Raw genomic sequence first — 57,671 nt, 5'->3', positions numbered from 1 at the left:
CGATGCGCCGCTGAGCGCGCGCATCCAGGAAAAGATGTTCGTGTTCGACGACCTGATCGACCTGGAAGACCGCGAACTGCAGCTGGTGCTGCGCGAAGTCAGTGGCGAGCGCCTGGGCCTGGCCCTGCGCGGCGCCGACATCAAGGTGCGCGACAAGATCACCCGCAACATGTCCCAGCGTGCCGCCGAGATCCTGCTTGAAGACATGGAAGCACGCGGTCCGGTGCGCCTGTCGGACGTGGAAACCGCGCAGCGCGAGATCCTGGCCATCGTCAAGCGCATGGCCGATGAAGGCACCGTCACCCTCGGCGGCAACGCGGAGGCGATGCTGTGAACCACGCCGTGCGCTGGCTTGCCCCGGACCTGCTGGCGGCCCCTGCCGCCCCGCAGGACGACCATTACGACCTCGACGAACCGGTTGCCGAACACGAGCCCGAACCGCTGCTGCAGCTGCCGACCCTGGAAGAGATCCAGGCGATCCAGGACGCTGCGGAGAAAGACGGTTTCGAACAGGGCCACGCCGACGGCCAGGCCCAGGGCCAGGCCGAAGTGCGCCGCCTGGTCGCGCAGATCGAAGGCATCCTGGACAACTTCGGCCGTCCACTGGCGCGTCTCGAAAACGAAGTGGTGGCCGCGCTTGGCGAGCTGGCCGTGCGCATCGCCGGCACCCTGGTCGGCCGCGCCTACGAGGCCGACCCAGCCCTGCTCGCGCAGCTGGTTGGCGAAGCAGTCGACGCGGTGGGCGGTGCAAATCGCGACGTCGAAGTGCGCCTGCACCCCGACGACATCGCCGCACTCGCCCCGCTGCTGCAGCTCTCGCCCACCCAGCGCCTCACCGCCGACCTCACCCTGAGCCGTGGCGACCTGCGCGTACACGCCGAAGCCGTGCGCATCGACGGCACCCTCGAGGCGCGTCTGCGCGGCGCGCTGGATGCAGTGCTGCGCAAATCCGGAGCCAGCGCATGACCCCCGAGTCCCTGCCCCCGCCCGCTGCGGACTGGTCCGCCGCGCGCAACCTGCGCCTGGCCGCGCGCCTGGACGGCATCAAGCCCGACGGCGCACATGGTCGCGGCCTGATCCGCGAAGGCGTGCTGCGCCGCGCGGTCGGCCTGACCCTGGAAGCGGTCGGCTGCGAATCGCCGATGGGCGCCAGCTGCAAGGTCGAAGTGGCCGATGGCGGCTGGGTCGATGCCGAAGTGGTCGGCTTCGCCGGCGAACGCACCTACCTCATGCCCAGCGCCGAGCTGCACGGGCTGCTGCCCAACGCCCGCGTGGTGCCCTCGCTGGGCCGTGGCGGCGTGGAAGTCGGCGAAGGCCTGCTCGGCCGCGTCATCGACAGCGACGGCGTGCCGCTGGACGGCAAGGGTCCGATCCGCGCTGAAGGCACCGTCGGCATGGCCGGCGTCTCGATCAACCCGCTCGCCCGCGAACCGATCACCCAGCCGCTCGATGTCGGCGTGCGCGCCATCAACGCCCTGCTGCCGATCGGCCGTGGCCAGCGCGTGGGCCTGTTCGCCGGTTCCGGCGTCGGCAAGTCCACCCTGCTGGGCATGATGACCCGCTACACCGCCGCCGATGTGATCGTGGTCGGCCTGATCGGCGAACGTGGCCGCGAAGTGCGCGACTTCGTCGAAAGCACCCTCGGCGAAGAAGGCCTGCGCCGCGCCGTGGTGGTGGCCAGCCCCGCCGACCGCCCACCGTTGGCCCGCCTGCACGGCGCCTACCGCGCCACCGCCATTGCCGAATGGTTCCGCGACCAGGGCCTGAACGTGCTGCTGCTGATGGACTCGCTGACCCGCTTCGCCCAGGCCCAGCGCGAAATCGGCCTGTCCGTCGGCGAACCGCCGACCACCCGCGGCTACCCGCCCTCGGTGTTCGCCAAACTGCCCGCGTTGGTCGAACGCGCCGGCAACGGCGCCAAGGGCCGCGGCTCCATCACCGCGTTCTACACCGTGCTGACCGAAGGCGACGACCCGCAGGACCCCATCGCCGACGCCGCCCGCGCCATCCTCGACGGCCACATCCTGCTCTCCCGCCGCGTGGCCGACAGCGGCCTGTACCCGGCCATCGACGTTGAATCGTCGGTCAGCCGCGTCGTCACTGAAATCGCCGACGAACCCTGGCGCCTGCGCATCCGCAAGCTCAAGCGCCTGGTCTCGGCCTACTCCAGCAACCGCGACCTGATCGCCATCGGCGCCTACCAGCGCGGCAACGATCCGGCCACCGACGAAGCACTGGAACGCTGGTCGGACATCGTCGATTTCCTCGGCCAGGACGTCGGCAAAGCCGCCGACCTGCCGCACAGCCAGGCCGCGCTCAAGCGCCTGGTGGAACCTGAGGGCTAACCCATGCAATCCAAGCGCATCGATCCCCTGCTCAAGCGGGCCCAGGACCACGAAGACGAAGTCGCCCGCGACCTCGCCGAACGCCAGCGCGTGCTCGACACCCACCTCTCACGCCTGGAAGAGCTGCGGCGCTATGCCGAGGAGTACGCAAACGCACAGATGGCCGCCACCAGCCCGGCCCAGCTGCTCAACCGCCGCGCCTTCCTCGACCGCCTCGACACCGCCGTCGCCCAGCAGCGCCAGACCGTCGACAGCAACCGCGAAAAGGTCGAAGCCGAACGCGCCCGCCTGATCCTGGCCAGCCGCGACAAAGCCGTGCTCGAACAGCTCGCCGCCAGCTACCGCGCCCAGGAAAAAGTCCTGGTCGACCGCCGCGACCAGCGCGAAATGGACGACCTCGGCGCCCGCCGCAGCCGCCTGGCCCGCGCCGAAGACACCGACAGCGGAGACACCCCGTGATGCCCCCCAGCCTGCTCGGCAGCAGCGCCGGCCCCACCGCCAGCAGCAGCGCCACCCCCACCCGCCCCAGCGCGCGCAACACCGCCAGCGGCGGCAGCGACCGTCGGGACTTTGACGCCCTGCTGAAAGCCGACGGCGGCCCTAAAGACGCGCCCGCCAAGGCCAGCAAAGACAAACCCACGACCGCCGACGCCGGCGGCAGCAGCACGGGCGACGCCCCCGGCCGCCCCGGCGCGGACGCGCCAGCCGAGGCCACCGACCCGGCCATCGCCCCCACGACTGCCGCCAGCGACACGCCGACCGCCAGCGACGCCACCGACGACGCCGACACCGCTCCATGGCCGCCGCTCGGCCTCGCCGGCCTGGCCTTGGCCGGCGTCGAAGCCGTCACCGTCATGGCCGCCCCGGCCGCCAATGCCGACACCGCCCTGGCCAAGGCCGACCCGGCACTCCCCACCGCGCCCACCACCCCCACCAGCGCACTGCCCGCACCCACGCTGCCCGGCGTCGCCCCCGCCGTCACTGCCAACAGCGCCGCGCCCATCGCCCTGCCGGCCGACGCCCAGGTCACGGAAGACGTCGCCCTGCCCGATTCGCTGAAAGACGCCATCGCCAACGCCGGCAGCGACACCGACGCCCCCACCACCCCGCTCCTGCACGCCCTGCACGCCGCCGCCGAACTCAAGGCCGCCGCCACCGCCAGCACCCCGTTCCAGGGCGACCCCACCGCCACCCCGCACATCGGCGGCGACGACTTCGACGACGCCATGAGCGCCCGCATCGGCTGGCTGGCCGACCAGAAAATCGGCCACGCCACCATCAAAGTCACCCCGCACGACCTCGGCCAGATCGAAGTCCGCCTCCAGATGGACGGCGACAAGGTCCACGCCAGCTTCAGCAGCGCCCACGCCGACGTCCGCCACGCCCTTGAATCCAGCATCCCGCGCCTGCGTGAAATGCTGAACGACCAGGGATTCCAGCTGGGCAATGCCGACGTTGGCCACCAGCATACCGCGCAGGATGGCAAGGCAAACGGCGGCCAGGCAGGTCACGGAACCGGAGACGGAGACGCGGCATTGGTCGAAACAACGATTTCCCCATCGCAATTGATGCGCCAGCGAGGGTTGGTCGACGCGTACGCGTGAAAGCCGGCCCGGCCAACGGTCGGGCCATGCCGAAACACAGGCCAATGTAAGACGCCCGGCCAGCACAACGGCTTTGCGTTGGCTTTTCCCCCCGTCAATGGGACACCGTCATAGGTGGGTCGGGGCCGGTTTGCGGGGGTGTGAGCGGCATGGATGCCGCGACCAAGCCCCCAGGGATGGGTTCACGGCGTCCCCCGCAAACCGGCACCGACCCGCCAAGCCTCAGACAGCGCACAGCCGACGCCGTTGCCGTTGCCGTTGCCGTTGCCGTTGAAACGTCAAATTCCCGACAACGAAAGACCGGCGCATTACGGCACGCCCTTTGCATGTAGCCAGGAAGCAATCCTATGGAGCTTCCCCTCGTGGCCGCAGCCGCTGACAAAACCAAGAAATCCACCGACAAGGACAAGGCCGCCAAGCCGCGCAGCCCCCTCCTCGTCACCGCCCTGATCGCCGTCGTCGCCGCTGGCGCCGCCGGTGGCGGCGTGTGGTACTTCACCCAGTCCCACGACGAGAAGACCCCCGCCAAAGCCGCCACCGCCAAATCGGCCGTGCCCGCCCCCGCCCAGTACTTCGGCCTCGAACCCCCGTTCGTCGTCAACCTCAGCAGCAGCTTCGACGGCCCCCGCTACCTCCAGGTCGAAGTCCAGCTCATGACCCGCGACCCGGCCGCCCTTGAAGCCATCAAGCTTCACGCCCCCGCCATCCGCGCCAAACTGCTCATGCTGTTCTCCCAGGTCGAACCGGCCCAGATCGCCGACCGCGCCGGCAAAGAACGCCTGCAGGCCGACTCCCTGGCCGAAGTGCAGAAACTGCTCAAAGCCGAAACCGGCAGCAAGGGCGTCGACGAACTGCTGTTCACCAGCTTCGTCACCCAGTAAGGGCATCCCATGAATGACCTGCTTTCCCAGGACGAAATCGATGCCCTGCTGCATGGCGTCGATTCCGGCGCCGTCGAAACCGAAGTCGACGCCATCGCCCCCGGCGAAGCGCGCAACTACGATTTTGCCAGCCAGGACCGCATCATCCGGGGGCGCATGCCGACCCTGGAAATGGTCAACGAGCGCTTTGCCCGCCTCTGGCGCATCGGCCTGTTCAACCTGATCCGCCGCTCCGCCGAACTGTCCGTGCGCGGCATCGAACTGATCAAGTTCAACGACTACATGCACTCCCTGTATGTACCGACCAACCTCAACCTGATCCGCTTCAAGCCCCTGCGCGGCACCGGCCTGATCGTCTTCGAACCCACCCTCGTGTTCGCCATCGTCGACAACTTCTTCGGCGGCGACGGGCGCTACCCCACCCGCATCGAAGGCCGCGAATTCACCGCCACCGAAATGCGCGTCATCCACCTCCTGCTCAAGCAGACCTTCGCCGACCTGCGCGAAGCCTGGGCCCCGGTGATGGATGTCGAACTCGAATACATCAACTCCGAAATCAACCCCCACTTCGCCAACATCGTCACCCCCCGCGAATACGTCGTGGTCTGCCGCCTGCATGTCGAACTCGACGGCGGTGGCGGCGACATCCACGTCACGTTGCCGTACTCGATGCTCGAACCGATCCGCGAACTGCTCGACGCCGGCATCCAGAGCGACCGCAACGACCGCGACGAAAGCTGGGGCACCATGCTGCGCGAACAGCTCAACATCGCCGAAGTCACCCTCTCCAGCGTGCTCGCCACCAAACGCATGAGCCTGCGTGACCTCACCCAGCTCAAGATCGGCGACATCCTGCCCATCGACCTGCCTCCCCACGTGCCGCTGTGCGTGGAGAACATTCCCGTGTTCACCGGCCAGTTCGGCGTCGCCAACGGCATGAACGCCGTGAAGATCACCGCTACCCATCCCCCGGGCACCCGCCCGCGCGCTCCCGTTATCCAGGAAGACCCGCAATGAACGACGACATCGAAACCAACGAACCGGCACCGGCGCAGTTCACCACCCTGCAGTCCGACGAGACCAGCGGTGGCCCGGATCTGAACCTCGACGTGATCCTCGACGTACCGGTCACCCTGTCGCTGGAAGTCGGCCGCGCCCGCCTGCCCATCCGCAACCTGCTGCAGCTCAACCAGGGCTCGGTGGTCGAACTGGAACGCGGCGCCGGCGAATCGCTCGACGTGTTCGTCAACGGCACCCTCATCGCCCACGGCGAAGTCGTGGTCATCAACGACCGCTTCGGTGTGCGCCTCACCGACGTGGTCAGCCCCAGCGAACGGATCCGGAGACTGCGTTGATTTCCCTGGCACTCATTGCCGCCGGTGCACCGGCGGCCAAGGTCGGCCAGCACGCCGCCGCGGCACCCAGCATGTTCGGCGCCGTACTCGCACTGCTGGCCGTGCTGGCGCTGATCGTCGGCCTGGGCTGGGTGCTCAAGCGCATGCCCGGCAGCGGCTTCAAGCCCGCCGACGGCCTGCGCGTGGTGGCCAGCCTCAACGTGGGTGCCAAGGAACGCGTCGTCGTTGTCGATATCAATGGCGAACAGCTGCTGCTCGGCGTCACCGCCGGCGGCATCAACACCCTGCACCGCCTGCCCGAACCGCTGCCCACCCCGGAACCGGCGCGCCTGCCGGATTTCAAGAACTTGCCGAATTTCGCCCAGCTGCTGCAACAGCGGCTGCGCAAGGAAAAATGATCATGCGTGGCCCCCGTGCATCCTGGACCCGTTACCTGCCGTTGCTGCTGACCCTGCTGCTGTGCGCGTTACCCGCGCTGGCCATGGCCGCGCCCGGCGCGCCCGCCGTGCCCAACCTGCCCGACGTGAATGTCGGCAAGATCGGGGGCGCCCCGGTCAGCCTGCCGTTGCAGACCCTGCTGCTGATGACCGCGATCACCCTGATCCCGTCGATGCTGCTGGTGCTTACCGCCTTCACCCGCATCATCATCGTGCTGGGCCTGCTGCGCCAGGCACTGGGCACCGGCCAGACCCCGTCCAACCAGGTGCTGCTCGGCCTGGCCCTGTTCCTGACCGCCATGGTCATGCTGCCGGTGTGGCAGAAAGCCTGGGGCAGCGGCATGGCGCCCTACCTCAACGGCGAGATCGACTTCCAGACCGCCTGGACCCTCACCACCCAGCCGCTGCGCGCCTTCATGCTGGCCCAGATCCGCGAAACCGACCTGATGACCTTCGCCGGCATGGCCGGGCATGGCACCTACGCCAGCCCCGATGCCATTCCGTTCCCGGTGCTGGTTGCCTCGTTCGTCACCAGCGAACTGAAAACCGCCTTTGAAATCGGCTTCCTGATCTTCATCCCGTTCGTGATCATCGACCTGGTCGTGGCCAGCGTGCTGATGTCGATGGGCATGATGATGCTCTCGCCGATGCTGGTCTCGGCGCCCTTCAAGATCCTGCTGTTCGTGCTGGTCGACGGCTGGGTACTGGTGGTCGGCACCCTCGCCGCCAGCTTCAACGCCGTCTGAGGTCGCCATGACACCCGAACTTGCCCTGACCGAACTGCGCGGCGGCCTGATCACCGTGCTGTGGGTGGCCGGCCCGCTGCTGTTGACCGTCCTGATCGTCGGCGTGGTGGTCGGCGTGGTGCAGGCCGCCACCCAGCTCAACGAACCCACCATCGCCTTCGTGGCCAAGGCCGCCGCGCTCACCGCGGTGCTGTTCGCGCTCGGCAGCCTGCTGATCGGCCACCTGGTCGAATACACCACGCTGCTGTTCCAGCGCATACCGCATCTGATCGGATAGCCCCGCGATGGATTCGGCAACCCAGATGGCCGCCGACGGGCTCAACGCCTTCGGCATGATCGGCACCGTGCTGTGGACCATGCTGCGCATCGGCGCCATGATCATGGCCATGCCGCTGGTCGGCAGCCGCGCGGTGCCGGCACGGGTGCGCGTGATGCTGTCCGGCGCACTGGCCATCGCGCTGTCGCCGATGCTGCCGCCCGTCCCGGCCTGGACCGGTTTTGACGCGGCCACCGTACTCAGCATCGCGCGCGAACTGGCCATCGGCATCTCCATCGGCTTCCTGCTGCGGCTGGTGTTCGAAGCCGGTGCCATGGCCGGCGAACTGGTCTCGCAGGGCACCGGCCTGGCCTTCGCGCAGATGAGCGATCCGATGCGCGGCGGCACCTCGGGCGTGATCGGTCAGTGGTTCTATCTTCTGTTCGGCCTGCTGTTCTTCGCCGCCAACGGGCATCTCGCGTTGATCTCACTGCTGATGGACAGCTACAAGGCCGTGCCGATCGGCGCATCGCTGCCCGACCTCGATGCGTTCATCAGCACCGCGCCCACGTTCCTGCTGCAGGTGCTGCGCGGCGCGTTGACGCTGTCGCTGCCGATCACGGTCGCCATGTTGGCGGTGAACCTGGCCTTCGGCGTGCTGGCGCGTGCCGCCCCCGCGCTCAACCCGATCCAGCTCGGCCTGCCGGTCGCCCTGTTGCTGGGCCTGTTCCTGCTGACCGTGCTTGCCGGTGAAATGGGCCCCCCGGTGCAACGCCTGTTCGACGCCGCGTTCCAGACCGCCGACGGCCTCACCCGCTAGCGCCGGCCCCGTAGCGTACGCGCCCGTATGTAAAACAGGTGACGGTCGCGTGATGACCGCATGAAATTTGGCCGGATTTGCGCTTGCTTTCGCCCCCTCCTGTGTCGTTAACATGCGCTCACGGCAGGGGGAACGTGCCTGAGCAGTCCGCGCAGAAGCGTGGTCCAGTCTTTTTTTAGATTGCAGCTGTGTACGCCAGGGAGAGTCATGATGCTCGTCGGCAGTTACACCCCATGGTTGGTCGTGGTTTCGCTGCTGGTCGCCATCATGGCGTCCTTCACCGCGCTGGACATGGCAAATCGGGTCACCACCGCGCCATCGCCAAGGATCAGCGTGCTGTGGCTGCTGGGCGGTGGCTGCGCCATGGGCCTGGGAATCTGGTCCATGCACTTCATCGGCATGCTGGCCTTCAAGCTGCCCATTCCATTGGGGTACGACCTTGAACTGACCGCGGTATCGTTGCTGGCGGCGATCGCCTCCTCGATCTTCGCGCTCTGGCTGGTCTCACGCGCCACGTTGCCGCATTCGCGCCTGGCGCTGGGTGCATTGCTGATGGGCAGCGGCATCGCCAGCATGCACTACCTGGGCATGGCGGCCATGCTCATGCGCCCGGGCATCGAATACCACCCGGGCTGGTTCACCCTCTCTCTCATCATTGCAGTGGCGGCGTCGTGGGTCGCGCTGTACGTCGCCTTCCGCCTGCGCCACAACGACACCCGGCTGCAGCATCGCCTGGCGCCGGCGGTGGTGCTGGGCGCGGCGATCGTCGGCATGCACTACACCGGCATGGCCGCGGCACGGTTCCCGGCCGACAGTGTGTGTGGCGCCGCCGCCGGCACCGGCCTGCAGACCCAGTGGCTGGGGGCGCTGGTGATGGTGCTCACCATCGGCATCCTGGCCGTGGTGCTGCTGGTGTCCTGGCTGGACCAGCGGCAGCAGGCGCAGCTGCTGCGGTTACGCAACCTGCACCTGCGCACGTCGCTGGACGATGCGCATGCCGAGCTTAGCCAGGCCGCCCTGCACGATCCGCTGACCCACCTGCCCAATCGCCTGCTGCTGCAGCAGCGCATTGAACAGGCCCTGGTGGATGCCGAACAACGTGGAGGGCGTTTCGCGGTGATGTTCATGGACCTGGATGGCTTCAAACAGGTCAACGACGCCTACGGTCACCAGACCGGCGACGCCCTGCTGGTCGCGGTGGCCACGCGCACCCGCCAGCTGCTGCGTGCCGCCGACGTGATGGCCCGCCTGGGCGGCGACGAGTTCGTGCTGGTGGTCGGCATCGACAACGACGAGGACGTGTCCAACCTGGCCGGCCGCATCATCCAGGCCGTGGGCACCGGCAACCTGGTGCCAGGGCATGAGCTGCAGGTCACCGCCAGCATCGGCATTGCCATCTGCCCCGACCACGCCACCACCGAACGCCAGTTGATGGGGTATGCCGACGCGGCGATGTACCAGGCCAAGGAAGCCGGACGCAACGCGTTCGTGGTGTTCGCCGAGTGGATGAGCGACAGCGCCGAACAGCAGTTCCGGCTGCTGGCCGACCTGCGCCGCGCGATCCAGTCCAACCAGCTGTTTCTGCACTACCAGCCCAAGGTGCGGGTCAGCACCCACCAGGTCTGTGGCGCCGAGGCCCTGGTCCGCTGGAACCACCCCGAGCATGGGCTGATTCCACCGGATCGTTTCATCCGCCTGGCCGAACGCAGCGGGGTCATCCACGAGATCGGGCGCTGGGTGCTCAACGAAGCCTGCCGCCAGCTGCGCCGCTGGCATGACGCCGGCCACGACAGCTGGTCGGTATCGGTGAACCTGTCGCCGATCCAGTTCGGCTCCCCGAACCTGCTCGGCGAGATCAGCGACGCGCTGAAACTGCACCGGGTGGAACCGCGCCGGCTGGTCCTGGAGATCACCGAAAGCGCGGTGATGCGCGACACCGAGACCAGCCTGCGCCTGCTGCAGGCCTTGGCGCGGCTGGGCGTGGGCATTTCCATCGACGATTTCGGCACCGGCTATTCCAGCCTGCTGTATCTCAAGCGCCTGCCGGCCACCGAGATCAAGATCGACCACGCCTTCGTGCGCGACCTGGAGAACAGCTCCGAAGACGTGGTGATCGTCTCGGCCATCGTGGCGCTGGGGCATGCGCTGGACATGGACATCGTGGCCGAAGGCGTGGAAACCGCCGGCCAGCGTTCCTACCTGGAGCGGCTGGGCTGCGACTTCCTGCAGGGCTACCTGCTCGGCCGCCCGGTCGACGCCGAGCGCTTCCTGCAGCTCCACGACCTGCCACGCCCACGGATGGTGGTGTCACAGGACCACAAAGCCTCGCAGGGCGGGCATTTCCTGGATTAGCCGCACACGCGCAACACCACCGCTCCTGCAACGATCAATCCGGCGGCGACCCATCGTTGTCGGGTGACCCGTTCGCGTAACACCAACGCAGAGATCAGCACGCCAAACAGGATCGAGGTCTCGCGCAGTGCCGAGACCATCGCCACAGGCGCCTGCGTCATCACCCAGAGCACCACGCCGTAGGATGTCAGCGTACCTACGCCGCCGACGAGGCCATAGCCCCAGTTCGATCGTGCATAGGCGAAAAGCTGCGGCGCGCGGGTAGCGAAGGCCCAGACCGGCAATGGCAGCCCCGACAGCAGGAACAGCCACAAGGTGTAGCCCAGCGCCGAACCGGACTGGCGCGCCCCCAAGGCGTCTACCAGCGTGTAAGTGGCAATCACTCCGGCGTTGAGCAGAGGCAGCCACATCTGCCGACGCACGATCCCGTGCGACATGCACAGAATACCGAAGCAGATCAGCCCGATGCCGGCCCATGCCAATCCCGGCAGGCGCTCGCCGAGAACGACCCCGCCCACCAGCGCCACCAGGATCGGCGCGCAACCCCGCATCAACGGATAGGCCGCGCTCATGTCGGTCACCCGGTAGGTGCGCGCCACCAGCAGGTAATACCCCGCCTGCAGCACGGTCGACGCAGCCAGCCACGGCCAGCTGCGCGGATCCGGTGCGGTCACGAAAGGCAGGCAGAGCGCCGCGATCAACGCCGCCGAGCCGGTCACCAGGATCGTGGTGAACAGCGTATCGCTGCCGCGTTTGACGATGGCGTTCCAGCTGGCATGCAGCAGCCCGGCCAACAGGACAACGCAGAACAGGAAAGGCGACATCGATTACCGCAGCAGTCAGTTGAACCTGGATGATGCCATTGATGATGCCGGTGGCGCCGGGCTGTTGGGCTCTTGCTGGTAGGGTCGCATCCCGATCGACTGCACGTGGATTGCCCGCGTTCGATGGCGGCATGACCTCCGTCGGGGAACGCTTCTGCGCTTCCCGTCATGCGTTACCGGACGTTGACCCCGTATCGGCGGTCGTTTGGGAACCGACCCTACTCTCCCGTCGCCGTCGCCGTCGCCATCACGATCCCGATCCCGATCCCGAGCCAGAGCTCGATCACTGTCCCTGTCACGTGCTCTGCTCCCGGCACGTCGTCCGCAATGGAACACTTCTTGCACCACCCCGGGGAATCCCCGCGGTGCCCTGCTCCCGATGTCCGACGAAGAACAAGCCGGCGAAAAAACCGAACAACCTACCGAAAAACGCCTGCGCGATGCCCGTGAACAGGGCAATATCCCGCGTTCGCGCGAGCTGGCCACCGCCGCCGTGTTCGGCGCCTCGGTGCTGGCGCTGATGGCGTTTTCCGGGGGCATGGCCAGCAGCGCCAAGGACTGGATGAAGCTGGCCCTGACCCCGGAACCGGGCCTGCGCTTCGAGCCGCTGGGGTTGTTCAGCCATTTCGGGCACCTGTTCCTGCAGCTGATGCTGGCCCTGTGGCCGCTGCTGCTGGTCTGCCTGCTGGCCAGCTTCCTGGCCCCGGTAGCCATGGGCGGGCTGCGCTGGTCGAACAAATCGCTGATGCCGCAGTTCAACCGGCTCAGCCCGATGGCCGGCATGAAGCGCCTGTATGGCGCCGAAGCCATCGGCGAATTCACCAAATCCCTGCTGCGCATCGTGTTCGTCGGCACCGCCGCCGGGCTGGTGGTCTGGCATGGCATCCGCGGGCTGCGCGACCTGGTCCACCAGCCGCTGGAGGCGGCCATGGTCCACGGGCTGGGCTTCACCCTGAAACTGATGCTGGCCACCGGCGGCGCCATGATGCTGCTGGCCGCCATCGATGCCCCGTACCAGCGCTGGAACTGGATGCGCAAGCTGAAGATGACCCGCGAAGAGCTGCGCCGGGAAATGAAGGAAAGCGAGGGCAGCCCGGAAGTGAAGGGCCGCATCCGCCAGCTGCAGCAACAGATGTCCAACCGCCGGATGATGGAAGCGGTGCCCACCGCCGACGTGGTGGTGGTCAACCCCACCCACTACGCGGTGGCCCTCAAATACGACGGCGGCAGGATGGGCGCACCCACCGTGGTGGCCCTGGGCGTGGACGAAACCGCCCTGCGCATCCGCCAGGTGGCCGACGGCAACAAGGTCGCCATCGTCTCGGCCCCGCCTTTGGCACGCGCCTTGTATCGGGAAGGTCAACTTGGAAAGGAAATTCCCGTGAGACTGTATTCGGCCGTTGCCCAGGTGCTGTCCTACGTCTACCAGCTGCGTACCTGGCGGGGTGGACCGATGCCGGCCGCGCCCAGCATCGACGTGGATGAGTTCGGCAAGGGAGGCCGCCCATGAGCGCCCAGCCCGCCGGCATGAACACCCGTCGCGCCCTGGACATGATCCGCCAGGGCCTGGGCGCCCCGCTGATCGTGCTGGCCCTGCTGGCCATGGTGGTGGTGCCGCTGGCCGCCCCCGTGCTGGATGCGCTGTTCACCTTCAACATCGCCATCTCGCTGATGGTGCTGCTGGCGGTGGTGTACGTGAAGCGCCCGCTGGATTTCACCATCTTCCCGATCGTGCTGCTGATCACCACCATGCTGCGGCTGGCGCTGAACGTGGCCTCCACCCGCGTGATCCTGCTCAACGGCCAGAATGGCCATGAAGCGGCCGGCAAGGTGATCGCCGCGTTCGGTGAATTCGTCATCGGCGGCAACTACGCCGTGGGCATCGTGGTCTTCGCGATCCTGACCATCATCAACTTCGTGGTGATCACCAAGGGTGCCGGCCGCGTGTCCGAAGTGACCGCGCGCTTCATCCTGGACGCCATGCCCGGCAAGCAGATGGCGATCGACGCCGACCTCAACGCCGGTTTGCTGACGCGTGAAGAAGCCAAGCTGCGCCGTGAAGAAGTCCGCGAGGAAGCCGACTTCTACGGCGCCATGGACGGTGCCAGCAAGTTCATCCGCGGCGATGCCATCGCCGGCATCCTCATTCTTTTCATCAACATGATCGGCGGCCTGGCGGTCGGCGTGCTCCAGCACGGCATGCCGTTTGGCGAAGCCGCAGCCACCTACACCCTGCTGTCGATCGGTGACGGCCTGGTGGCGCAGCTGCCGGCACTGCTGGTGTCCTCGGCCGTGGCCATGCTGGTCACCCGCGCCTCGCGCTCGCAGGACATGGCCCAGGCCATGATGGGCCAGGTGTTCGGACAGCACCGCGCTCTGACCATCGCCGCGGCGATCCTGGGCCTGGTCGGCCTGGTCCCGGGCATGCCCAACGTCGCCTTCTTGACGCTGGCTGCCATCCTCGGCTTCATCGCCTGGAAGCTCTGGAAGAAGAGCCAGGCGGCCGAGCGCGCCGCCGCCGCGCCTGCGGCCGGCCCTACCAATGCGCTGGGCCTGCCGGGCGCCAGCAGCCCCTCGCCCACCGCCGAACTGACCTGGGACGAACTGCGCCCGGTCGATCCGCTGGGCCTGGAAGTGGGCTACCGGCTGATCCCGCTGGTGGACAAGAACCAGGGCGGCGAACTGATGGCGCGCATCAAGGGCGTGCGCCGCAAGCTCACCCACGACATCGGCTTCCTGATTCCGTCGGTGCACATCCGTGACAATCTGGAACTGGGCGCCAGCGCCTACCGGCTGCTGATCCACGGCGTGCCGGTGGCCACCGCCGAAATTCACCCCGACCGCGAACTGGCCCTGGACCCGGGCAGCGCGCTCGGCGCGCTGGAAGGCATTGCCGGCAAGGACCCCGCGTTCGGCCTGGATGCCACCTGGATCCAGCCGCACCAGCGCGCCCACGCCGAATCGATGGGCTACACCGTGGTCGACCCGGCCACCGTGGTCGCTACCCACCTCTCGCACCTGATCCGCGAACACGCCCCGGAGCTGCTCGGCCACGAAGAGGTGCAGCAGCTGCTGGCCAACCTGGCCAAGAGCGCGCCCAAGCTGGTCGAGGACCTCACCCCGAAGGCATTGCCGCTGTCGGTGGTGGTGCGGGTGCTGCAGAACCTGCTGATCGAACGCATCCCGGTGCGCCAGCTGCGCAAGATCGCCGAATCGCTGGTGGAGAACGCGCCGATGAGCCAGGACCCCGGCGTACTGACGGCCGCCGTGCGCAACGCGCTGGGCCGTTTCATCGTCCAGGAGATCGCCGGCATGTCCGCCGAGCTGCCGGTGTTCACCCTCAACCCGCAACTGGAACGCGTCTTGCAGGAGTCCACTCAGGGCAACGGCGCCGCGCTGGAACCCGGACTCGCTGAGCGACTGCACCAGAGCCTGGCCGAATGTGTCAGCAAGCAGGAAGCGAAGAACGAGCCCGCGGTGGTGTTGGTGCCCGGTCCGGTACGTGCCGCGCTGGCACGGCTGGTACGCCACAGCGTTCCGTCGCTGTCCGTGCTGGCCTACAGCGAGGTCCCCGAGGACAAGCGGCTGAAGCTGGTCGGCACGATCAGCTGAGCCGGAACTCCGACAGCAACGCGTCAGAAAACAGACACCCCCATTTCGCAATCACCGCAGCAGGACAAGAAGGGAAACCCGGACCGTGCAGACCACCGACAACCAGCGCTTCCCTTCCACCCCCCAGCCGCCCCAGTCCCGGTACCACAGCATGAAAATCAAACGCTTCGTCGCTCCCGATATGCGCTCTGCCATGAACCTGGTGCGCAAGGAACACGGTCCGGATGCCGTGATCCTGTCCAATCGCCGGATCGAGGAAGGCGTGGAAATCGTGGCCGCGGCGAACTATGACGAAGGCGCGGTACAGCGTGCACTGGAAGCGGCGCGCAAGGACGTGGCGCCGCCGCCGCCGGCCCCGCGGCCGCGCAACGCCGCCGATGCGGTGATCGCCGCGGTGACCCGCCGCAAGGCACCGGCCGCCGCGCCGGAGCCGGTGGCGGCCACCACCTCGGCCGTGGCCGCCCTCGCCCGCGCCGCCGTGGGCGCCACCGGCCGCACCCTGGACAGCGCCAACGAAATCGTGCCGCCGCCGGGCAGCAGCGGCTTTGCCGCCACCCTGGCCCGCGCCAACGTGCAGCCGGCTGCCCAGCTGCCGGAACAGATCTTCGCCCCGTTCAATGTTGAACAGGCTGCCGCCGCCGAACGCACCGTGGTTGCGCCGGTCGCCGACGCCGCACCGGTGGCCGTGGAAGCACCGGTCCGCGCCGCTGCGCCGGCCCCGGCCAACCGCGCCCGCTTCATCATCGACCCGCCGCTGGACGAAGCACCGCTGTTCGAGATGCACGCGCCGGCAGGCCGCACCAGCGTCCCGCCGCAGCTGCCGCAGATGCCGGCGCAGCAGATGCAGCGGGCTCCGCTTGAAGCCCCGGCGGCTCCGCTGTGGGAAACCGTGCCGGTGGTCCCGGCCGCGGCCAGCCCGGCCATCCAGATCGACGATTCGGCGGTGTTTGCCGTGCCCGCTCCGCTGGTTGTGGACGACATCGCCGCGCCGGTCGCCGCCATGACCGTTGCTGCACCGGTCGAGCCGTCGCTGCAGGCCGCCAACGAACCGACGGTGCCGGCCGAGGTCATCACCGCCCCGGTGCCTGCCGTTGCCGCCCCGGTGACCCTGGTCCGCGACGATGAGGAACTGCGCCAGCTGCGCAATGAAGTGGCCGGCATGCGCACCGTCATCGAGCGCGAAATGAACCGCTTCACCGACGAGCGCCTGCGCGGTTCGGCGGTGCGTGCCGCCGCGCTGGACCTGATGGACGAATACGGCTTCGACGCCGGCATCTGCCGCGACGTGGCCCTGCAGATCCCGCTGGACACCGAAGCCCACCGTGGCCGTGGCCTGATGCTGGGGCTGCTGTCCAAGAAGCTGCCGATCGCCCCGGTCGACCCGCTGGAGGCCGGCGGCGTGATCGCCCTGGTCGGCCCCACCGGTGCCGGCAAGACCACCACCATCGCCAAGCTGGCCTCGCGCTTCGCCGAAGCCCACGCCGCCCGCGACGTGGCCCTGGTCACCACCGATACCGCCCGCATCGGCGCCCGCGAGCAGCTGTACGGCTTCGGCCGCCAGCTCGGCATCGCCGTGCATGAAGCCAACAGTGGCAGCGACCTGGCCCAGCTGCTGGAGCGCCTGAAGGACTACAAGCTGGTGCTGATCGACACCGCCGGCCTGGGCCCGCGTGACCGCGCCCTGGCCGCCCAGCTGCAGTGGCTGCGCGCCGCCCCGCAGATCCGCACGCTGCTGGTGCTGCCGGCCAACACCAGCTTCGGCGACATGGACGAGGTGGTCCGCCGCTTCAGCGGCGCCAACCCGCAGGGCGTGGTGCTCAGCAAGCTGGACGAGACCGGCCGCTTCGGTACCGCCCTGTCGGTGGCCGTCGACCACCGCCTGCCGATCACCTGGGTCACCGATGGCCAGGACGTTCCAGAAGACCTGCACCGGGCCAGTGCAGCCAATCTTGTACTTCGCCTTGAAGATTTGCGCCGCGCGGCCGATATGCCCTGCAACCCGGAGTTGAACCATGCCGTCGCGTGAGTATGAAAACCTGACCAGGACCTTCCCGTTGTCGGCCACCCGCAGCCAGCCGCTGGGCCCGGTCCGCACCATCGCCGTCACCGGCGGCAAGGGCGGCGTGGGCAAGACCAACGTGTCGGCCAACCTGGCCGTGGCGCTGGCCGACATGGGCAAGCGCACGCTGCTGCTGGATGCCGACCTGGGCCTGGCCAACATCGATGTGATCCTGGGCCTGCAGCCCAAGCTGACCCTGGCCGACCTGGTCGCCGGGCGCTGCACGCTGGATGAAGTGATCCTGGAAGGCCCGGGTGGCGTGCTGGTGGTGCCGGCCGCGTCCGGCCGCCGCCACATGGCCGAACTGCAGCCGGCCGAACACGTGGGCCTGGTCAACGTGTTCTCCGAACTGGAACGCGATCTGGACTTCATGGTGGTCGACACCGCCGCCGGCATCAGCGACGGCGTGCTCACCTTCTGCCAGGCCGCCCAGGACACCGTGGTGGTGGTCTGCGACGAACCGGCCTCGATCACCGATGCCTATGCGCTGATCAAGGTGCTCTCGCGCGAACGTGGCGTGGACCGCATCCAGGTGGTCGCCAACATGGTGCGTGACCCCAACGAAGGCCGCGTGCTCTACGAAAAGCTGAGCCGGGTCTGCGACAAGTTCCTGGCCGATGTCTCGCTGAACTACCTGGGCTGCGTGCCGCAGGACGACTGGTTGCGCCTGTCGGTGCAGCGCCAGCAGCCGGTGGTGAAGGCCTACCCGTCCAGCCCGTCGGCGCAGGCGATCGCCGAGATCGCCCGGCGCACCGCCCGCTGGCAGGCCCCGACCGAGCCGCGCGGCGGCGTTGAATTCTTCCTGGAACGCATCCTCAAGCAACGCGGGGTGACCGCATGAAAGGCGCCGCACAATATAAAGAGGTGCAGCGCGCCGCTGCCAACGAGTGCATTGCCCAGCACTCGGACCTGGTCCGGCGCATCGCCCACCACCTGGCCGCACGCCTGCCGGCCAGCGTTGAAGTCGACGACCTGATCCAGGCCGGCATGATGGGCCTGATCGAGGCCTCGCGCAGCTACGACGCCGACCAGGGCGCCTCGTTCGAAACCTACGCCTCGATCCGCATCCGCGGCTCGATGATCGACGAGATCCGCCGCGGCGACTGGGTGCCGCGTTCGGTGCACCGCCGTGCCCGCGACGCCGCGTCCACCATCCGCCGGCTGGAGCAGACCACCGGCCGCGCCGCCAGCGCCACCGAAGTGGCCGCCGCGATGGACATGCCGCTGCCCGACTACCTGCGCCTGATGGAAGACGCCGCGCGTGGCCAGGTGCTGAGCCTGGAATCGCGGATCGAAGACCAGGGCGAGCTGGATACCGTCGCCCAGGGCGGCCCGACCCCGCAGCAGGTGCTGGAGCGCGGCGAATTCGGCCGCGAGTTGGGCAACGCGATCGGCCTGCTGCCCGAACGCGAACAGCTGGTGCTGTCGCTGTACTACGAGCAGGAACTGAACCTGAAAGAGATCGGCGCGGTGCTCGGCGTCAGCGAGTCGCGCGTCTGCCAGATCCATGGCCAGGCAGTGCTGCGCCTGCGTGGCCGACTGAAGATCTTCGAGGCGGCCGACGCCGGCCTCGAGAACACTTGATACCGAGGAAAGTGCTTTGAACAAGAACATGCGTATCCTGATCGTCGACGACTTCTCGACCATGCGTCGTATCGTCAAGAACCTGCTGGGCGATCTGGGCTTCACCAATACGGCCGAAGCCGAGGACGGGCATGCCGCGCTGGCCCTGCTGCAGAGCCAGTCGTTCGATTTCGTGGTCACCGACTGGAACATGCCGGTCATGACCGGTATCGACCTGCTCAAGGCGATCCGCGCCGACGCCAAGCTCAAGACCCTGCCGGTGCTGATGGTCACCGCCGAAGCCAAGCGCGAGCAGATCATTGAAGCCGCCCAGTCCGGCGTGAACGGCTACATCATCAAGCCGTTCACCGCCCAGACCCTGGAAGAAAAGCTCGGCAAGATCTTCGAGCGCCTGGCGGCCAGCGCGTGATGGAAACCCTTCGCGACAAATCGGCGCTGGTGCAGCGCCTGCAGGATGCCCTGGCCGCGCTGGAAAGCGGCGACGAAGCGGGCTGGCGCCGGGAAATCGACGCCCTGGCCGCGCTGCGCACCCAGCCGATGATGGCCGGGCTGAACCGGCTTGCCCGCGAACTGGGCCAGGCGCTGGGCGAACTGCCCACCCTGCCCAGCGAAGCCGGCGAGCTTGACGATGCCTGCGCGCGCCTGGACCACGTGGTGGCGATGACCGAACAGGCCACCCACCGCACCCTGGACCTGGCCGAGGAATGCCGCGCGCTCACCGAGCAGCTGCGTGCCAACGGGTTGAGCCCGGACCAGGACCAGCAGCTGGACCGCATCCGCCACAACCTCACCGAGATCGCGCTCACCCAGAGCTACCAGGATCTCACCGGGCAGATCATCCGCCGCGTGGTGGGCATCGTGCGCCGCGTGCACGAAGGCTTCGGCGCGCTCGGCCTGCCGCCGCCGGACGACAGCGCGCACAAGCGCGACAACGGCCTGGCCGGTCCGGCCGTGAGCGGCCTGGACCGCCATCAGGTGTCACAGGTCGACGCCGACGACCTGCTTTCCGATTTGGGGCTTTGAAACCATGAGTGCTGTTCCAGACGACATTGCTGCAGACTTCATCCTCGAGGCCCAGGAGATCCTGGATCGCCTCGGCGAACAGCTGGTGTCGCTGGAGCAGTCGCCCCAGGACAGCGACCAGCTCAACGCGGTGTTCCGCGGTTTCCACACGCTCAAGGGCGGTGCCGGCTTCCTGGGCATCCAGGCCATGGTCGAGCTGTGCCACGCCGCCGAAGAAACCCTTGGCATGGCCCGCTCGGGCCAGGCCGTGCTGCAGGCCCACCATTTCGACGCCGGCCAGCAATCGCTGGATTACCTGCAGTCGATGCTGGATTCGGTGGCCGCCGGCACCGAGCCGGGCTATGCCCCGCCGGAACTGATCGCGCAGTTCGACGTCAACGGACCGGCCACGCCGGCACCGGCCGCGACGGCGGCCGCCTCCAGCGGCGACCTGATCACCGACGATGAATTCGAAGCCCTGCTGGATACCCTGCACGGCGGCGCGGCTCCCACTGCCGTGGCGAAAAAGAACGACGATGACCTGATCGGCGAAGACGAATTCGAAGCCCTGCTCGACCAGCTGCATGGCGGCGCCGCTCCCGGCGCGCAGAGCGTGGCCGCAGCGGCCCCCGCCCCGGCCATCGCGCCGCGCCCGGTCGCCGCCCCGGCCCCGGCCAAGCCGGCCGCCAACAAGCCGGTGGCCGAAGCCGAACACACCGTGCGCGTGGATACCAAGCGCCTGGATGCCATCGTCAACCTGATCGGCGAACTGGTGCTGTCGCGCAACCGGCTCAAGACCCTGCGTGCGCGCCTGCACGACGAAGAACTGGACCGCGCCGTGTCCACGCTGGATATCGCCACCGCGCGCCTGCAGTCGGCGGTGATGCGCACCCGCATGCAGCCGGTGGGCAAGGTGTTCTCACGCTTCCCCAAGGTCGCCCGCGACGTGGCCCGCAACCTGAAGAAGGAAGTGGAGCTGGAACTGATCGGGGCGGAAACCGAACTGGACCGCAACCTGGTCGAAGCCCTGGCCGACCCGCTGGTGCACCTGGTGCGCAACGCGATCGACCACGGCATTGAAATGCCCGAGCTGCGCGAAGCCCAGGGCAAGACCCGCAGCGGCAACGTACGCCTGTCCGCGCAGCAGGAAGGCGACTACGTCAGCATTGAAGTGCAGGACGACGGCGCCGGCATCGACCCCGAGCGCCTGCGCGCCAAGGCCCGCGAAAAGGGCCTGATCGATCCCGAAGCCGCCGCCCGCCTGACCAGCGAGGAATGCCTGCACCTGGTGTTCCTGCCCGGCTTCTCGACCAAGCAGGAAGTCACCGATATCTCCGGTCGTGGCGTCGGCATGGACGTGGTGCAGTCGCGCATCCGCGAGCTCAGCGGCCAGATCCAGATCCAGTCCGAACTGGGCCGTGGCAGCCGCTTCATGATCCGCGTTCCGCTCACCCTGGCGATCCTGCCGACCCTGCTGGTGCAAGCCGGCGAGGACGTCTACGCACTGCCGCTGGCACGCGTGATGGAAGTGCTGCACGCGCCGAACACCTCGCTGGGCTGGTTCGACGGCCGCGCCGTGCTCGACCGCAGGACCCACACCCTGCCGCTGGTGGACCTGCGCCACTGGCTGGATGTGGATCCGGCGCCCTCGCCCCTGCTCACCATCGTGGTGCTGCAGGCCGGCGAAGCCCGCTTCGGGCTGGTGGTGGACCAGGTGCGTGGCCGCGAGGAAGTGGTGATCAAGCCGCTGCCCAAGGCCCTGCGCGGCCTGCGCGGCTACGCCGGCGCCACCCTGATCGGCGACGGCCGCATGTCGCTGATCCTCGACGTGGACGGCCTGCGCACCCCGCACGATTGATCCAGGGCCACCGCATCGACGGGTGCTCCCAACGCGTAGAGCCACGCCATGCTGGCTGAACCGCCGATAGCCCCACAACTCAAGTCCCCCCCAAGCAAGCCGATATCGGACAAATGGACAGACTCAGCCTCATTGGACTTTTCCTCGCCCTGGCCTCGCTGGTCGGCGGCAGCATCCTCAAGGGTGCCGGGCTGGCGTCGCTGTGGTCCCCTGCCGCCTTCGTGATCGTCATCGTCGGCACGCTGGCCGCCATCCTGCTGCACACCTCGCCGGCCGTGTTCAAGCACGCCTTCAAGATCGTGCGCTGGGTCGTGCGCCCGCCAGCCAGCGACCGTGCCGAACTGATCCGCCAGATCGTGGAATGGAGCAACATCGCCCGCCGCCAGGGCCTGCTCGGCCTGGAAGCCCAGGTCGACGCCCAGGACGACCCGTTCCTGCGCAAGGGCCTGCAGCTGCTGGTGGACGGCGTGGAACCGGAAACCATCCGGCACATGATGGAAATCGAACTGGGCAGCCAGGAAAGCCAGGACCTGGCCGCCTCCAAGGTGTTCGAAGGCATGGGCATCTACGCGCCCACGCTGGGCATCATCGGCGCCGTGCTCGGCCTGATCGCGGTGATGAAGAACCTGGCCGACCCGAGCAAGCTCGGCCACGGCATCGCCGCTGCGTTTACCGCCACCATCTACGGCATCGCCTCGGCCAACCTGTTGTTCCTGCCGGTGTCGGCCAAGCTCAAGAGCGTGATCCACCACAACAGCCGCGACCGCGAAATGATCATCGAAGGCCTGATCTCGATTGCCCAGGGCGAGAACCCGCGCAACATCGAGACCAACCTGTCGGGGTTCCTGCACTGACATGGCCCGCCGCAAAGCCCACGAAGAGCATGCCAACCATGAGGCTTGGGCGATTCCCTACGCCGACCTCATGACGCTGCTGCTTGCCTTCTTCGTGGTCATGTACGCCATCTCCTCGCTCAACGAAGGCAAGTACCGGGTCATGGCCGACGCGCTGACCACCGCCTTCGGTGGCGCGCCGCGCACCATCAACCCGGTGCAGGTCGGCAACCAGCAGGTGCAGGGCGGCGGCTGGGACAGCCCCTCGGTGATCAAGGCGGGCAACCGCGTTGGCCCGTCGGCACCGTCGCCCAGCAACGACCCCACCCTGCTGCCGGCGATGGCCTCGCAGATGCGCATGCCGGTGTCGGTGCACAACCAGCAACAGCTGCAGGCTGCAGAGCGCCAGCTCAACAGCATCGCCGACCGCCTCACCGCGACGCTGGCACCGCTGATCGACCGCGGCATGATCACCGTGCGCCGCACCGAGCTGTGGATCGAGGTGGAGATCAACAGCGACATCCTGTTCACCACCGGCTCGGCCACGCTCGACGTGCACGCACGCGACACCCTGTCTTCGCTGGCCCAGGTGTTGCACGACGCGCCCAACGGCGTGCGCGTGGAAGGCCACACCGATGATGTGCCGATCGCCACCGCGCTGTTCCCGTCCAACTGGGAACTGTCGGCCGCGCGTGCGGCCAGCGTGGTGCACCTGTTCGCCGACCAGGGCGTGCAGCCGGCGCGGCTGGCGATGGTCGGCTATGGCCAGTTCCGCCCGCGCGAAGACAACACCAGCGCGCAGGGCCGCAACCGCAACCGCCGGGTGATGGTCATCATCCTGGCCGACACCGCGCAGGGCACGGACCCGCTGGGCCCGCAGCTCACCGCCGAAACCGGCACCGCGCCGGCGCCGGCCACGCCCTCCCCCGTTTCCCCCCTCGCCCCGGTGCAGCTGCCACCGGTGCCGGCCGGCAGCCGCGTTGGCGCCGCCGTTCCCCCTGCAATGAAGGAGTAAGCCGATGCGTATCTGGGCAATCGCCAACCAGAAGGGCGGCGTGGGCAAGACCACCACCACCCTCGCGCTCGGCCGCGGCCTGGCCGCCCTGGGCCACCGCGTGCTGCTGATCGACCTCGATCCGCACTCCTCGCTGACCCGCGCCTTCGGCGTGCCGCTGGATCCGCCGCCGGCCGGCGTACTGGAGCTGTTCGGCACCCCGCCTGCGGAACTGAGCAGCCTGGCCCATGGCAGCCAGGTGCCTGGCCTGGACTTCATCTGCGCGCAGGCCGCGCTGGCCACGCTGGAACGGCGCAGCGCCAACCAGCCCGGCCTGGGCCTGGCCCTGCAGCACGCGATGGCCCGCCACCAGGGCCAGCACGACTACATCCTGCTCGACTGCGCGCCCACGCTGGGCCTGCTGATGATCAACGCGCTTGCCGCGGCCGACCGCCTGATCATTCCGACCCAGGCCGAGCCGCTGGCCCTGCACGGCCTGGATGGCATGGTGCGGACCGGCGAGATGGTCGAGCGTTCGCGCCGCCGCCCGCTGCCGATGTCGATCCTGCCGACCCTGTTCGACCGCCGCACCCGCGCCGGCAACGAAACCGTCAAGCAGATGCAGGACCGCCACGGCCACCGCGTGTGGGAAGACGCCATTCCGGTGGACACGCGCATCTGCAACGCCGCCAGCCTGACCGTGCCGGCGACCTCCGACGACTACCCGGGCCGTGGCCTGGCCGCGTACCGGCGTGCGCTGGAGTGGATCCTGGCCGACGACGCGCTGCAGATGGAGCGCGCGGCATGAACAGCACCGGCGTACTCGACGACTATCTCGAGGAACTGCTGGGCGATGCCGTTCCGGTGACTGCGGTGACGACCATCGACACGGAAGACGCCAGCGGCGCACCTGCCTTCGACACCCCGACCTCACCGGGCGCACCCGCCGCCATGGCGTTGCTGGACGAACTGATGAACGACCCGGCACTGGGTCCCGTGGTGGAGGCTGCTGCTCCAGCGGCGGAGTTTGATACGCCCACCTCACCGGGCGCGCCGGCCCACCTGGCCCTGCTGGACGAACTGCTCAACGACCCGGCCCTGGGCCCGGTCGAGGTGGCCGCTACACCGGACGCCTCGCGCCCCAGTTGGGACGATCTGCCAGCGGAAGCGCTCCACGACACCGTGGCGGCGCCCGTGCGCGCAGCGGTCCCGGTCGCTGCCCCGGCACCGGTCGCCCGCACTGCACCGCCGCCGCCCCCACCCGTGGCCGCACCGCGCCCCGCGGCACCCGCTCCCGTTCCCGCCCCCTCCGGCCGCCCCAGCAGCTGGCAGGAGCTGCAGGCCCAGGCCCGCAACCCGGCCTCCAGCCCCCGCGGCGATAGCCGCGCCGCCGAGCGCACCTCGCGCTGGCTGCGCCTGCGCTGCGGCCCCCAGGCCTACGCGCTGGAGCTGCTGAAGGTGCAGGAGGTGGTGCTGCCGGTACCGCTGCTGCCGCTGCGCGGCACCCCGTCGGCGATGCTGGGCATCATGAACCTGCGCGGCCAGGTGGTGCCGGTGATGGACCTGGGCATCCACCTGGGCACCGGTCCCGCCAGCGACGACGCCAACACCCGCATCGTGGTGCTGGAAGAGGACGGCGAGACCATGGGCCTGCGCGTATCGGCCGTGGAAGACGTGGCCAACCTCACCGATTCGCAGATCGAACCGCCCGATACCGCGCGCATCTGCCAGATTTCCAACGACCTGTTCCGCGGCGTGGCGCGGGTCACGGCCCAGCCGATGATTCTCTTGGATGCCACGCAGCTGTTGAATTAGGAATGTGGCCGGCCGTGCGTGGGACACGCATGGCGTGTCGCTACATCGCGGCGGCGTAGGGACACGCCATGCGTGTCCGCGGGATGTCCGTCGGCATCGGAACAACGCCCACCCTAAAGGTTTCCAGAAATACGCCGTTATAGACCTCGGAACCGTTTGTCCGGAGCAACGATGAGCACTGTGGCCCTGGGTGATGATCTCGGAATCGAGACCAGCACCGAGCTCAAAACACGCCTGGCCCCCTTGGTGGACCAGGGCGGCGACCTGACGCTGGATGCCAGCCAGGTGGGCCGTATCCATACCGCGTCGGTGCAGGTCCTGTGCGCGTTCGTCGAGGCCCGCCGCCTGGCTGGCCACCCGACCGCGTTCGACGGCTGCACGGCCACCTTCCGCGATGCCGCGCGCCTGCTCGGTGTCACCCAGGCCCTGGGCCTGGACGCAACCCATGACAACCTGAAATCTGTGGAGAACGCCGCATGAGCGCACGTATCTTGGTGGTGGACGATTCGGCGTCAATGCGCCAGATGGTTTCCTTCGCCCTCACCTCGGCCGGCTTTTCCGTCGAGGAAGCCGAAGACGGCGCCGTCGCCCTGGGCCGGGCCAAGGGCCAGCGCTTCAACGCGGTGGTGACCGACGTGAACATGCCGAACATGGACGGCATCTCGCTGATCCGCGAGCTGCGCCAGCTGCCGGACTACAAGTTCACCCCGATGCTGATGCTGACCACCGAATCGGCCGCCGACAAGAAATCCGAAGGCAAGGCGGCTGGTGCAACCGGCTGGCTGGTCAAGCCGTTCAACCCGGAACAGCTGGTCGCGACCGTCCAGAAAGTCCTGGGCTGATCCCCACCCGCCTTCCCCTCCCCCTTTGGTAACCGGACCCGAACGCCCATGAGCATGGACCTGCAACGCTTCCACGCCACCTTCTTCGAGGAAAGCCGCGAGGGCCTGGACGCGATGGAAGCGGGCCTGCTGGCACTGGAATCGGGCCAGCAGGATCCGGAAATCATCAACTCGGTGTTCCGCGCCGCGCACTCCATCAAGGGCGGCGCCGGCACCTTCGGCTTCGACGCCATCGCCGCGCTGACCCACGTGCTGGAAACGCTGCTGGACGAACTGCGCGCCGGCAAGCGCGCGCTGGAAGCGGCGGCCGTGGATGCCATGCTGTCGTCGGTGGACGTGCTGCGCGCCCTGCTGCGCGAAGCCGAACACGGCCAGCCGGCCGATCCGCAGGCGGTGGCCGCGGTCAAGGCACGCCTGGAAGCGGTGCTGTCCGGCCAGGCGCCGAGCGCCGCCGCGCCGGCTGCCGCCAAGGTCGATGACACCCCTGAAGCGTGGCAGATCGGTTTCGTGCCGGCGCCATCGCTGTTCATGAGCGGCAACGATCCGCTGCGCATCATCCGCGAACTGGAACACCTGGGCTCGCTGCAGGTCGCCGCGCGACTGGAACGCCTGCCCGGCTTCGACCAGCTCGACCCGCTCGAAGCCCACCTGGCATGGGACCTGGGCCTGGTCGGCAAGGTGCCGCGCAGCAAGATCGAAGACACCTTCGCCTGGGTCGTGGACGACTGCGAACTGGACATCCGTCCGGCCGCACCGCCGAGCCTGGCCACCAGCGCCCCCGCCGCCGCGCCAGCTGCCCCCGTGGCAGCGCCTGCCGCCGCAGCCGCACCGGCCGCCACCAGCGAAGCGGAAACCTCCATCCGCGTCGCCGTGGAAAAGGTCGATGCGCTGATCAACCTGGTCGGCGAACTGGTCATCACCCAGGCCATGCTCAAGCAGGTCTCGCACGCCCTGGACCCGGTACATGCCGAGCAGCTGTTCGCCGGCCTGGACCTGCTGGAACGCAACACCCGCGACCTGCAGGAAGCGGTGATCGGGGTGCGCATGCTGCCGGTGGATGCGGTGTTCCGCCGTTTCCCGCGCCTGGTCCGCGATCTCTCCTCGCGCCTGGGCAAGCACGTGCGCCTGCGCACCATCGGCGAAGGCACCGAGCTGGACAAGGGCCTGATCGAAAAGATCGCCGATCCGCTGGTGCACCTGGTGCGCAACTCGATCGACCACGGCCTGGAAATGCCCGACGTCCGCCGCGACGCCGGCAAGGACGAAACCGGGACCATTACCCTGGCGGCATCGCACCAGGGTGGTCACATCGTCATCGAAGTCAGCGATGACGGCCGTGGCCTGAACCGCGACAAGATCCTGGCCAAGGCGCTCGAACGCGGCCTGGCCGTGCCGGACAACCCCACCGACGCCCAGGTCTGGGACCTGATCTTCCAGCCCGGCTTCTCCACCGCCGATGCCGTCACGGATCTGTCCGGTCGTGGCGTGGGCATGGACGTGGTCCGCCGCAACATCCAGGCGCTGGGTGGCGAAGTGCAGCTGGAAAGCAGGGCCGGCAATGGCACCCGCGTGCTGATCCGCCTACCGCTCACCCTGGCCATCCTCGACGGCATGACCGTGGCGGTGGCGGGCGAAACCGTGATCCTGCCGCTGGCATACGTGCTGGAAGCACTGCAGCCGCAGCCGGAAGACGTGCGTTCGATGGCCGGCGAAGGCCGTGTGCTGCGCGTGCGTGGCGAGTACCTGCCGATCCTGTCGCTGAGCGAGTATTACGGCTTCGGCCGCCGCACCTCCGATGATTCGCTGGTGGTGGTGGTGGAAGGCGATGGCCAGAAGATCGCGCTGGAAGTGGACGAACTGGTCGGCCAGCAGCAGGTGGTGGTCAAGAACATCGAGAACAACTACCGGCGTATCAGCGGCGTGTCCGGTGCGACCATTCTCGGCGACGGCCGCGTTGCGCTGATCGTGGATATCGGTGGCCTGGTGCGTTCGCTGCGGGTTCCGCAGGCGGCGTAAGCGTCCCTGGCTCTGCCGGCTCGAAACGCCCCCGTTTGGTGACGGGGGCGTTTTTCGTTCTGGACGCCTGATGGGTGGCTTCGGTTTGCTCTAAACGTTGGACCCACGACGGCAACCGTTCGGACGTGGGCTTCGGATGCTTGGGCCGCGCTGCGCGCGGTGTCCGGCCAACGGCCGGGGCTACGAATTGTTACGGGCCCATCCAGATCATGATCAATCAACCAGAAGCGGTAGCCCCGGCCGTTGGCCGGATGCTCTTCATTCCGGCGGCATGAACGTTTGATGGAAAACCGTGATGTCCGTCGGACGCGATACGGCTGCGTATCGGTGACCCATTCGCCACCGCATGGCAAACCCATTGGTATTGCTTGCTTTCGCAACCATCGACCGCAACCCGCGCCGCTGCGTGGGCCGCGAAAAAATGTGACATCGCGCACTCAAGAAACCGCCCCGCGCCGCCGTTATCCGCAATAGCGATGACACATTCATCGCCAGCCTGACGCCCTACCGCTTCGCCGCCTTCGCCCCTTGCCCTTCCGCCCAGCGTTCCCACGGCTGTGCGCCCCTGCCCTGCCCGGAGTTTCCCGCATGAAGTGGTTCCATGATCTGCCCATCAGCCGCAAACTCGCGGTCGGGTTCGCCCTCACCACCCTGATGACGATCGCGCTGGGCGTCTTCGCCCTGGTGCGCCTGAACAGCCTCAACGCCGAACTCGCCGCGATGGCGAGCAACGACATTCCGTCCGTGCAGCACCTGGGCGAAGTCCGCGCGCAGCTGGGTGAGTTCCGCACCTTTGAACTGGCCCAGCTGAGCATGCTGGACCAGCCGGACAAGGTCGCCGACTACAACAAGCGCATGGATGCCACCGCCAAGACCGTGCGCGACGAGCTGGGCGCCTACGCCGCCCTGCCCGCCGGCGAGAAGGAGAAGGGCCTCTACAGCAAAGTCGCCGCTGACCTCGAGGCCTACTTCGCCGCCAACGCCGAGATGCGCGCGGCCGTCGCCGCCGCCGATGGCGTACTGGCCCAGCAGATCTCCGATGAGAAGTCGCGCCCAGCGCGCCGCAAGATGTTCGACGACCTCAAGGAGCTCGGCGCCTTCAGCAGCGGCCTGATGCAGGCGAAGATCGCCGACGCCAATGCCACCCACCACAGCAGCGTGGTGGCCATCATCACCAGCATCGTGCTGCTGTCGCTGCTCGCCGTGGCGATGGGCGTGGTGATCTCGCGCGCGGTGACCCGGCCGATCCGCCAGGCCATGCAGGCCATCCAGGCGGTCGCCCGTGGCGACCTGACGGTGAACATCGCCCCCAGCACTACCGCCGACGAAGCCGGCCGTATGCTGGCGGCCACCCGCGACATGACCCTGATGCTGCGCCGCTACTCCAGCGAAACCCAGCAGATGGTGGAAATGCACGCCGGCCCGGACATCAGCCACCGCATTCCGGAAGACTTCCCGGGCGTGTACGGCCAGCTGGCCGTGGGCGTGAACACCGTGATCTTCGAGCACCTGGACTCGATCAAGGACGCCATCAACGTGCTCAACCAGTACGCGGCCGGCGACCTGTCGCAGAACGCGCGCCGCCTGCCGGGCACCCGCGCGATCCTGCATGAATCGATGGACGCGGCGAAGGCCAGCCTGCTGGCGATCAACACCCAGATCCAGACCCTGGCCCAGGCTGCGGCCGCCGGCGACTTCAGCCAGCGCGGCGATGCACTGCGCTTCGACCACGACTTCCGGGTCATGATCGAGCACCTCAACACCATGATGGAAGTGGCCGACGGCAACCTGTCGCAGCTGTCGCACCTGCTGCAGGCCATCGCCAACGGCGATCTCACCGCACGCATGCAGGGCCAGTTCCACGGCGTGTTCGCAACCATGCGCGACGATGCCAACACCACCGTGGCCCAGCTGACCCAGATCGTCAGCCGCATCCAGCACGCCTCGGGCAGCATCAGCACCGCCGCCGGCGAAATCGCCTCGGGCAACAACGACCTGTCGCGCCGTACCGAACAGCAGGCCGCCAACCTGGAAGAAACCGCCGCCTCGATGGAGGAACTGACCTCCACCGTGCGCCAGAACGCCGAACACGCCCGCCAGGCCAACCAGCTCGCCATCGGCGCGCACTCGGTGGCCTCGCAGGGCGGCGAAGTGGTCGGCAAGGTGGTCAGCACCATGCACGAGATCGACGCCTCCTCGCGCCGCATCGCCGACATCATCACCGTCATCGACGGCATCGCGTTCCAGACCAACATCCTGGCCCTGAACGCGGCGGTGGAAGCCGCCCGCGCCGGCGAACAGGGCCGCGGCTTCGCCGTGGTCGCCTCCGAAGTACGCACCCTGGCCCAGCGCTCGGCCAGCGCCGCCAAGGAGATCAAGGGCCTGATCGACGAGTCGGTCGGCAAGGTCGCCGAGGGCTCGGCCCTGGTCAACCAGGCCGGTGCCACCATGGGCGAGATCGTGGCCTCGGTGCAGCGCGTGACCGACATCATGGCCGAGATCTCGGCCGCCTCGCAGGAACAGTCGGCCGGCATCGAGCAGGTCAACCAGACCGTGATGCAGATGGACGAAACCACCCAGCAGAACGCGGCGCTGGTTGAAGAAGCCACGGCCGCCGCCCGCTCCATGGAAGAACAGGCCGGCCACCTCACCGATGCGGTGTCGCTGTTCAAGCTCGAGGGCCAGGCGGCCCCGGTCGTCGCCGCTGCGCCGGCCACGCGCCACGCCGCCCCGGCTCGCCCGCGTGCCCAGGCCGCGCCGGTCCGCCGCGCGGCGGTGCGCGAACCCGTACTGGCCAACGAAGGCGACTGGCAGGAGTTCTGATCGTCGCCGCTGGACGCCCCTGACACCACCCCGCTGCGGCGGGGTGGTGCTTTTTGGCCGAACGTACCGCTACACACATTGGCCCTACATTATTGTGAACTGCTGCCGATAAACGGACAGAGACCTGATATCGCACGATATCCGTACCCGCCCAACGCAGCAGAGTCCATGTCCGAAGGCAGCCTTGACCCCCATGACGCATCCCATGCCGCCCATGATGACGGCACGGACGATCGTTACCTGGTCCGCAACCCCCGGCAGATCCGCCACCTGCTGCAGGCGCTGATCGACCAACGCTCGCTGATCAACGCGCACCTGGGCGGTCGCGACCAGTCCTTCCCGACCGCGATCCTGGAACTGGACGAAGACGACGACTGGCTGCTGCTCGACGGTAGCCCGTCAGAGCCGGCCAACCGCGCCGCCGAGGACGCCGGCCACCTGCTCTGCTTCGCGCAGCTGGACCGTGTCATGGTCCGCTTCCGGCTGGACCACCTGGAGCGCACCGGCGGCCACCGCCACGTCGCCTTCCGCGTGCCCTTCCCCACCGAGCTGGTGCACCTGCAGCGCCGCGAACTCTATCGGCTGGAAACCCCGTTCACCGACTCCCCGCACCTGCTGTTCCCGATCAACGAGGACCGCAGCGAAGCCCTGCACCTGCGCGTGGTGGACATCAGCGGCGGCGGCCTGGCCGTGACCGTGCCGGTGGACTGCAACGTCTTCAGCATCCAGAAGCGCTACGACGCCCGCCTGGACATGCCCGAAAGCGGCCCGCTGCAGATCTCGCTGATCGTCTGCAACCAGCTGGCGGTCAAGCTGCCCAGCGGCGTGGAAATGAAGCGCATCGGCATGCGTTTCGATGGCCTCCCGCGCGGCGGCGACAGCGCCATCCAGCGCTACATCTTCCGCATCGACCGCCAGCGCAGCGCCCGCAAGAACGGCGAGAGCTGAAAGCGGCGGCAGGTTCGTCGCGGCTACGGGCCGGCGCCTCATTGAAGGCAAAAGCGGTACCGACCAACGGTCGGTACCTACCGCTTTTTGCTGGCGCACCGACACGGCGTCAAAGGGTTGGCGGGGGTGGGTTGGCGGGACCGTAGAGCGCCATGGATGGCGCGAACGAGCCTACACGGACGTACTTGCGGCGTGTCCCGCCAACCCACCCCCGCCAGCCCAAGCCAGGGAAGCCCACAGACCCGACGCTGTTGCTGTTGCTGTTGCTGTTGCTGTTGCTGCTGTTGCTGTTGGCCTTGTGCCTCTAAAGTCGCGACATCCCAGGCCGATATCCAGCGTGACGCCCCGGTTTTCCGACCGCCACGCCCGACCCAGGATTCCTTCCATGAACGACAGCAACCCCAACGCCGCCAGCAGCGGTGGCGAGTACCTCAGCTTCACCCTCGGCGCCGAGCACTACGGCGTGGACATCCTCAAGGTGCAGGAAATCCGCGGCTACGACTCCGTCACCCGCGTGCCCGATGCCCCCGATTACATCAAGGGCGTGATCAACCTGCGCGGCACCATCGTTCCCGTCATCGACCTGCGCCTCAAGCTGCGCCTGGACGAAGCACGCTACGACGCCTTCACCGTCATGATCGTCCTCAACGTCGACAACCGCGTGGTCGGCATCGTCGTGGACAGCGTCTCCGACGTGATCCCGCTCAACGCCGACCAGATCCGCCCCACCCCCGAGTTCGGCGCCGCCGTCGATACCCGCTTCATCTCCGGCATCGGCACCCAGGACGATCGCATGCTGATCCTGCTCGACATCGAAACCCTGCTCGACAGCGCCGACATGGGCCAGCCGGCCGTTGTCGAAGACGCTGCCGCCTGATCCGGCCGCTGCGACAGATCGGAACGACTTTCGTTCAACAAAGTCCTTAAGTTGTGTCGCAACTGGCCGATAGCTGGATTCAGGAACCGGACGCGCGGCCCCGCCACGCCCCGGACCACTTATCCATATCCCCCGGAGAATCTCCCGATGAAGTCCCTGCTTGCTCTGCTTTCGGTCGCTGTCCTCGCCTCGTCCGCCTCGTCCGCTTTCGCCCAGTCGGCTGAAATGATCCCGCCGGAGCTGGCCGCGCGCGCCGTTGGCAAGGATGGCATGGTCTGCGGCAAGGTCGAAAAGGCCCGTTACGCCGAAGGTTCCGAAGGCCAGCCGACCTTCCTGTACATGGGCGGCGCCTTCCCGCGCCACACCTTCTCGGCCCGCATCGCCGGTGAGAACCGCGGCAAGTTCAGCTTCCCGCTGGAAACCCTGGAAGGCAAGACCGTCTGCGTGATCGGCAAGATCGCCCGCGACGCCTCGCGCGCTGAAATCGAAGTCAGCTCGCCGGCCGGCCTGAAGCTCGCCAACATCAAGTAATCGCCACACGCCCTGCCACGCCGGCCCAGGCCGGCGTGGCCGCTGCAACCGGGCGCCACGCCCGGACGCGTCTGCCACCGGAGAGTGCACCACCATGCAATGGATCAACAACCTCAAACTGATGCCGAAGTTGATGCTGACTTTCGGTGTAATCCTGCTGGTGATGCTGCTGCAGGGCGTGGTCGCCTATCGTGGCCTGCACTCCCTCAACAACGTGACCACCGAACTGGCCGGCAACCGGATGGAAAGCATCCGCATGGCCGGCGAAATGCGTGGCATGCTCGGTGAATACCGCAACTCGGCCTACCAGGGCCTGATCCGCGCCAGCGACGACGTCAAGGCCGAAGCCAAGACCCGCGCCGCCGACCTGCGCACCAAGATCGATGCTTCGATCAAGAAGTACCCCGCCCTGATCGACAGCCCGCAGCAGAAGAAGCTGTTCGACGCCTTCGCCAAGGACTGGAACGACTCGCTGGCCTCCTACGACTCGGTCACCGAGATGCTCGAGCTGGACCTGCCGGACGATGCCATCGACACCTTCGTCGGCGAAACCCGCACCAAGCACCTCAAGGCTTCTGCCGCCCTCGAGACCCTGATCGCCGAAGACAACCGCCTTGCCCGCGCCTCGCGCGAAGAGGCCGAAAGCACCTACGCCACCTCCGCCACCCTGACCATCATCGCCCTGCTCGGCGGTGCCGCCATGGGCCTGGTGCTGGTGTACCTGTTTGCCCGCTCGCTGGTCGGCAGCGTCCGTGGCGCCGTCTCGGTCGCCAACGAAGTGGCCGGTGGCAAGCTCGACGGCCATATCGACGTCACCCGCAAGGACGAAGTCGGCGACCTCATGCAGGCCATGCAGCGCATGCAGCGCGACCTGCGCGACCGCACCGAAACCGAACAGGCCGTGGCCCGCGAGAACCTGCGCATCCGTACCGCGCTGGATTACAGCTCCACCGGCGTGTACCTGACTGACAACAACCTCAACATCGTCTACGCCAACCGCGCGTTGGAGCAGACCCTGTCCCAGTACCAGGACGACCTGCGCCGCACCCTGCCGGACTTCGACGCCTCCGTTTCGCTGGTCGGCCGCCCGCTGACCGTGCTCGAACACCGCGGCGAAATGGACGCCAGCCTGCTGGCCAACCTCAAGCAGCACGGCGTGGCCCGCCGCGCCATGCAGTTCGGCGATGCCCAGTTCGCCCAGGTCGTGTCCACCATCCGCAACGAAGACGGCGAGAGCGTCGGCCACGTGGTCGAATGGCGTGACCGCACCCCCGAAGCGCTGGTCGAAGCCGAAGTGGCCCGCGTCATCGCCCAGGCCGCCGCCGGCGACCTGTCGGGCCGCATCAGCGCCGAAGGCAAGGATGGCTTCTTCCTGCAGCTGGCCCAGCAGATCAACGGCCTGCTCGACGCCAACGCCTCCAGCATCGAACAGATCTCCGGCCTGCTCACCGCGCTGTCGCAGGGCGACCTGACCGTGCGCATGCACGGCGACTTCGAAGGCGTGTTCGCCACCATGCGCGATGACGCCAACGCCACCGCCGAACAGCTCAGCGGCATCGTCACCCGCATCAAGCAGTCCAGCCAGGCCATCAGCTCGGCCGCCAGCGAAATCGCCACTGGCAACAGCGACCTGTCGCGCCGTACCGAACAGCAGGCCGCCAACCTGGAAGAAACCGCCGCCTCCATGGAGGAGCTGACCTCCACCGTGCGCCAGAACGCCGAGCACGCCCGCCAGGCCAACCAGCTTGCCATCGGCGCGCACACCGTCGCCTCGCAGGGCGGTGAAGTGGTCGGCCAGGTGGTCACTACCATGAGCGCGATCCAGACCTCGTCCAAGAAGATCGCCGAGATCATCTCGGTCATCGACGGCATCGCCTTCCAGACCAACATCCTGGCGCTGAACGCCGCGGTCGAAGCGGCCCGTGCCGGTGAACAGGGCCGTGGCTTCGCCGTGGTCGCCTCCGAAGTGCGCACCCTGGCCCAGCGTTCGGCCGGTGCGGCCAAGGAGATCAAGGGCCTGATCGACGACTCGGTCGGCAAGGTCAACGACGGTTCGGCGCTGGTGCACAAGGCCGGCGCCACCATGGGCGAAATCGTCGCCTCGGTGCAGCGCGTGACCGACATCATGGCCGAGATCTCTGCTGCCTCGCAGGAGCAGTCGGCCGGCATCGAGCAGGTCAACCAGACCGTGGTGCAGATGGACGAAACCACCCAGCAGAATGCCGCGCTGGTGGAAGAAGCCACTGCGGCCGCCCGCTCGATGGAAGAACAGGCCGGCCAGCTCAGCGACGCCGTGTCGATCTTCCGTCTCGACGAGCAGGACGTGGTGGCTGCCGCACCGGTGTTCGCACCAGCACCGCGCGCCGTGAGCCGCCCGGCCACCGCCCCGGCACCGTCGCGCAAGCCGAACGGCCGCGCGGTAGCCGCCGAGCTCGCCGAAGGCGACTGGCAGGAGTTCTAAGCCGCACCGCGCAGCGGCGCAGCGGTGGAATACGCAGGCCCCGATGCCCCGGCATCGGGGCCTTTCCATGTCTGAAGCTGAATGCGCTCAGCTCACGCACCTCAATAGCTGCGGTTTTCTGCCGATAACAGCATTGCCACGACACGTTCGTCGATGTCGGCCCCTACGCAGTACGCCCCCGTTCGAAAAGACCCCACGCCCATGAATCTTTCCAGCCGCTTCTCCAACCTGTCCGTCCGGGGCAAGTTGAACCTGCTCACCGCCCTGATCGCCGTCGGCGTGATCGCCCTGGCCATCATTGCCGCGCGCATCCAGTACCTGGATCTGGCCGAGACGCGCAAGGATGCCCTGAAGACCCAGGTCGAACTGACCTACGGCATCTTCGACCACTACAAGCGACTGGTCGGCACCGGCGAACTCACCGAAGAGGCGGCCAAAGCGGCGGCTCTGCAGGCGCTGCACAGCATGCGCGCCGATGGTGAGAGCGCGTACTACAACGTACTGGCCACCGACTACACGCTGCTCATGCACCCGTTCGCACCGGACCGCGTCGGCAAGGTGCAGAAGAGCTACCTCTCCAAGGACGGTGTGCCGCTGTACCTGCAGCAGGTGGATATGGCCAAGACCGGCGGCGGCTACACCTACTACTCCACCACCAAGCCCGGCAATGGCGAGGCGCTGATCGAAAAGGCCACCTACGCCGGCATGTACGCGCCGTGGCAGTGGGTGGTCACCAGCGGCGTCTACATGGACGACGTACAGTCCGACGCGTTGGCCTTCACCGGCATCATGGCCGCCACCGGCGGCGCGCTGGTGCTGGTCGTGCTGGCCCTGAGCTGGCTGATCGGCAACCGCATCACCGGTCCGCTGCGCCAGGCCACCGGCGTGGCCGAGAGCATCGCCGGCGGCAAGCTCGACAGCCGCATCGGCCCGCAGGCCCAGGACGAACCGGGCCGCCTGCTGGAAAGCATGGGCCGCATGCAGCAGCAGCTGCACGCCGTGATCGGCGCACAGCGCGAAATGGCCAGCCAGCACGACGCCGGCCAGACCGGCTATCGCATGGACGAAACCGCCTTCCCGGGCGAGTACGGCCGGATGGTGCACGAAACCAACACCCTGGTCGGCGCCCACGTGCAGACCATGCAGGATGTGCTGGCCGTGATGCAGCGTTACGCCGTGGGCGACCTGAGCGCCGACATCGCCCGCTACCCGGGCGAAAAGGCTGCCATCAGCACCACCGTGGACACCGTCAAGCACAACTTGGCCAGCATCAACGCCGAGATCAAGCGCCTGGGCGCTGCCGCGGCCGCGGGTGACTTCAGCCAGCGTGGCGATGCCGCCCGCTTCGACCACGATTTCGGCCAGATGATCGCCAGCCTCAACGCGATGATGCAGGTCAGCGACGACAACCTCGGCAAGCTCTCGCAGCTGCTGTCGGCCATCGCCGAAGGCGACCTCACCGCGCGCATGCAGGGCGAGTTCCAGGGCGTGTTCGCGACCATGCGCGACGATGCCAATGCCACCGTGGCCCAGCTGACCCAGATCGTCGGCCAGATCCAGGAAGCGGCGGGCAACATCAACCTGGCTGCGGGCGAAATCGCCACCGGCAACAGCGACCTGTCGCGCCGTACCGAACAGCAGGCCGCCAACCTGGAAGAAACCGCCGCCTCCATGGAGGAACTGACCTCCACCGTGCGCCAGAACGCCGAACACGCCCGCCAGGCCAACCAGCTGGCGATTGGTGCGCACAGCGTGGCCTCGCAGGGCGGTGAAGTCGTCGGCCAGGTGGTCACCACGATGAGCGCGATCGAAGCCAGCTCCAAGCGCATTGCCGAAATCATCTCGGTCATCGACGGCATCGCCTTCCAGACCAACATCCTGGCATTGAACGCCGCCGTGGAAGCAGCCCGTGCCGGCGAACAGGGCCGCGGTTTCGCCGTGGTCGCCTCCGAAGTGCGCACCCTGGCCCAGCGCTCGGCCGGTGCCGCCAAGGAGATCAAGGGGTTGATCGACGAATCCGTGTCCAGCGTGGCCGACGGTTCGGCCCTGGTGCACAAGGCCGGCAGCACCATGGGCGAGATCGTCGCCTCGGTGCAGCGCGTCACCGACATCATGGCCGAAATCTCGGCCGCCTCGCAGGAGCAGTCGGCAGGCATCGAGCAGGTCAACCAGACCGTGGTGCAGATGGACGAAACCACCCAGCAGAACGCTGCACTGGTGGAAGAAGCCACCGCGGCTGCCCGCGCGATGGAAGAACAGGCCACCCAGCTGGCCGACGCGGTGTCGATCTTCCGCCTCGACAACCAGGTGGCGGCGGCCGTCAGCGCGGTGACCGCCCGCATCGCCGCACCGGCCCCGCTGCGCAGCGTGAAGCCGGCGGCGCCGGCCAAGCCCAGCCCGGTGAAGCCGGCCCCGGCCGCGCGTGCACCGCGCACCACCGCCGATGACGGCAACTGGCAAGAGTTCTGAGCGCCTGCGGCGGCCGCGCGGCCGCCGCCTCCCTCCTTCGATCGAGTTCGCCCGTGACCACGCCTACCGCACCTGCTTCCGCTGCCTCCTCGACCGGACGCGAATTCGAGTTCGCCGACCGCGACTTCCGCCGCATCTGCGACCTGATCTACCAGCGCGTCGGCATCTCGCTGGCGCCGGCCAAGCGTGACATGGTGTACGGCCGGCTGTCCCGGCGGCTGCGTGCGCTTGGCCTGCGCAGCTTCCAGGAGTACCTGGACCAGCTGGAGAACCAGGGGGGCGATGAGTGGCAGGCGTTCACCAACGCGCTGACCACGAACCTCACTGCGTTCTTCCGTGAGCCGCACCACTTCGAGAAGCTCGACACCGAACTGCGCGCGCGGGCTGGCAACGGCACCCTGCAGCTGTGGTCGTGCGCGGCCTCCACCGGTGAAGAGCCCTACTCCATGGCCATCACCGCCTGCGAGGCGTTCGGCACCCTGAAGCCACCGGTGCGCATCCTGGCGACCGATGTGGACACCCAGGTGCTGGCCACCGCCAGCCGCGGCGTGTACGCCATCGATCGCGTGTCCGGTCTGGATCCGGCCATCAAGAAGCGCTACTTCCAGCGCGGCAGCGGCCCCAATGAAGGCCAGTGCCGCGTGCATCCGGCGCTGCGCGAGTTGATCGACTTCCGCCCACTCAACCTGCTGGCTCCGCGTTACGACGTCGGCGGCCCGTTCGACGCCCTGTTCTGCCGCAACGTCATGATCTATTTCGACAAGCCCACCCAGCGCGGCATCCTGTCGCGGCTGATCCAGCACATGGGCGACGATGGCCTGCTCTACACCGGCCACTCGGAGAACTACCTGCATGCCGCCGACCTGATCCAGCCGTGCGGGCGCACCCTGTACAAGCGCGCGCCCGGAGCCCCGGCATGAACCTGGCCGCCCGTCCTGATGACGTGATGCGTTACTTCGACAGCCGCTTCAAGGTCACCGCCGCCAAGCTGCTGCCGACCCAGTACCTGGTGGTCGACGACGAGACCGCACTGACCACCACGCTGGGTTCCTGCGTGGCCGCGTGCCTGCGCGACCCGGTGCTGAAGATCGGCGGCATGAACCACTTCCTGCTGCCCGAAGGCAATGTCGGCGATGGTGCCCCGGCGCGCTATGGCAGCTATGCCATGGAACTGCTGATCAACGACCTGCTCAAGCGCGGCGCGCACCGCAAGCGCCTGGAAGCCAAGGTGTTCGGCGGCGCCAACGTGCTAAAGGGCTTCACCAGCAACCCGGTGGGCACCCGCAACGCCGAATTCGTGCGCCAGTACCTGCAGGCCGAACATATTCCGGTGCTCGCCGAGGACCTGTGCGGCATCCACCCGCGCAAGGTGTGGTTCTTCGCCGACACCGGCCGCGTGGTGGTGCAGCGCCTGCCGCATGCGCACGAGGCCGAAGTGGCCGCGACCGAATCGGCCGTGCGTGCCCGCCTGTCCAAGGCCCCGGTCACCGGCGGCGTGGAGCTGTTCGAATGATCAACGGTTCACCCTGCAGGGTTTTGATCGTCGACGATTCGGCGGTGGTGCGGCAGATGTTGAGCGAGATCCTCGCCAGCGACCCGGCCATCGAAGTGGTCGGCACGGCGGCCGATCCGTTGCTGGCGCGCGAGAAGATCAAGCGCCTGGCCCCGGACGTGATCACGCTGGATGTGGAAATGCCGCGCATGGACGGGCTGGCGTTCCTGGAAAACCTGATGCGCCTGCACCCGCTGCCGGTGGTGATGATCTCCTCGCTGACCGAGCGCGGCGCCGACACCACCCTGCAGGCATTGGCGCTGGGCGCGGTGGATTTCATCTCCAAGCCCAAGTTCGACGTGGCGCGTGGCCTGCAGGGCTATGCCGAAGAGATCATCGGCAAGGTCAAGATGGCGGCGCGCTCGCGCGTGCGCACCCTGGCCCGCCCGATCACGCCGCGCATCACCCTGGACGCCGTGCCGCCCTCGCCCGCACGTTCGATCCAGTTCCGTACCACCGACCGCCTGATCGCCATCGGCGCCTCGGCCGGCGGTACCGAAGCACTGCGCGTGGTGCTCGAAGGCCTGCCGGCCGATGCCCCGGCGGTGGTGCTCACCCAGCACCTGCCCGCCACGTTCAGCACCGCCTTTGCCGAGCGCCTGGACCGCCACTCGGCGATGTCCGTACGCGAAGCCAGCGACGGCGAAGCCGTGCTGCCGGGCCATGCTTACCTGCCACCCGGCGGCAAGCACCTGCGGGTGATCCGTGACGGTGCGCGCTGGCGCTGCCGGGTGGATGACGGCCCGGCGGTGAACCGGCACAAGCCGGCGGTGGACGTGCTGTTCCGTTCGGTGGCAGAAAGCGCCGGTGCCAACGCCATCGGCGCGATCCTCACCGGCATGGGCGACGACGGCGCGCGTGGGCTGCTGGAACTGAAAAACGTCGGCGCGCCCACCCTGGTCCAGGACGAAGCCACCAGCGTGGTCTGGGGCATGCCCGGCGCCGCCTTCAAGCTCGGCGCCACCGACGAGCAGGTTCCGCTGGAGCGGATCGCCGAACGCCTGATGGCGCTCGCGCGGGGATAACACCCCGACGCTGCGCGTCGCCGCACGACCAACGGTCGTGCGCTACCGGGTCCGACCTGGTGGGTCACGACCGTTGGTCGTGACGCTCTCAACCGTCACGCCCAATACAACCGCATCGGATTGTCCACCAGCAGCTTCTGCTGCTGGTCGGCGGTGACCGCAATCCGTGGAATGAAATCCACCAGCTTGCCGTCATCGGGCATGTGCGATTTCAGGTTCGGGTGCGGCCAGTCCGTGCCCCACAGCACCCGGTCCGGGAACTGCTCCACCAGGTGCCGTGCGAACGGCACCACATCGTCATACGTGGGCGGCCCGGACTGCGACAGCCGCTCCGGGCAGCTCACCTTGCTCCACACATTCGGGTGCTCGCGCATCAACCGCACGAAACGCTGGAACTCCGGCCCGTCCACCGGCTGGGTCACGTCCGGCCGGCCCATGTGGTCCACCACCACCGTGGTCGGCAGCGAGGTGAAGAAATTCCAGCGCTCGGCCAGGTCGGCCGCCTCGAAGTACACGACAACATGCCAACCGAGCGGCGCGATCCGTTCAATGATGGCGTGGTAGTACGCATCCGGCTTCGGATCCACCAGCCGCTTCACGAAATTGAAGCGCACCCCGCGCACACCCGCCTCATGCAGCTCCCGCAGTTCCTCATCGGTGACCGTATCGCGCACCGTGGCCACGCCGCGCGCCCGGCCGTTTGCGCTGCGCAGCGCATCCACCAGCGCCCTGTTGTCGGCACCGTGGCAGGTCGCCTGCACGATCACGTTGCGCTCGAACCCAAGATGATCGCGCAGCGCGAACAGCTGCGCCTTGCCCGCATCGCAGGGCGTGTACTTGCGCTCGGGCGCATACGGGAACTGGTCCCCCGGGCCGAACACATGGCAATGCGCATCCACCGCGCCCGGCGGCGGCACGAACACCGGCCGGCTCGGGTCCGGACAGAAATCCAGCCAATCGGCATCCTTCATGAAATCCGCCATTACAGCCCCCTCGCCTTCAGCTGCGCATCCAGCCGCGGGTACACCCGACGCGCGTTGCCCGACAGCACCTTGCTCCGATCCGCTGCCGACAGCCCCAGCGCTTCCACATAGCGCAGGGTGTCGTCGAAGTACTGCCCGGTTTCCGGATCGATGCCGCGCACCGCGCCGACCATTTCCGAGCCGAACAGGATGTTGTCGATGTCGATCACCTTGAACAGCAGGTCTATGCCGGGCTGATGGTAAACGCAGGTGTCGAAGAACACATTCCTCATCACATGCTCGTTCAGTGGCGGCTTGCCCAGCATGTCGGCCAGGCCGCGGAAGCGACCCCAGTGGTAGGGCACCGCGCCGCCGCCGTGCGGGATGATGAAACGCAGCGCCGGAAAGTCACGGAACAGGTCGCCCTGCAGGAACTGCATGAACGCGGTGGTGTCGGCATTGAGGTAGTGCGCGCCGGTGGCGTGGAAATTGGCATTGCAGCTGCCCGACACATGCACCATCGCCGGCACGTCCAGCTCCACCATCTTCTCGAAGAACGGGTACCAGGCCCGGTCGGTCAGTGGCAGCCCGTTCCAATGTCCCCCGGAAGGGTCCGGATTGAGGTTGCAGCCCACAAAGCCCAGCTCGTTGACGCACCGCTCCAGCTCGGCGATCGAGTTGGCGATGGGGACGCCGGGCGACTGCGGCAGCTGGCACACGCCGATGAAGGTCTCCGGGTACAGCGCCACCACCCGCGCGATCAGGTCGTTGCAGCGCCGGGTCCATTCCGCGCTCACCGCCTCGTCGCCGATGTGGTGGGCCATGGTGCTGGCACGCGGCGAGAAGATCGTCATGTCCGCGCCGCGCTCGCGCAGCAGGCGCAGCTGGTTGCCTTCCACGCTCTCGCGCAGTTCGTCGTCGCTGATCACCGGGTACACCGGCGCCGGCAGCGTGGGGTCGTTGAAGTGGGCCACCTGCGCCTTGCGGAACGCATCGTGGCTGGCGGGAGCGGTCGTGTAGTGACCGTGGCAATCGATGATCATGTGGGGCCTCGTGGGGGAGGAATCACCAGCCGAACAGCTGGGCGAAGTGGACATCCACGCGCAGCCCGACGATCAGCGCGTCGGGAATGTCGGTGGTGCGGGTCGGCGCGTAGATCGGGTCCGGGTTGATCACGTACTGCAGGTTGGGCATCAGCCGGATGCCCTTGTGCACCGCCCAGCCATAGCTCAGCTCGGCGATGATCTCGTCGGCATTGGGCGCACCGCTGCCGCCGTTGCGTGCGCGGCGGTCGCGCAGGAACGCGATCTGCTCATCGCTGAAGTGGGTGTTGGACACGAACATCGCCAGGGTGTCCTGGTCGCGTCCGGCGAAGGTGCCGGTCTTGACGAAGCCGACGGCGGCGAACTCGTCCACTGGCGCTTCATTGCCGGTGTTGACGTAGGCGCGGGCGAACAGCGCCAGGTTGCGCTTGCCCTCCCCGCGCCACACGGTCTGATCGGCCATCGCGTACCAGCCCGCGCGTGCGCCCTCCTGCATCGCCGTCGGCTTGCCGGTCAGCGCGGCGGAGTTGCCGTTGGCGTCGAAATAGGAGCTCTTGCCGCCATCGGTGTTGCGGTACATGCCCACTCGGTAGGTGCGCGGCAGCCGGTCATTGGCGAAGCTGGTCTGGTAGCCGGCCTCATAGGCCGTGATGGTGCCGGTGCCCTCGCCCACCGAGAAGTCCAAGCCGTTCTTGCCAGCCTTGTTCAGCTCATTGTTGTAATCGAACGCGCCGCCCTGCACATACCAGCGATCATTCACGTCGTAGCGCAGGATGCCGGCCCACGACGAGTTCGGGAACGCGGTAATGCCCAGGTCGGTGATCGCGCCATACGGGGTGAGGCACATGGCATTGCTCATGAACACGCAGTTGAGCGCGGAGTTGTTGAAGTAGCTGTTCACCGGCGCGCGGCCGGCGGTGATGCTCAACCCATTGTCGAAGCGGTGGCGCACGGTCAACCGGGTCAGGCGGCCACGGGCCACCGGGCGCCAGGTCTGCTGCGCGCTGATCGAGTTGCCGATCTTCTCGCGCGCCAGGTTGCGCCCGGCGAACCAGGCCCACTGCGCGTCCACATCGGTGTTGTGCACGCCGAACAGTTCGTCCAGGTCGAACTTCGACTGGGCCATGATCCAGTACGAGCCTTCGGTGCCCTGCTCCACCCCGCCCACGGGGTTGGAGGCAACGTTACCAACGACATCGAGGGTCAGATCGACGCCTTTGGGCAGAGTGCCCTCGGCGGCAGCCGGTGCGGCCAGCGCAGCGCTCAGCAGCAGCGCCAGCGGGGTGTGACGGAGGATGGACATGAGATCTCCCTCCCCGCTGCCGTGGGCAGCGGGTTCAATGCATTCGGGGGGCGCCGCGGGCAGCCCGCGGCGCGTCGGTCAGGCTTCGCGGACGCCCAGATGGCGCAGGCGGGCGCGGCGGGTGCCGATCTGTTCGGCCATCACCTTCTCGTCCAGCTTGCCTTCCCACTTGGCGATCACCAGCACCGCGATCGCGTTGCCGACCAGGTTCACGAAGGTCAGGCCTTCGGCCAGGATGCGGTGGATGCCCAGGATCAGCGCGATGCTGGCCACCGGAATGGTGCCGGTGGTGCCCAGCGTCGCCGCCAGCACCACGAACGCCGCACCGGCCACGCCCGCGGCGCCCTTGGAGGTGAGAAGCAGTACCGCGATCAGCCCCAGCTGGTGCCACACGGTCAGCTCGGTGTTGGTCGCCTGGGCCAGGAACAGCGCCACCGTGGTCAGGTACAGGCAGGTGCCATCGAGGTTGAACGAGTAGCCGGCCGGAATCACGAAACCCACCACGCCCTCTTCGCAGCCCAGCTTCTTCATCTTCTCGATCAGGCGCGGCAGCACCGTTTCGGTGGAGGTGGTGGCCGCCACGATCACGATTTCATCGCGCAGGTAGGCCAGCAGGCGCCACAGGCTCGCGCCGGTCCACCAGCACACCGCGCCGAGCACGAACACCGTGAACGCCGCGCAGACCACGAAGAACTCGATGATCAGCTCACCCAGCGACAGCAGCGACCCCGCGCCGAACTGGCCCACGGTGAAGGCGATGGCACCGAACGCACCGATCGGCGCGAAATACATGACGTAGCCGATGATCTTGAACAGCACCGACGACGTGCCTTCGATGACCTTCATCACCGGCGCGCCGCGCTCACCGACCGAGGCCAGCGCAACGCCGAACAGCACCGCCACGAACAGCACCTGCAGTACATGCGCCTCGGTGAACGCACTGACCAGCGTGTTCGGGATGATGGCCATGATGTAGGACACGATCGACTGGTCGTGCGCCGTATGCACATAGCCTTGGATGCTGGCCATGTCGATGGTGGCCGGGTCGATGTTCATGCCGGCGCCGGGCTGCCAGAGATCCACCGCGACCAGCCCGACGATCAGCGCCAGGATGGTGATCACCTCGAAATAGATCAGCGATTTCAGCGCGAGCCGGCCCACGCTGCGCATGTCGCGCATGCCGGCGATGCCGTGCACCACCGTCACGAAGATGATCGGCCCGATCATCATGCGGATCAGCTTGATGAAGGCATCGCCGAACGGCTTCATCGCCGAACCCCAGTCCGGCTGCAGCCAACCCAGCACGACGCCGATGATGGTGCCGGCCAGCACCTGGAACCACAACTGGCCAAAGACGCCGAAGCGGCCCTGCCGCTTCTCAACAACAGTCATAACAACCCTCCCAGGTCATAAGAATAGAGACGTCGTGCGTATTCAGTCGAACAGCACGCCGTCGAACAGCTTTCGGGCGGTGCGCAGGATGGCCGCACCAGCCACCTGCCCGTCTGCATCGCGTTCCAGCACGCAGCCGGTGCTGCCGCTGGGGTGTTCGATGTCCAGCTGCAGGCGGCTGCCGTCGGGTACCACCGCCAGGGCGCTCGCAGGTGAACCGGGCAGCAGGCAGGCCGTGGCCACGGTGACCGCGCCCAGCACCCCGATGGAAGCGTGGCAGCGATGAGGTATGAACGAACGCACGCAGATCGCGCCACCGTCGCGCGGTGCAGCCACCAACATCATCTTGGGGACCGACTGCGCGCCGACATCGCCCAGGTTCATCAACGGGCCGGCCTGCAGGCGGATCGCCTCCAGTCGCGCCTTCAACGTGTCATCGGCATCCAGCGTGGCGCGGTCTTCGTACCCGCTCACGCCCACATCGCTGGCGCGCAGCACCACGCAGGGCATGCCGTTGTCGATCAGGGTGAGCTCCACCCCGTCGATCACATCCACCGCGTTGCCGGTCGGCAGCAACGCGCCGCAGCTGGAACCGGCGATGTCGGCGAAGGTCAGCGGAACAGGCGCTGCCGTGCCCGGCACACCGTCGATCCGCGCCGAACCGTCGTAGCGCACCTGACCGCCGGGCGTCTGTACGTTGGCGATGGCTACCTTGCCGGTGTTCACCATGAAGATGCGCACGTCGGTGCTTTCGCCGGTGGGTTGCACGAGCCCGCGCTCCAGGGCGAACGGCCCTACCCCGGCGAGCAGGTTGCCGCAGTTCTGTGCATCGCTCACCACGGCCTGGTCGACGAACACCTGCAGGAACAGGTAATCCACGTCCGCGCCGGGGTGGCGCGAGGGCGAAACCACCGCGACCTTGGAGGTCAGCGGATCGGCGCCGCCCATGCCATCGATCTGGCGTGGGTCCGGCGAGCCGTACGCGCGCAGCAGGAACGCATCGCGCGCGGCCGCATCGGCCGGCAGGTCGGTGGCCAGGAAGTAGCCGCCCTTGGAGGTGCCACCGCGCATCCACATGGCAGGCACGCCGTTACTCATAGCGCAGGCCCTTAGCCGCCAGGCGTTCGCGCATCGCGTAGATGTCCAGGCCCAGCTCGCCCTTGGCCAGGCGTTCGCGCTTCTCCGCCTCGCGCGCCTCGCGCGCCTGCGATTCGGCGGCGACACGTGCCGCATCGGCACGCGGCACGATACACACGCCGTCATCGTCGGCGATCACTACGTCGCCGGGGTGGACCAGCGCGCCGCCGCACACCACCGGCACGTTGACCGAGCCGAGCGTCTCCTTGACCGTACCCTGCGCGTGGATCACCCGGCTCCAGACCGGGAAGCCCATTGCGGTCAGGTCGCGCACATCGCGTACCCCGGCATCAATCACCAGCCCACGGCAGCCACGCACCTGCGCCGAGGTGGCCAGCAGGTCGCCGAAGTAGCCGTCGGTGCAGTCGCTGGTCGGCGCCACCACCAGGACATCGCCTTCGCGCAGCTGCTCGATGGCCACATGCATCATCCAGTTGTCGCCGGGGGGCACCGACACGGTGATGGCGCTGCCGGCAATGCGGGCGCCGCTGAAGATCGGGCGCAGCCGCGGGTGCAGCAGGCCACTGCGGCCCTGCGCCTCATGTGCGGTGGCCACGCCTGCTTGGGCCAGGGCCTGGAGTGCGCCGGCAGCGGCGCGTTCGACACGGGTGACGACGCGGGACATCCATCCATCCTTCTATGACGATGATGAAGTCTTGTCCGCCAGCGCCCACCCCCGCAAGATCGATTTCCGCAACAGCCATTGGGTTTGGTTATAGTTGATCCATGAACCGGCCCTTTGAGTTGAACCTGAAGCATCTGCATGCGCTGGTTGCCGTGCACCACCACGGCGGCATCAGCGCCGCTGCGCCGCACGTGAATCTTTCCCAGCCGGCGTTGACCCAGGCCATTGCCCGTCTGGAAACCCAGCTGGATGCAACCCTGTTCGACCGCCAGCCGGGTGGGATGGCGCCCACCGAAGCGGCAGAGCTGCTGGTGCCCCGCATCGAACGCGCGCTTGGCTACATCGCCGATGGCGTGCGGATGGCACGGCGTGCACAGCGCCTGCCTGCGTTGCCTGCCGTTGAACGACGCGTCACGCTCGGCCAGCTGCGCGCACTGGTGGCGGTGGACGACGCCGGCAGCTTCACACTGGCTGCAGCGCGCGCCGGCATCTCACAGCCGGCGATCTACCGCGCCGTGCATGAGCTGGGTACCGCCATCGAAACCCCGCTGACCGAACGCCACGGCAAGACCGTGCAGACCACCCCGGCGGCCACCCGCATGCTGCGGCTGGTGCGGCTGGCCCTGTCCGAACTGGTAGCGGGCCTGGATGAAGTGGCCCTGCTGCGCTCCGAACAGGGCGGCAAGGTCACGCTCGGGGTGATGCCGCTGGCCCGCGCGATCCTGCTGCCGCAGGTACTGGCGCGCTTTGCCCGCGCCCACCCGGGTGCATCGGTCAATGTGATCGAAGGGCCTTATGCGGAACTGCTGGGCGATCTGCGCGCCGGCAGCCTGGACCTTTTGATTGGCGCGATGCGCGACACCCTGCCCGTACGCGACGTCGCGCAGGAGGGCCTGTTCGACGATGACCCGGTAATCGTCGCGCGCAGCGGGCACCCGCTGGCCGGCAGCGACCCGCTCGACTTCGACCGGCTGCTGGCGTTCCCGTGGGTGATCGCCGCCACCGGCGCGCCGGTGCGCGCCCGCTGGGAACGCATGTTCCGCCAGCATGGCCATGAACCGCCGCGTTTGCGCATCGAATGCGGCTCGGTGCTGATCACCCGCGGCCTGCTGCTGGAAGACGACTGGCTCACCCTGATGTCACGCGACCAGTTCGTGATCGAACGCCGCGCCGGCCTGCTCAGCGAAATCGGCAGCGCCGGCGACGACCTGCGCCGCCGCATCGGCCTCACCACCCGCGCCGACTGGCACCCTACCCGCCTGCAGCAGGCGTTCGTGGAAACCTTCCGCGCCGTCTGCGCCGAACGAAGCAACGACGCCGACAACGCGTGGCCGTTCCGCTATCCGACACCCTGAAGACTGCCCCGGCGGTAGGGTCGGTTCCCAAACGACCGCCAATAACGGCTCAACGCCCGGTAACGCATGACCTAAGAACGAAAACGGCTCTCCGTTCCGACGCCATGAACACCGACCCGACGGCTTCGGACATATGTCAGCACCGGTGATGTCATCCGCGCCGCATTGCCGTGGCTTCGGATGCTTGCGCCGCGCTTCGCGCGGTCGCCGACCAACGGTCGGCGCTACGAATTGCTGGCGAACGCGATAAGACACGGATACATCACCAACGGGCAACCAAGCATCAGCCTGGGCTGGCGGCGATTCGTCCCGGCAAACAAAAACCCCCGGTTCTCACCGGGGGTTTTCGTTCAACACATCACCCGATCAGGCTCAGGCAGCAACCGTCTTGGCCACGTCCTGGTAGTCCTCGATCTGGTCGAAGTTCATGTAGCGGTAGATGTCCTTGCTGCTGGCATCCAGCACGCCGATGTCGGCCATGTACTCTTCCTTGGTCGGGATGCGACCCAGGCGCGAGCAGATCGCGGCCAGTTCGGCCGAACCCAGGTACACGTTGGAGTTGCGGCCCAGGCGGTTCGGGAAGTTGCGGGTCGAGGTCGAGAACACCGTCGCGCCCTCGCGCACCTGTGCCTGGTTGCCCATGCACAGCGAGCAGCCCGGCATTTCCATGCGTGCGCCGGCGGTGCCGAAGGTGCCGTAGTGGCCTTCCTTGGTCAGCTCCGAGGCATCCATCTTGGTCGGCGGGGCAACCCACAGCTTGGTCGGGATGTCGCGCTTGCCTTCCAGCAGCTTGGCGGCCGCGCGGAAGTGGCCGATGTTGGTCATGCACGAACCGATGAACACTTCATCGATGGCCGCACCGGCCACGTCCGACAGCGTCTTGACGTCGTCCGGATCGTTCGGGCAGGCCACGATCGGCTCGTGGATGTCGGCCAGGTCGATCTCGATGACGGCGGCGTATTCGGCGTCGGCATCCGGCTCCAGCAGCTCCGGGTTGGCCAGCCACGCTTCCATCTTCTCGATGCGACGCGCCAGCGAACGGGCGTCCTGGTAACCCTCGGCGATCATCCACTTCAGCAGCGTGATGTTGCTGGTGAGGTACTCGATGATCGGCTCCTTGCTCAGGTGCACCGAGCAACCTGCAGCCGAACGTTCGGCCGAGGCATCGGACAGTTCGAACGCCTGTTCGACCTTCAGGTCCGGCAGGCCTTCGATTTCCAGGATGCGGCCGGAGAAGATGTTCTTCTTGCCCGCCTTGGCGACGGTCAGCAGGCCCGACTTGATCGCGTACAGCGGAATCGCGTTGACCAGGTCACGCAGGGTCACGCCCGGCTGCATCTTGCCCTTGAAGCGCACCAGCACCGATTCGGGCATGTCCAGCGGCATCACGCCGGTGGCCGCGGCGAAGGCGACCAGGCCCGAGCCGGCCGGGAACGAGATGCCCACCGGGAAACGGGTGTGCGAATCGCCGCCGGTGCCGACGGTGTCGGGCAGCAGCATGCGGTTGAGCCAGCTGTGGATCACGCCGTCGCCCGGGCGCAGAGAGATGCCGCCACGGGTGGAGATGAACTCCGGCAGCGTGTGGTGGGTCTTGACGTCCACCGGCTTCGGGTACGCGGCGGTGTGGCAGAACGACTGCATCACCAGGTCGGCCGAGAAGCCCAGGCAGGCCAGGTCCTTCAGCTCGTCACGGGTCATCGGGCCGGTGGTGTCCTGCGAGCCCACCGAGGTCATCTTCGGTTCGCAGTAGGTGCCCGGGCGCATGCCCTGGCCTTCCGGCAGGCCACAGGCGCGGCCGACCATCTTCTGTGCCAGCGAGAAGCCCTTGCCGGTGTCCGGCGGGTCCATCGGCAGGCGGAACAGGTCGGTCGGAGCCAGGCCCAGCGCTTCGCGCGCCTTGGCGGTCAGGCCACGACCGATGATCAGCGGAATGCGGCCACCGGCGCGCACTTCGTCGAACAGCACGTCGGACTTCACCTGGAACTCGGCGATGACCTGGCCGTCCTTCAGCGCCTTGCCGTCGTAGGGACGCAGCTCGACCACGTCGCCCATGTTCATCTGCGACACGTCCAGCTCGATCGGCAGCGCGCCGGCGTCTTCCATGGTGTTGTAGAAGATCGGGGCGATCTTCGAACCCAGGCACACGCCGCCGAAACGCTTGTTCGGAATGAACGGAATGTCCTCACCGGTGAACCACAGCACCGAGTTGGTGGCCGACTTGCGGCTCGAACCGGTACCGACCACGTCGCCCACGTAGGCCACCAGGTGGCCCTTGTCCTTCAGCGATTCGATGAACTTGACCGGGCCGCGCTTGCCGTCTTCTTCCGGCTCGATGCCATCGCGCTTGTTCTTCAGCATCGCCAGGGCGTGCAGCGGGATGTCCGGGCGGGTGGTCGCGTCGGGGGCCGGCGACAGGTCGTCAGTGTTGGTTTCGCCGGTCACCTTGAGCACGGTGATGGTCAGGCTCTGCGGCACTTCCGGGCGGCTGGTGAACCACTCGGCATCGGCCCAGCTCTGCAGCACGCCCTGGGCGTTCGCGTTGCCGGCCTTGGCCTTTTCCTGCACGTCGTGGAAGGCATCGAACACCAGCAGGGTGTTCTTCAGCGCGGTGGCGGCGATCGCGCCGACCACGGCGTCGTCCAGCAGCTGCACCAGCGGCGCGACGTTGTAGCCGCCCAGCATGGTGCCCAGCAGTTCGGTGGCGCGCTCGCGCGAGATCAGCGCGTTGGTTTCGCTGCCGAAGGCGATCGCGGCCAGGTACGAGGCCTTGACCTTGGCGGCGTCATCGACGCCGGCCGGCACGCGGTGGGTGAGCAGGTCGAGCAGGAACTCGGCCTCGCCCGCCGGCGGGTTCTTCAGCAGCTCGATGACGTCGGCCGTCTGCTGGGCGCTCAGCGGCAGCGGCGGGATGCCAAGCGCGGCGCGCTCGGCTACGTGGTGGCGGTAGGCTTCCAACATGACAACTCCCGGGAAATTCTTTGAAAAGACTTCGGTTGAATACGGCGGTTGAGTTACGGGCTCAGGCTTGCGGCACGATCAGCTTCAGGCCCTTGAAGTAGTCGCGGTAAAATTTGTCGTTCCAGGTGATCAGGCCGTCGCACTGCAGCAGTGCGTGCGCGCCGACCATGAAATCGTCGATGCCACGGCGGTCGCTGCCGCGCTGGCGGTGACGGCGGTGCATCTCGCCGGCGCGCAGCGCCGACTTGGCTTCCAGCGGGCTGAAGTGGATGCCCATCTCTTCCAGCGCTTCCTGCACTTCGGCACCACCGCGCAGCGCGGCGCAGATCTCGGCCAGCACCACCCCGCAGATCACCACGCGCCCGCCGACCAGGCTCTGGCGCAGGCAGGCTTCCACCGCGTCGGCCTGGGGGCCGTTGCTGAGCAGTTCGATCAGGACTGGGGAATCTACGGCGATCATGCGCGGCTCATGCTTCGTCGCGCACCGCACGCACGGCCGACTCGGCCGACTCGAAGCCGTCCAGCGCGAACTTGCCGCGGGCACGGGAAATGGCGTCATCCACGCTCTTGCGCAGGATGATGCGGCTGCCGTCGAGCTCCACCTTCAACTGGGTGCCCTTGGTCAGGCCGAGCGCATCGCGGACCGCCTTGGGCAAGGTGATCTGTCCGCGTTCTGCAACGGTGGCTTCCATCGGTAGGACCTCCAAAGTATGCACAAATTATACATACTTCCCCGGGCATACTTCCACTGCGTCGCGGTTCAGCCAGCCAAGTCCCTTGCCGCGCAAAGGATCCGCCTTATCGATGACATCGGCGATACATATTTCTATGTAGCCTGAGATACCTGCCACCGACCATGGCCGACTGAATCGTTCATACTCAGTCCGACGGCCGGGCCATCGGAACACCGGCAACCGCAAGCGGGCCCCACGGGCCACTGCAAGCCATCCGCAAGAGGAGTCACCCCGCATGAGCGATTCGTTCTCCACCCGCAGCCAGCTGGACGTCGGCGGCACCACCTACGACTACTTCAGCCTGCCCAAGCTCGGACAGCAGTTCGACATTTCCCACCTGCCCTATTCGATGAAGATCCTGCTGGAGAACCTGCTCCGGCACGAGGACGGCGGGGTCACCGTCGGCAAGGACCACATCGAAGCGGTGGCGCGCTGGGATCCCAAGGCCGAGCCGGACATCGAAATCGCCTTCATGCCCGCCCGCGTGGTCCTGCAGGACTTCACCGGCGTGCCCTGCGTGGTCGACCTGGCCGCGATGCGCGATGCGGTGGTCAAGCTGGGCGGCCGCCCGGAGCAGATCAACCCGCAGATCCCCTCCGAACTGGTCATCGACCACTCGGTGCAGGTCGACGTGTTCGGCACCCCCGACGCGCTGGATCTCAACGGCAAGATCGAATTCCAGCGCAACCAGGAGCGCTACGGCTTCCTGCGCTGGGGCCAGAAGGCGTTCGACAACTTCAAGGTGGTGCCGCCCAACACCGGCATCGTCCACCAGGTGAACCTGGAAAACCTCGCCCGCGTCGTAATGACCGCCGACAAGGGCGGCAAGCAGGTGGCTTATCCGGACACCGTATTCGGCACCGACAGCCACACCACCATGATCAATGGCATCGGCGTGCTGGGCTGGGGCGTGGGCGGCATCGAGGCCGAGGCGGCCATGCTGGGCCAGCCCTCCTCCATGCTGATTCCGCAGGTCGTCGGCTTCAAGCTCACCGGGCGCCTGCCCGAAGGCGCCACCGCCACCGACCTGGTGCTCACCGTCACCCAGATGCTGCGCAAGCACGGCGTGGTGGGCAAGTTCGTCGAGTTCTTCGGCGAAGGCCTGCAGCACCTGCCGCTGGCAGACCGCGCCACCATCGGCAACATGGCGCCGGAGTACGGCGCCACCTGCGGCATCTTCCCGATCGACAACGAATCGCTGAACTACCTGCGCCTGTCCGGCCGCAGCGAGGAACAGATCGCGCTGGTGGAAGCCTACGCCAAGGCCCAGGGCCTGTGGCACGACGCCAACACCGCCCACGCCAGCTACAGCGCCACGCTGGAACTGGACATGGGCGAGGTAAAGCCCTCGCTTGCCGGCCCCAAGCGCCCGCAGGACCGCGTGCTGCTGGAAGACGTCAAGCAGAACTACCGCGACAACCTGGGCGGGCTGACCACCAACCGCGACAAGCGCAACGAAGAGATCTCCACGTTCGTCAACGAAGGCGGCGGCGCCGCGGTCGGCAACGAGCAGCTGGCCAAGGGCTATGCCGATGTCGAGCATGACGGCACCCGCTACCGGCTCAAGGACGGCGCGGTGGTCATCGCCGCCATCACCTCCTGCACCAACACCTCTAACCCGGCGGTGATGATCGGCGCCGGCCTGCTGGCCCGCAACGCGGCCGCCAGGGGACTGGACCGCAAGCCGTGGGTGAAGACCTCGCTCGGCCCAGGCTCGCGCGTGGTCACCGACTACCTTGAGAAAGCCGGCGTGCTTACCGAGCTGGAAAAGGTCGGCTTCTACGTGGTCGGCTACGGCTGCACCACCTGCATCGGCAATTCCGGCCCGCTGCCCACCGAAGTCAGTGCCGCCATCGCCAGCGGCGACCTGGTGGTCACCTCGGTGCTGTCGGGCAACCGCAACTTCGAGGGCCGCGTGCACCCCGAAGTGAAGATGAACTACCTGGCCAGCCCGCCGCTGGTGGTGGCCTACGCCATTGCCGGCACCACCGACATCGACCTCACCACCGAACCGCTGGGCACCGGCAGCGATGGCCAGCCGGTATACCTGCGCGACATCTGGCCGAGCAACAAGGAAATCGGCGATGTCATCGCCGCCACCATCGGCCCGGAGATGTTCAAGCAGAACTACGCTGATGTGTTCAAGGGCGACAGCCGCTGGAACACCATCCAGTCGCCCGATGGCGACCTGTATGAGTGGGATGGAAGCTCCACCTACATCAAGAACCCGCCCTACTTCGACGGCATGACCATGCAGGTCGGCCACATCGAGGACGTGCACGGGGCGCGGGTGATGGGCCTGTTCGGCGATTCGATCACCACCGACCACATCTCCCCGGCCGGCAACATCAAGAAGGATTCGCCGGCAGGCCGCTTCCTGCAGGAGCGCGGCGTGCAGCCGGCCGACTTCAACAGCTACGGCAGCCGCCGCGGCAACGACGATGTGATGGTGCGCGGTACCTTCGCCAACATCCGCATCAAGAACCTGATGTTCGGCGGGGAGGAAGGCGGCAACACCCTGTACTTCCCCAAGGCGGGCGGCGAGCCGCAGAAGCTGGCCATCTATGACGCGGCCATGAAGTACAAGGCCGAGGGCGTGCCGCTGGTGGTCTTCGCCGGCAAGGAATACGGCACCGGCTCCTCGCGCGACTGGGCGGCCAAGGGCACCAACCTGCTGGGCGTGAAGGCGGTGATCGCAGAAAGCTTCGAGCGCATCCACCGCTCCAACCTGGTCGGCATGGGCGTGCTGCCGCTGCAGTTCCAGGCCGGCGAGAACGCCCAGAGCCTGGGCCTGGACGGCTCGGAAACGGTCGACATCACCGGCCTGGCCGATGGCGCCAGCAAGACCGCCACCGTGACCGCCACCAAGGCCGACGGCACCGCCAAGACCTTCCAGGCCCACGTGATGCTGCTGACCCCCAAGGAAGTGGAGTACTTCAAGCACGGCGGCCTGCTGCAGTACGTGCTGCGCCAGCTCGCAGCCGCCTGACGCCAGCCGGCTCCCCGAGGCGCCGGCCCCTGGCCGGCCCTCCCCGGAACCCCGCGCCACGCGGGGCTTCCGGCGGCCGCCACGCCCGATTTTCACGAATCCTTCGCGTTTTCCATTCGGCCCGGTATGCTGCCGGGGACCGAATCGACGGATACTCTCCGTCAGCATCACACCATCAACGTTTCCTGGAGGGGGAATAATGAGTCTGGAACGTCCCTGGCTGCAGAGCTATCCCAACGGCGTACCCGCCGAAATCGACGTCAACGAGTTCCATTCGGTGTCGGCCGTGTTCGATACGTCGGTGGCCAAGTTCCGCGACCGTCCCGCCTACTCCAGCTTCGGCAAGGTCCTCACCTACGGTGAAACCGACGCCCTGGTCGAGAAGTTCGCCGCCTACCTGCTGGGCGAGCTGAAGCTCAAGAAGGGCGACCGCGTCGCCCTGATGATGCCCAACTGCCTGCAGTACCCGGTGGCCACCTTCGGCGTGCTGCGCGCCGGCCTGACCGTGGTCAACGTCAACCCGCTGTACACCGCCCGCGAGCTCAAGCACCAGCTGGTCGATTCCGGCGCCGCCGTTTTGGTGGTGGTGGACAACTTCGGCGACACGGTGCAGCAGGTCATCGCCGATACGCCGATCAAGCAGGTCATCACCACCGGCCTGGGCGACATGCTCGGCCTGAAGGGCGTGGTGGTGAACTTCGTGCTGAAGTACATCAAGAAGATGGTGCCCAACTACACCCTGCGCGGCGCGATCCGCTTCAACCAGGCGCTGAAGTTGGGCAGCGGCCACACCCTGCCGAAGGTGGAGCTGGACCACGACGACGTGGCCTTCCTGCAGTACACCGGCGGCACCACCGGCGTGGCCAAGGGCGCCATGCTGACCAACCGCAACCTGGTGGCCAACATGCAGCAGGCCTCGGCGTGGATCTCCGCGTCGGGCATCGAAATGGGCAAGGAGTGGATCATCACCGCCCTGCCGCTGTACCACATCTTCGCGTTGACGGCGAACGGGCTGGTCTTCATGAAGTTCGGTGGCTGCAACCACCTGATCACCAACCCGCGCGACATGAAGGGCTTCGTCAAGGAGCTCAAGGCCACCCGCTTCACCGCCATCACCGGCGTCAACACGCTGTTCAACGGCCTGCTCAATACCCCCGGCTTCGACGAGGTGGATTTCTCCTCGCTGAAGGTCACCCTGGGTGGCGGCATGGCGGTGCAGCGTGCGGTGGCCGAGCGCTGGAAGAAGGTCACCGGGGTGACCCTGGTCGAGGCCTACGGCCTGACCGAGACCTCGCCGGCGGCCTGCATCAACCCGCTGAACCTGGCCGAGTACAACGGCGCGATCGGCCTGCCGATCCCGTCCACCGACGCCTGCGTGAAGGACGACAACGGCGTGACCCTAGCTCCGGGCGACGTCGGCGAGCTGTGCATCCGTGGCCCGCAGGTAATGAAGGGTTACTGGCAGCGCCCGGAAGAAACCGCCAAGGCGATCGACGCCGACGGCTGGCTGCACACCGGCGACATGGCGCGCATGGACGAGCACGGTTTCTTCTACATCGTGGACCGCAAGAAGGACATGATCCTGGTGTCCGGCTTCAACGTGTACCCGAACGAAGTCGAAGACGTCATCGCGATGATGCCCGGCGTGCTGGAAGTTGCCGCAGTGGGCGTACCGGATGAAAAGTCCGGCGAGATCGTCAAGGTGGTCATCGTCAAGAAGGACCCGAACCTGACCGCTGAAATGGTCAAGGAACACGCCCGCGCCAACCTGACCGGCTACAAGCACCCGCGCATCGTCGAGTTCCGCAAGGAACTGCCGAAGACCAACGTCGGCAAGATCCTGCGCCGCGAACTGCGCGACGCACCAGCCGCGTAACTGCCGACATCAGGCAACTCCAGAACGCCCGCCTAGCGGGCGTTCTGCTTTCTTCCTACCGCGCTCACTGATACCCCAACTCACCCGTCACCCGCGTGCAAGCAGGGTCCGTATCCACATGGAACGACTCGGCGCCACCTGCAGGCTGCTGGGCGCTCATCTCCGCCAGCAACCGGACAGAGAAGCCGCGCCCCGAACCTCCAACGTCTTCAGCATCAACCGCGTATGCGGTCGCATCCCACCCGCGTGTTCGCTTCACGTAATCACGAACAGTCTCCAGGCACTGCTCCGGTATCGCTGGCGTCGCCCGCACCCTGTCACCCTCGGCAAGCGCTTGCGCAACCGGCAGGTTGAGCAACACCAACCCAATCAACCA

Annotated in this window: 51 protein-coding genes (1 of these 51 running past the window's edge); 40 read left to right on the top strand and 11 right to left on the bottom strand. The window is 67.4% G+C overall.

The annotated features are described in order from the left end of the window. The 13 genes from fliG to KVS69_RS05695 form a co-directional block, all read left to right on the top strand. A protein-coding gene (gene fliG, locus KVS69_RS05755; protein ID WP_068854644.1) for a flagellar motor switch protein FliG crosses the window boundary here: on the top strand, window positions 1–334 show its final stretch. 653 nt of this gene lie to the left of the window's left edge; 334 of the gene's 987 nt are visible here — the last part of the coding sequence; the start codon falls outside the window, past its left edge; it ends in the stop codon at window positions 332–334. Beyond that, entirely contained in the window at window positions 331–966 is a 636-nt protein-coding gene (locus KVS69_RS05750; RefSeq protein ID WP_068851678.1) for a FliH/SctL family protein, read from the top strand. The genes fliG and KVS69_RS05750 overlap by 4 nt, the downstream gene beginning before the upstream one ends. Further along, window positions 963–2,345 carry a FliI/YscN family ATPase gene (locus KVS69_RS05745; protein WP_095363805.1) on the top strand — a complete coding sequence of 461 codons (1,383 nt, stop codon included), beginning with the start codon at window positions 963–965 and terminating at the stop codon, window positions 2,343–2,345. Before KVS69_RS05750 ends, KVS69_RS05745 begins: the two co-directional genes overlap by 4 nt. 3 nt (window positions 2,346–2,348) lie before the next feature. Continuing rightward, complete coding sequence (fliJ, locus tag KVS69_RS05740) at window positions 2,349–2,804, top strand: flagellar export protein FliJ (protein ID WP_068851672.1); 456 nt, start codon at window positions 2,349–2,351, stop codon at window positions 2,802–2,804. Continuing rightward, window positions 2,804–3,949 carry a flagellar hook-length control protein FliK gene (locus tag KVS69_RS05735; protein ID WP_217537472.1) on the top strand — a complete coding sequence of 382 codons (1,146 nt, stop codon included), beginning with the start codon at window positions 2,804–2,806 and terminating at the stop codon, window positions 3,947–3,949. Before fliJ ends, KVS69_RS05735 begins: the two co-directional genes overlap by 1 nt. 347 nt (window positions 3,950–4,296) lie before the next feature. After that, window positions 4,297–4,830, top strand: a complete 534-nt coding sequence (locus KVS69_RS05730; RefSeq protein ID WP_176472652.1) for a flagellar basal body-associated FliL family protein — start codon at window positions 4,297–4,299, stop codon at window positions 4,828–4,830. Window positions 4,831–4,839: 9 nt separating this feature from the next. Next, window positions 4,840–5,847 (top strand): flagellar motor switch protein FliM, encoded by a 1,008-nt coding sequence (gene fliM / locus KVS69_RS05725; RefSeq protein ID WP_068851665.1) that lies wholly within the window; start codon window positions 4,840–4,842, stop codon window positions 5,845–5,847. Next, entirely contained in the window at window positions 5,844–6,185 is a 342-nt protein-coding gene (fliN, locus tag KVS69_RS05720; protein WP_068851662.1) for a flagellar motor switch protein FliN, read from the top strand. Before fliM ends, fliN begins: the two co-directional genes overlap by 4 nt. Beyond that, entirely contained in the window at window positions 6,182–6,583 is a 402-nt protein-coding gene (fliO, locus tag KVS69_RS05715; RefSeq protein ID WP_068851659.1) for a flagellar biosynthetic protein FliO, read from the top strand. The genes fliN and fliO overlap by 4 nt, the downstream gene beginning before the upstream one ends. Continuing rightward, the gene (gene fliP / locus KVS69_RS05710) at window positions 6,580–7,368 is read left to right on the top strand and encodes a flagellar type III secretion system pore protein FliP (protein WP_179197395.1); all 789 of its coding nucleotides are present in this window, start codon (window positions 6,580–6,582) and stop codon (window positions 7,366–7,368) included. Before fliO ends, fliP begins: the two co-directional genes overlap by 4 nt. A 7-nt stretch (window positions 7,369–7,375) precedes the next feature. Then, window positions 7,376–7,645, top strand: coding sequence for a flagellar biosynthetic protein FliQ (locus tag KVS69_RS05705; RefSeq protein WP_017356083.1), 270 nt, complete (start codon window positions 7,376–7,378; stop codon window positions 7,643–7,645). Window positions 7,646–7,652: 7 nt separating this feature from the next. After that, window positions 7,653–8,444 (top strand): flagellar biosynthetic protein FliR, encoded by a 792-nt coding sequence (fliR, locus tag KVS69_RS05700; RefSeq protein WP_217537454.1) that lies wholly within the window; start codon window positions 7,653–7,655, stop codon window positions 8,442–8,444. 210 nt (window positions 8,445–8,654) lie between these two features. After that, a complete protein-coding gene (locus tag KVS69_RS05695; protein ID WP_217537453.1) occupies window positions 8,655–10,796 on the top strand; it encodes an EAL domain-containing protein in 2,142 nt (713 codons plus the stop codon). On the opposite strand, the gene KVS69_RS05690 is transcribed toward KVS69_RS05695, so the two are convergent. Beyond that, on the bottom strand, window positions 10,793–11,620 hold the full coding sequence (locus tag KVS69_RS05690) for a DMT family transporter (RefSeq protein ID WP_217537452.1): 828 nt from the start codon (window positions 11,618–11,620) through the stop codon (window positions 10,793–10,795). The genes KVS69_RS05695 and KVS69_RS05690 overlap by 4 nt on opposite strands. A 379-nt stretch (window positions 11,621–11,999) precedes the next feature. Here KVS69_RS05690 and flhB point away from each other — a divergent pair, with 379 nt between their 5' ends. The 24 genes from flhB to KVS69_RS05570 all read left to right on the top strand — a co-directional run bounded on the left by flhB (window position 12,000) and on the right by KVS69_RS05570 (window position 40,921). Then, entirely contained in the window at window positions 12,000–13,130 is a 1,131-nt protein-coding gene (flhB, locus tag KVS69_RS05685) for a flagellar biosynthesis protein FlhB (RefSeq protein ID WP_068851649.1), read from the top strand. Window positions 13,131–13,147: 17 nt separating this feature from the next. Then, the gene (flhA, locus tag KVS69_RS05680) at window positions 13,148–15,232 is read left to right on the top strand and encodes a flagellar biosynthesis protein FlhA (protein ID WP_217537471.1); all 2,085 of its coding nucleotides are present in this window, start codon (window positions 13,148–13,150) and stop codon (window positions 15,230–15,232) included. 151 nt (window positions 15,233–15,383) lie between these two features. Then, entirely contained in the window at window positions 15,384–17,258 is a 1,875-nt protein-coding gene (locus KVS69_RS05675) for an AAA family ATPase (protein WP_217537451.1), read from the top strand. Further along, window positions 17,245–18,132 (top strand): MinD/ParA family protein, encoded by an 888-nt coding sequence (locus tag KVS69_RS05670; RefSeq protein WP_217537450.1) that lies wholly within the window; start codon window positions 17,245–17,247, stop codon window positions 18,130–18,132. Before KVS69_RS05675 ends, KVS69_RS05670 begins: the two co-directional genes overlap by 14 nt. After that, window positions 18,129–18,875, top strand: coding sequence for an RNA polymerase sigma factor FliA (locus KVS69_RS05665; RefSeq protein ID WP_068851640.1), 747 nt, complete (start codon window positions 18,129–18,131; stop codon window positions 18,873–18,875). Before KVS69_RS05670 ends, KVS69_RS05665 begins: the two co-directional genes overlap by 4 nt. 16 nt (window positions 18,876–18,891) lie before the next feature. Beyond that, a complete protein-coding gene (gene cheY / locus KVS69_RS05660; protein ID WP_068851637.1) occupies window positions 18,892–19,284 on the top strand; it encodes a chemotaxis response regulator CheY in 393 nt (130 codons plus the stop codon). Continuing rightward, window positions 19,284–19,898, top strand: a complete 615-nt coding sequence (locus tag KVS69_RS05655; protein WP_068851634.1) for a protein phosphatase CheZ — start codon at window positions 19,284–19,286, stop codon at window positions 19,896–19,898. Before cheY ends, KVS69_RS05655 begins: the two co-directional genes overlap by 1 nt. A gap of 4 nt (window positions 19,899–19,902) precedes the next feature. Next, window positions 19,903–21,735, top strand: coding sequence for a chemotaxis protein CheA (locus tag KVS69_RS05650; RefSeq protein ID WP_217537449.1), 1,833 nt, complete (start codon window positions 19,903–19,905; stop codon window positions 21,733–21,735). Window positions 21,736–21,848: 113 nt separating this feature from the next. Continuing rightward, window positions 21,849–22,589, top strand: a complete 741-nt coding sequence (locus KVS69_RS05645) for a flagellar motor protein (protein WP_068851628.1) — start codon at window positions 21,849–21,851, stop codon at window positions 22,587–22,589. Window position 22,590: 1 nt separating this feature from the next. Continuing rightward, a complete protein-coding gene (motD, locus tag KVS69_RS05640) occupies window positions 22,591–23,583 on the top strand; it encodes a flagellar motor protein MotD (RefSeq protein ID WP_068851625.1) in 993 nt (330 codons plus the stop codon). Window positions 23,584–23,587: 4 nt separating this feature from the next. After that, window positions 23,588–24,370: a ParA family protein gene (locus KVS69_RS05635; protein WP_217537448.1), complete on the top strand. Its 783-nt coding sequence runs from the start codon at window positions 23,588–23,590 to the stop codon at window positions 24,368–24,370. Next, window positions 24,367–25,377, top strand: coding sequence for a chemotaxis protein CheW (locus KVS69_RS05630; protein ID WP_217537447.1), 1,011 nt, complete (start codon window positions 24,367–24,369; stop codon window positions 25,375–25,377). The genes KVS69_RS05635 and KVS69_RS05630 overlap by 4 nt, the downstream gene beginning before the upstream one ends. A gap of 171 nt (window positions 25,378–25,548) precedes the next feature. After that, entirely contained in the window at window positions 25,549–25,857 is a 309-nt protein-coding gene (locus KVS69_RS05625; protein WP_068851616.1) for an STAS domain-containing protein, read from the top strand. Then, the gene (locus KVS69_RS05620; protein ID WP_038688521.1) at window positions 25,854–26,219 is read left to right on the top strand and encodes a response regulator; all 366 of its coding nucleotides are present in this window, start codon (window positions 25,854–25,856) and stop codon (window positions 26,217–26,219) included. The genes KVS69_RS05625 and KVS69_RS05620 overlap by 4 nt, the downstream gene beginning before the upstream one ends. 48 nt (window positions 26,220–26,267) lie before the next feature. Then, complete coding sequence (locus tag KVS69_RS05615; protein ID WP_217537446.1) at window positions 26,268–28,235, top strand: chemotaxis protein CheA; 1,968 nt, start codon at window positions 26,268–26,270, stop codon at window positions 28,233–28,235. Window positions 28,236–28,823: 588 nt separating this feature from the next. Then, window positions 28,824–31,058: a methyl-accepting chemotaxis protein gene (locus KVS69_RS05610; RefSeq protein WP_217537445.1), complete on the top strand. Its 2,235-nt coding sequence runs from the start codon at window positions 28,824–28,826 to the stop codon at window positions 31,056–31,058. A gap of 168 nt (window positions 31,059–31,226) precedes the next feature. Then, entirely contained in the window at window positions 31,227–32,006 is a 780-nt protein-coding gene (locus tag KVS69_RS05605) for a flagellar brake protein (protein WP_217537444.1), read from the top strand. Window positions 32,007–32,391: 385 nt separating this feature from the next. Beyond that, on the top strand, window positions 32,392–32,883 hold the full coding sequence (locus tag KVS69_RS05600; protein WP_068851606.1) for a chemotaxis protein CheW: 492 nt from the start codon (window positions 32,392–32,394) through the stop codon (window positions 32,881–32,883). A gap of 147 nt (window positions 32,884–33,030) precedes the next feature. Further along, window positions 33,031–33,414, top strand: a complete 384-nt coding sequence (locus KVS69_RS05595) for a hypothetical protein (protein ID WP_068851603.1) — start codon at window positions 33,031–33,033, stop codon at window positions 33,412–33,414. Window positions 33,415–33,508: 94 nt separating this feature from the next. Then, window positions 33,509–35,875: a methyl-accepting chemotaxis protein gene (locus KVS69_RS05590; protein ID WP_217537443.1), complete on the top strand. Its 2,367-nt coding sequence runs from the start codon at window positions 33,509–33,511 to the stop codon at window positions 35,873–35,875. Between the two features lie 201 nt (window positions 35,876–36,076). Then, window positions 36,077–38,344 (top strand): methyl-accepting chemotaxis protein, encoded by a 2,268-nt coding sequence (locus KVS69_RS05585; RefSeq protein ID WP_217537442.1) that lies wholly within the window; start codon window positions 36,077–36,079, stop codon window positions 38,342–38,344. Between the two features lie 53 nt (window positions 38,345–38,397). Continuing rightward, window positions 38,398–39,264: a CheR family methyltransferase gene (locus KVS69_RS05580; protein ID WP_093536295.1), complete on the top strand. Its 867-nt coding sequence runs from the start codon at window positions 38,398–38,400 to the stop codon at window positions 39,262–39,264. Continuing rightward, on the top strand, window positions 39,261–39,857 hold the full coding sequence (gene cheD / locus KVS69_RS05575) for a chemoreceptor glutamine deamidase CheD (RefSeq protein WP_068851592.1): 597 nt from the start codon (window positions 39,261–39,263) through the stop codon (window positions 39,855–39,857). The genes KVS69_RS05580 and cheD overlap by 4 nt, the downstream gene beginning before the upstream one ends. After that, entirely contained in the window at window positions 39,854–40,921 is a 1,068-nt protein-coding gene (locus KVS69_RS05570; RefSeq protein ID WP_093536293.1) for a chemotaxis response regulator protein-glutamate methylesterase, read from the top strand. The genes cheD and KVS69_RS05570 overlap by 4 nt, the downstream gene beginning before the upstream one ends. 95 nt (window positions 40,922–41,016) lie before the next feature. Here the strand turns inward: KVS69_RS05570 and KVS69_RS05565 are convergent, their stop codons facing one another. From KVS69_RS05565 to KVS69_RS05540, 6 genes are all read right to left on the bottom strand, one after another. Continuing rightward, a complete protein-coding gene (locus KVS69_RS05565; RefSeq protein WP_217537441.1) occupies window positions 41,017–41,892 on the bottom strand; it encodes an amidohydrolase family protein in 876 nt (291 codons plus the stop codon). Window positions 41,893–41,903: 11 nt separating this feature from the next. After that, window positions 41,904–42,926 carry an amidohydrolase family protein gene (locus tag KVS69_RS05560; RefSeq protein WP_217537440.1) on the bottom strand — a complete coding sequence of 341 codons (1,023 nt, stop codon included), beginning with the start codon at window positions 42,924–42,926 and terminating at the stop codon, window positions 41,904–41,906. Between the two features lie 22 nt (window positions 42,927–42,948). Continuing rightward, window positions 42,949–44,229, bottom strand: a complete 1,281-nt coding sequence (locus KVS69_RS05555; RefSeq protein ID WP_217537439.1) for a carbohydrate porin — start codon at window positions 44,227–44,229, stop codon at window positions 42,949–42,951. Between the two features lie 78 nt (window positions 44,230–44,307). Then, window positions 44,308–45,621: a C4-dicarboxylate transporter DctA gene (gene dctA, locus KVS69_RS05550; protein WP_095363822.1), complete on the bottom strand. Its 1,314-nt coding sequence runs from the start codon at window positions 45,619–45,621 to the stop codon at window positions 44,308–44,310. A 42-nt stretch (window positions 45,622–45,663) separates the two neighbouring features. Further along, entirely contained in the window at window positions 45,664–46,719 is a 1,056-nt protein-coding gene (locus tag KVS69_RS05545) for a 4-oxalomesaconate tautomerase (RefSeq protein WP_217537438.1), read from the bottom strand. Then, entirely contained in the window at window positions 46,712–47,383 is a 672-nt protein-coding gene (locus KVS69_RS05540) for a 4-carboxy-4-hydroxy-2-oxoadipate aldolase/oxaloacetate decarboxylase (RefSeq protein ID WP_217537437.1), read from the bottom strand. Before KVS69_RS05540 ends, KVS69_RS05545 begins: the two co-directional genes overlap by 8 nt. A 101-nt stretch (window positions 47,384–47,484) precedes the next feature. Between KVS69_RS05540 and KVS69_RS05535 the strand changes: the two genes are divergently transcribed. Beyond that, window positions 47,485–48,738 (top strand): LysR family transcriptional regulator, encoded by a 1,254-nt coding sequence (locus KVS69_RS05535; RefSeq protein ID WP_217537436.1) that lies wholly within the window; start codon window positions 47,485–47,487, stop codon window positions 48,736–48,738. A 372-nt stretch (window positions 48,739–49,110) separates the two neighbouring features. Here KVS69_RS05535 and acnB read toward each other — a convergent pair whose 3' ends face one another. From acnB to KVS69_RS05520, 3 genes are all read right to left on the bottom strand, one after another. Continuing rightward, a complete protein-coding gene (gene acnB, locus KVS69_RS05530) occupies window positions 49,111–51,696 on the bottom strand; it encodes a bifunctional aconitate hydratase 2/2-methylisocitrate dehydratase (protein WP_068851565.1) in 2,586 nt (861 codons plus the stop codon). Window positions 51,697–51,757: 61 nt separating this feature from the next. Continuing rightward, entirely contained in the window at window positions 51,758–52,156 is a 399-nt protein-coding gene (locus KVS69_RS05525; protein ID WP_093536275.1) for a type II toxin-antitoxin system VapC family toxin, read from the bottom strand. Between the two features lie 7 nt (window positions 52,157–52,163). Further along, the gene (locus KVS69_RS05520; protein ID WP_068851559.1) at window positions 52,164–52,388 is read right to left on the bottom strand and encodes an AbrB/MazE/SpoVT family DNA-binding domain-containing protein; all 225 of its coding nucleotides are present in this window, start codon (window positions 52,386–52,388) and stop codon (window positions 52,164–52,166) included. Window positions 52,389–52,665: 277 nt separating this feature from the next. Between KVS69_RS05520 and acnA the strand changes: the two genes are divergently transcribed. Further along, complete coding sequence (gene acnA / locus KVS69_RS05515; RefSeq protein WP_217537435.1) at window positions 52,666–55,419, top strand: aconitate hydratase AcnA; 2,754 nt, start codon at window positions 52,666–52,668, stop codon at window positions 55,417–55,419. A 199-nt stretch (window positions 55,420–55,618) separates the two neighbouring features. Continuing rightward, window positions 55,619–57,295 carry a long-chain fatty acid--CoA ligase gene (locus tag KVS69_RS05510; protein ID WP_217537434.1) on the top strand — a complete coding sequence of 559 codons (1,677 nt, stop codon included), beginning with the start codon at window positions 55,619–55,621 and terminating at the stop codon, window positions 57,293–57,295. A gap of 64 nt (window positions 57,296–57,359) precedes the next feature. Here KVS69_RS05510 and KVS69_RS05505 read toward each other — a convergent pair. Next, a partial coding sequence (locus tag KVS69_RS05505; protein WP_217537433.1) for a hypothetical protein occupies window positions 57,360–57,671 on the bottom strand: 312 nt, incomplete at its 5' end.

This window comes from Stenotrophomonas sp. GbtcB23 (assembly GCF_019091045.1).
GTDB classification, from domain to species: domain Bacteria; phylum Pseudomonadota; class Gammaproteobacteria; order Xanthomonadales; family Xanthomonadaceae; genus Stenotrophomonas; species Stenotrophomonas rhizophila_A.
This window is presented reverse-complemented; position numbering and strand designations above follow the sequence as displayed.

Coding starts and splice junctions, on each gene's coding strand:
- flhA (WP_217537471.1), top strand. CDS start 13,148: ATGAACACCCGTCGCGCCCTGGACATGATCCGCCAGGGCCTGGGCGCC.
- KVS69_RS05645 (WP_068851628.1), top strand. CDS start 21,849: ATGGACAGACTCAGCCTCATTGGACTTTTCCTCGCCCTGGCCTCGCTG.
- KVS69_RS05555 (WP_217537439.1), bottom strand. CDS start 44,229: ATGTCCATCCTCCGTCACACCCCGCTGGCGCTGCTGCTGAGCGCTGCG.
- KVS69_RS05570 (WP_093536293.1), top strand. CDS start 39,854: ATGATCAACGGTTCACCCTGCAGGGTTTTGATCGTCGACGATTCGGCG.
- KVS69_RS05565 (WP_217537441.1), bottom strand. CDS start 41,892: ATGAAGGATGCCGATTGGCTGGATTTCTGTCCGGACCCGAGCCGGCCG.
- KVS69_RS05605 (WP_217537444.1), top strand. CDS start 31,227: ATGTCCGAAGGCAGCCTTGACCCCCATGACGCATCCCATGCCGCCCAT.
- KVS69_RS05590 (WP_217537443.1), top strand. CDS start 33,509: ATGCAATGGATCAACAACCTCAAACTGATGCCGAAGTTGATGCTGACT.
- KVS69_RS05535 (WP_217537436.1), top strand. CDS start 47,485: ATGAACCGGCCCTTTGAGTTGAACCTGAAGCATCTGCATGCGCTGGTT.
- KVS69_RS05735 (WP_217537472.1), top strand. CDS start 2,804: ATGCCCCCCAGCCTGCTCGGCAGCAGCGCCGGCCCCACCGCCAGCAGC.
- KVS69_RS05745 (WP_095363805.1), top strand. CDS start 963: ATGACCCCCGAGTCCCTGCCCCCGCCCGCTGCGGACTGGTCCGCCGCG.
- KVS69_RS05690 (WP_217537452.1), bottom strand. CDS start 11,620: ATGTCGCCTTTCCTGTTCTGCGTTGTCCTGTTGGCCGGGCTGCTGCAT.
- fliJ (WP_068851672.1), top strand. CDS start 2,349: ATGCAATCCAAGCGCATCGATCCCCTGCTCAAGCGGGCCCAGGACCAC.
- motD (WP_068851625.1), top strand. CDS start 22,591: ATGGCCCGCCGCAAAGCCCACGAAGAGCATGCCAACCATGAGGCTTGG.
- KVS69_RS05665 (WP_068851640.1), top strand. CDS start 18,129: ATGAAAGGCGCCGCACAATATAAAGAGGTGCAGCGCGCCGCTGCCAAC.
- KVS69_RS05695 (WP_217537453.1), top strand. CDS start 8,655: ATGCTCGTCGGCAGTTACACCCCATGGTTGGTCGTGGTTTCGCTGCTG.
- KVS69_RS05635 (WP_217537448.1), top strand. CDS start 23,588: ATGCGTATCTGGGCAATCGCCAACCAGAAGGGCGGCGTGGGCAAGACC.
- KVS69_RS05705 (WP_017356083.1), top strand. CDS start 7,376: ATGACACCCGAACTTGCCCTGACCGAACTGCGCGGCGGCCTGATCACC.
- KVS69_RS05630 (WP_217537447.1), top strand. CDS start 24,367: ATGAACAGCACCGGCGTACTCGACGACTATCTCGAGGAACTGCTGGGC.
- KVS69_RS05545 (WP_217537438.1), bottom strand. CDS start 46,719: ATGAGTAACGGCGTGCCTGCCATGTGGATGCGCGGTGGCACCTCCAAG.
- fliR (WP_217537454.1), top strand. CDS start 7,653: ATGGATTCGGCAACCCAGATGGCCGCCGACGGGCTCAACGCCTTCGGC.
- KVS69_RS05730 (WP_176472652.1), top strand. CDS start 4,297: ATGGAGCTTCCCCTCGTGGCCGCAGCCGCTGACAAAACCAAGAAATCC.
- KVS69_RS05620 (WP_038688521.1), top strand. CDS start 25,854: ATGAGCGCACGTATCTTGGTGGTGGACGATTCGGCGTCAATGCGCCAG.
- KVS69_RS05600 (WP_068851606.1), top strand. CDS start 32,392: ATGAACGACAGCAACCCCAACGCCGCCAGCAGCGGTGGCGAGTACCTC.
- KVS69_RS05615 (WP_217537446.1), top strand. CDS start 26,268: ATGAGCATGGACCTGCAACGCTTCCACGCCACCTTCTTCGAGGAAAGC.
- KVS69_RS05510 (WP_217537434.1), top strand. CDS start 55,619: ATGAGTCTGGAACGTCCCTGGCTGCAGAGCTATCCCAACGGCGTACCC.
- KVS69_RS05585 (WP_217537442.1), top strand. CDS start 36,077: ATGAATCTTTCCAGCCGCTTCTCCAACCTGTCCGTCCGGGGCAAGTTG.
- dctA (WP_095363822.1), bottom strand. CDS start 45,621: ATGACTGTTGTTGAGAAGCGGCAGGGCCGCTTCGGCGTCTTTGGCCAG.
- KVS69_RS05670 (WP_217537450.1), top strand. CDS start 17,245: ATGCCGTCGCGTGAGTATGAAAACCTGACCAGGACCTTCCCGTTGTCG.
- KVS69_RS05540 (WP_217537437.1), bottom strand. CDS start 47,383: ATGTCCCGCGTCGTCACCCGTGTCGAACGCGCCGCTGCCGGCGCACTC.
- fliP (WP_179197395.1), top strand. CDS start 6,580: ATGATCATGCGTGGCCCCCGTGCATCCTGGACCCGTTACCTGCCGTTG.
- KVS69_RS05595 (WP_068851603.1), top strand. CDS start 33,031: ATGAAGTCCCTGCTTGCTCTGCTTTCGGTCGCTGTCCTCGCCTCGTCC.
- KVS69_RS05675 (WP_217537451.1), top strand. CDS start 15,384: ATGAAAATCAAACGCTTCGTCGCTCCCGATATGCGCTCTGCCATGAAC.
- flhB (WP_068851649.1), top strand. CDS start 12,000: ATGTCCGACGAAGAACAAGCCGGCGAAAAAACCGAACAACCTACCGAA.
- acnA (WP_217537435.1), top strand. CDS start 52,666: ATGAGCGATTCGTTCTCCACCCGCAGCCAGCTGGACGTCGGCGGCACC.
- KVS69_RS05655 (WP_068851634.1), top strand. CDS start 19,284: ATGGAAACCCTTCGCGACAAATCGGCGCTGGTGCAGCGCCTGCAGGAT.
- KVS69_RS05560 (WP_217537440.1), bottom strand. CDS start 42,926: ATGATCATCGATTGCCACGGTCACTACACGACCGCTCCCGCCAGCCAC.
- KVS69_RS05525 (WP_093536275.1), bottom strand. CDS start 52,156: ATGATCGCCGTAGATTCCCCAGTCCTGATCGAACTGCTCAGCAACGGC.
- fliM (WP_068851665.1), top strand. CDS start 4,840: ATGAATGACCTGCTTTCCCAGGACGAAATCGATGCCCTGCTGCATGGC.
- KVS69_RS05650 (WP_217537449.1), top strand. CDS start 19,903: ATGAGTGCTGTTCCAGACGACATTGCTGCAGACTTCATCCTCGAGGCC.
- KVS69_RS05520 (WP_068851559.1), bottom strand. CDS start 52,388: ATGGAAGCCACCGTTGCAGAACGCGGACAGATCACCTTGCCCAAGGCG.
- KVS69_RS05610 (WP_217537445.1), top strand. CDS start 28,824: ATGAAGTGGTTCCATGATCTGCCCATCAGCCGCAAACTCGCGGTCGGG.
- cheD (WP_068851592.1), top strand. CDS start 39,261: ATGAACCTGGCCGCCCGTCCTGATGACGTGATGCGTTACTTCGACAGC.
- fliN (WP_068851662.1), top strand. CDS start 5,844: ATGAACGACGACATCGAAACCAACGAACCGGCACCGGCGCAGTTCACC.
- KVS69_RS05625 (WP_068851616.1), top strand. CDS start 25,549: ATGAGCACTGTGGCCCTGGGTGATGATCTCGGAATCGAGACCAGCACC.
- acnB (WP_068851565.1), bottom strand. CDS start 51,696: ATGTTGGAAGCCTACCGCCACCACGTAGCCGAGCGCGCCGCGCTTGGC.